Origin of the sequence: Bacillus sp. PAMC26543 (assembly GCF_014250375.1) — a bacterium.
In the GTDB taxonomy this organism is placed as follows: Bacteria; Bacillota; Bacilli; order Bacillales; family Bacillaceae; genus Bacillus; species Bacillus halotolerans.
Genome location: NZ_CP060193.1, coordinates 1,218,602 through 1,276,272 on the forward strand (window position 1 = coordinate 1,218,602; position 57,671 = coordinate 1,276,272).

Here is a 57,671-nt window from a genome sequence, read left to right on the forward strand (position 1 = left end):
GATCCGGAAAATTTTCAGCCGTTAGACGGATTGTCACTGAAACATTCATCGCCCTATACAGCCGTAAATCAAAAAACGGGAGAAAAAACAGTCTATGCCGTTCTGATTGAGAAAGGGGAAAAACAGCTGAACGGCTATTCTTTTCGGCTGAATCGAAATATGGCGGCGTTTATCCCTGTATACTCCGAAAAAACAGAGGAAGCGCTGCAGCTGATTTCCCAATTAACAGAAGTCCGATAGGGGTGGGGACCATTGAAAAGCATCGTCATTTGCGGATTAAGCAGCAGAGCCCTCAGCATGTTTATCAAACCGCTGCTCAAACTGTTTTCATCCACTTATGAAATTACGGGATTGCTGGATGCCGATCCGAAACGATTCGCCGTCTGCAAAGAGGCATTTCCGGAGCTTGCACAAGTACCGGAGTATAAAGAAGAAGATTTTGACAATATGATGAGCGTTTCGAAGCCAGACATTGTGATTGTGACGGGAAGGGATGACACCCATATCACCTATATATTGAGAAGCCTTCAGTGGAATACGGATGTCATAACGGAAAAACCGATGGTGACGACGGTGCAGGATGCAAAGCGGGTGCTTGAGGCAGAAGCGAAAAGCAAAGGGAAGGTTACTGTCGCGTTTAATTACCGCTACAGCCCGTATCATCGGAAAATCAAAGAAATGATTTTAGAAGGAAAAATAGGAAGGGTCACGTCTGTTGATCTGAATTGGTATATTGATACCTATCACGGCGCCAGCTATTTTAAACGCTGGAACCGATCCAGGCAATTTTCCGGCGGCCTTTCTGTCCATAAATCCACACATCATTTCGATCTGGTGAATTGGTGGCTCGGCCAAAACCCGGCGGAGGTATTTGCTTACGGCGAGTTGAATTACTACGGGCCGGACAGTGAGTGGAATCCGCTGCCGGAAGAAGACGGGCGTTTTTGCGGCACATGCCGGGTCAAAGAGAAATGCCATTACTATGCGAGATGGCACCCTCGTGCCTCTAAAGCTTCTGTAAAGGATGATCATCTCAAGGCGGATGCAGACCAGTCAAGCTTATATACCGCATATCGCCCTGACGCGTGCATTTTTGACGAGGAGATCGACATTGAGGATACGTATGTGGCGGCTGTCAAATATGACGGCGGTGCGCTTTTAAGCTACTCGATCACATTTTCCGCTCCGTACGAAGGCTACCGCCTTACGATAAACGGGACAAAAGGACGCATTGAATCAAATGAATTCCATGAGCCTTCCAGAATTCCGTTTGCTTTTCCAGAGCAGACGATTGAGTATTATCCGCTTTTTGAATCGAAGCAAACCATTCAAGTCGTCAAAAACGAGGGAGGACACGGCGGAGGTGATCCGCTTTTACTTGCTGATCTATTTATAGGCAAAGATCCGCTGCGCCAGTATGACATTTTGGCCGGAGCCGAAGCCGGAGCCTATTCTATCGCGGTCGGTGAGGGAATATGGCGCTCCGTTGTTGAAAAGAAACCAATTGATATTAAACAGCTTTTTCATATGCAAAATGTATAAAAGCGAAGAGGAGGGGCTTTCGTGGAACATGACGGATCAATGGCACGGGTGCTGCGTTTTTGCGAGTGGATCATGAGGTTTGTGTATACCAATTTGCTTTGGCTGCTTTTTACGATCATCGGTCTCGGAGTGTTCGGTGTCATGCCCGCGACTGCCGCTTTATTCGCTGTTATGCGAAAATGGATTCAGGGTCAGGATCACGTTCCGGTGCTGCCAACTTTTTGGCGGGAATACAAAGCTGAATTTCTCCGTTCCAATCTGATCGGTGCTGTACTGGTGTTAATCGGTTTGATCATTTATATCGATTTGGCCTTTATTTACCCGAGCCACTACTTATTGCATATCCTGCGCTTTGCTATTATGATATTTGGCTTTCTGTTTGTATCAATGCTTTTTTATGTGTTTCCGCTGCTCGTCCACTTTGATTGGAAAAAGCGCCTGTATTTTAAGTTTTCCCTCTTGCTGAGTGTGGCGTACTTACAATATACCCTCGTCATGCTTGCGCTGACGGTCGCGCTCTTCTTCCTGCTGGCTTATCTGCCGGGAATTGTCCCTTTTTTCAGCGTCAGTCTCATCAGCTACTGCCACATGAGGATCGCTTATGCCGTCTTGGTGAAGCTAGAGCAGCAGGACCATGAACCGGCAAAGAAGCATCCTGCACCAGGAGCTATTTATCCGGAGACGAGGTAAACATTTTCTCTATCATATATTGATTCCAAACGGAATAGATTGATAGAGAAAGGAGAGCGGATAAATGCTGAAGGTGGCAGTGTTTGATGAAGAGCATGAAAAAGATTTGCAAACGGAGATCAATTCATTTTTGAAAGGAATATCGGAAGAGCAGCTGGTTGATATCAAATATACGGTTTCAGCGGCATGTGACCCTGAAGGCGAGCAGCTCTACTGTTTTTCCGCACTCATTCTATATCGAAAATAAAAAAGATCTTCCCGCGGACTGCGGAAAGATCTTTTTTTATGATTAAGCCTTTTTCACTCTTGGGCTTCTTGGTTTCTGGAATTTCTCTGCTGCTCTAATTTCTTTTCGTTCTCTTGCCAATGCTTTATAAAGGGCAGCAATCATGAGCAAGATAACAATTGAAAATGGCAGTGCCGCCAGAATCGCTGTGTTTTGCAAAGCGGCAAGTCCGCCGGAATACAAGAGCGCAGCTGCCATAGCAGACTGAATGATGCCCCAGCTGAGTTTGACTGAGTTAGCCGGGTTTAATGAACCGTATGTCGTCTGCATACCAAGGACAAATGTCGCTGAATCAGCTGATGTAATAAAGAACACGGCGATCAGGATCAATGCCAGGATAGACGTGATCATTGTCAGCGGATAGTGATCCAGTGTTCCGAAAAGCATCGTTTCGGAAGACTGCTTCGCCACATTAAAGATACCTTTTTGCTGAAGGTCCATTGCGGAAACACCGAAAATGGAGAACCATAGGAAAGCCAAAATACATGGTGCCACCAGGACGCCGATCAAAAATTCACGGATTGTCCGGCCTCGGGATACACGAGCGATGAAAATGCCGACAAATGGAGACCAGGAAATCCACCATGCCCAATAGAAAATCGTCCAGCCGTTGATCCATTCACGTTTGCCTGGATCGTTCGGCGCCAGTCTGAAGCTCATTTGAACAATGTTTTGAATATACTGCCCAATTGAATCTGTAAGTGAGTTCATGATCAAAACGGTAGGTCCGACAACCAGCATAAACAGCATCAGCAATCCGGCTAGTACCATATTGGTGTTGCTTAAATACTTAATGCCTTTTCCGAGTCCGCTCCAAGCCGATAGTAAAAAGAGCACTGTTACAATAACAATCAAAATCAATTGAACGATAAAATGATTCGGAATTCCGAATAGGTAATTCAATCCGCCGTTAATTTGAGTTGCGCCGATCCCCAGACTCGTTGCAACGCCGACAACTGTAGCGAAAACAGCAATACAGTCAATCAGTTTACCGATCGGGCCGTTTACTTTATCGCCGAGAATCGGAGTCAGTGTGCTGCTGATTAATCCAGGCGCGTCTTTGCGGAATTGAAAATATGCGATACATAATGCCACGACGGCATAAATGGCCCAAGCGTGCAGTCCCCAGTGGAAAAACGTGTACCGGAGCGCATCTCTGAAGGCTTGGGGGGTTTCTGTTTCACCTGATGGAGAGCTAATTGCGTAATGGCTGATCGGTTCAGCCGCACCATAGAATACTAAGCCGATTCCCATGCCTGCACTGAACAGCATGGCAAACCAAGATAATAACCCGAATTCCGGTTTTTCATCCGGTTTCCCCAGTTTAATTTTTCCAATCGGGCTGACAATTAAAAAGAGACAGAACCCGACAAACAAAGAGACAACTAATAGATAATACCAACCAAATGAATCTGTTATAAACGATTGTGCCGATTGAGACACGTTTTGCAGGCTGTCAGGAGAAATAACGCCCCACAAAACGGCTGCGGCTGTGATGACAATCACAATCCAAAATACACTAGATATATTCTTCAAACATTCTCACCCTCTGACTTTTTTGTGTACGCCTATATCTTCCTCGCAGGCTTAGTATGGTCGTACGATGGCAGATCATTCCTTCCTGTAAATTACCCCGCAATCAGGTGAAACAAAACAAATCTCACCCTAACATTTTTGCGGGAAATTTTCAAATGCCCGGCATGCTGTAAGAGTTTGAAAAGTCTAAGGTTTACGTACGGGAAAAGCGTCCGGCATTCAGTCCGGCGAGTCTGCCTGTGACGAGCGCAGATGTGATATTGTATCCGCCTGTATAACCGTGGATATCTAAGATTTCGCCGCAAAAATACAGGCCGTCCATTTTTTTAGACGCCATCTTTTTCGGGTCAATCTCCTTCACCGATACACCGCCTCCTGTGACAAACGCTTTGTCTAGAGACAGTGTGCCGTTTGCGAGAACGGTAAATTGCTTGCAGTCTTTGACAAATTGTCTGAAAGGCTCCTTCGGCAGCTCAGAAAATGATATGTTCGGTGAAATGCCGTTCTTTTCGAGCAGGAAAAGAAGGTAGCGCTCCTGCATCCAAGGCTTCAGCACATTTTTTAACGCTTTTTTCGGCGCGTCTTTCAGCTCCTTGTACATCTTTTGGAATAGCGTTTCTTCATTGATATCCGGAAACAAATCAATTCTGACGGGCACTTCCGGCTGTTTTTTCAGCTCTTTCACGATAAACTGGCTGCACCTGAGTATGGCGGGGCCTGAGAGACCGAAATGAGTGAACAGCATGTCCATCTTATGTGTGATAATGGCTTTGCCTTTTTTGTTTAATACACTGACGGCGACACCTCTGAGCGATAAACCCTGCAATGTTTTTTTCTTAATAAACGGCTCGGCAGATGTGACGGGCACCTCTGTCGGGAACAGCTCTGTTATTGTGTGGCCTGCGGCTTCGGCCCATTCATAGCCATCACCCGTGCTGCCGGTATGGGGAACGCTTTTTCCGCCAACCGCGATAATGACTGCCTGACTATGAATCACTTCGCCATTATTCGTCACAATGCCTGCTGTATGTCCATCTTCATATGTAACAGATTTGATTTTTTCGTTCGTTCTGATCGTCACACGCAGCTGTTTCAGCCTGTTTAAGAGCGCGTCGACAACACTTTGCGCTTTGTCTGTCACCGGAAACATCCGGCCGTGATCCTCTTCCTTCAATTTGATCCCGAGATTTTCAAAAAACTTGATAATATCTTCGTTATTAAATTCAGAAAACGCACTGTATAAAAAACGGCCGTTGCCGGGGATGTGCTTAATAATTTCTTCGACAGGAAGGCGGTTTGTCACATTGCAGCGGCCGCCTCCGGATATGGCAAGTTTACGGCCTAACTTATTTCCTTTATCTATTAACAAAACATCAGCACCCTGTTCTCCGGCTGCAATGGCAGCCATCAGACCTGAAGGGCCTCCGCCGATTACAATTACGTCATACTGCTTCATCTTTATCATCAACTTTCTTTTTACATTTCGTGTGCGGAACGCTGTCCGCAGTACTATTATAGCGAAAGACAGGTTCTGCTTAAACGTATTTTGCCGCAAACTTGCATTGTTACTGAGATTGCTTTTGTATTTATTACCGTCTATATGCCCAGTTGTGTTAAAATAGAAAAGTTGAATCTTCGTAGAAAATGGTGATGAAGAAACATGTCAAGCAAACTGTTAAGAGGCACGTTTGTGTTAACGCTCGGTACATATATTTCACGGATACTGGGAATGGTTTATTTAATTCCTTTCAGCATCATGGTCGGAGCGACAGGCGGTGCGTTATTTCAATACGGATACAATCAATACACTTTATTTTTGAACATTGCCACAATGGGCTTTCCGGCCGCCGTTTCTAAATTTGTTTCCAAATATAATTCCAAAGGGGATTATGAAACAAGCAGAAAAATGCTGAAGGCGGGCATGTCGGTTATGCTTGTAACGGGAATGATTGCCTTTTTTATACTATATTTATCTGCTCCGTTTTTTGCGGAAATATCGCTTGGGGGCAAAGATAATAACGGTTTGACGATTGATCATGTCGTATATGTCATCCGCATGGTCAGCTTAGCGCTTTTAGTCGTGCCGATTATGAGTCTTGTGCGCGGATTTTTCCAAGGTCACCAAATGATGGGGCCGACGGCTGTCTCTCAAGTTGTTGAGCAGATTGTCCGCATCATCTTTTTATTGAGTGCGACCTTCTTGATTTTGAAAGTCTTAAACGGCGGCCTTGTGATCGCTGTCGGTTATGCAACCTTTGCAGCTCTGATCGGTGCCTTCGGCGGGCTGATCGTATTGTATATTTATTGGAACAAACGAAAAGGCAATCTGCTGGCGATGATGCCTAATACGGGGCCGACAGCAGATTTAAGCTACAAGAAAATGTTTTTCGAGCTCTTCAGCTATGCCGCTCCCTACGTGTTTGTTGGACTAGCCATCCCTTTGTATAACTATATTGATACAAATACGTTTAACAAAGCCATGATTGAAGCGGGGCATCAAGCTATCAGTCAGGACATGATGGCCATTCTGACACTTTACGTGCAGAAGCTCGTGATGATCCCGGTTTCTCTTGCGACGGCATTCGGACTGACCTTAATTCCGACGATCACAGAATCGTTTACAAGCAGAAACTACAAGCTGTTAAATCAGCAGATCAACCAGTCGATGCAGACGATCCTGTTTTTAATTATTCCGGCTGTTGTCGGTATATCGGTATTAGCAGGCCCTGTGTACACGTTCTTTTACGGATCAGAGAGCCTTCATCCTGAATTGGGGAAAGATATCCTGTTTTGGTATTCGCCAGTTGCGATCTTGTTCTCTTTGTTTACTGTCAACGCCGCCATATTGCAGGGCATCAATAAGCAAAAATTTGCGGTTGCCAGTCTTGTGATCGGTGTCGTGATCAAACTTGTGCTGAATGTCCCGCTGATTAAGCTGATGCAGGCTGACGGCGCTATTTTAGCTACGGCACTCGGGTATACTGCTTCACTTATATACGGATTTATCATGATCAAACGGCATGCCGGCTATTCGTATAAAATATTAGTGAAACGGGGCGTTCTGATGCTGCTCTTGTCAGCAGTGATGGCGATAGCCGTTAAAATCGTCCAGTGGGTGTTAAGCTTTTTCATCTCCTACGAGGATGGCCAGCTGCATGCTGCGATCGTCGTGCTGATTGCTGCTGTGGTCGGCGGAGCTGTCTACCTGTATTGCGCTTATCGTTTAGGGTTTTTACAGAAAATATTCGGCCGCCGTTTACCGGGGTTCTTAAAGAAAGGCAGACATGCTGCTGATTAACAGAATATGTTGAAACAGAGGGCTCGCTTGATGCGGGCTTTCTTTTATAGGAAGGAGAGATTGGCATGAGACTAGATAAACTGCTTGCCAACAGCGGGTATGGTTCGAGAAAAGAGGTCAAATCGATTGTGAAAGCGGGAGCCGTCATGGTCGACGGAAAGCCGGCAAAAGATGTTAAGGCGCACGTGGACCCTGATGCGCAGGAGGTGACCGTTTATGGCGATCCGATTGATTACCGCGAGTTTATTTATATCATGATGAATAAACCGCAGGGCGTGCTGTCAGCGACTGAGGACAGCCGGCAAAAGACAGTGGTCGATTTGCTGACGCCGGATGAACTTAGATTCGAGCCGTTTCCTGCCGGCCGGCTTGATAAGGATACAGAAGGATTTCTGCTGCTGACAAATGACGGTCAGCTCGCTCACCGGCTGCTATCGCCGAAAAAGCATGTTCCGAAAACGTATGAGGTCCACTTAAAGTCGCAAATTTCGCCAGAAGACATCAACAGCTTAGAGACTGGGGTATTTATTGAAGGCGGCTACAAAACAAAGCCGGCACAAGCAGAAATAAAGGCAAACGATAAAGGGCATACCGTGATATACCTGACGATAACAGAAGGGAAATATCATCAAGTCAAACAGATGGCAAATGCTGTCGGCAATGAAGTCATTTATCTGAAGCGGCTCTCAATGGGACGCGTATCCTTGGATCCTGCTTTGGAGCCGGGAGAATACCGTGAGCTTACAGAAGAAGAACTTGAATGGCTGAACGAGCCGCAAGCATGAAAAAATCCCGCATCACACATGCGGGATTTTTATTATATATATAAGCACACAAAAACAAGGCTAAGAACGCTCCTCGCCCTGTATCTATCAGGCCGCTCACAGGGCGGCCCTATGTAATTTTTAATGTTATGAGGTAATCTTTACTTTCTTTCTCGTTGTCTCCCATTTGCCACGGCTTGGACTATGAACAAGATCATTATATGCTAACACATTTAAGTCTCTTTGAATCGTTCTAGGTGTAATGCCGAATTCGTCAACCAGTTCCTGTGTTGTCACAAGGCCTTTCTCTTGAATAAACATGTAAACTGATTTGATTCGAGTTAGCATACGGTTTGTTGAAGGTTTCAAAAAACCACTCCCTATCATAAGATCGGATGGACTTGACTAACCACAACTCACGACTATCAACTGCGTACGAAATAGCAACTAAGGCAGACATCTGTAATATTTAAATAATTCGCCTTCATTATACACGATTTCGCCGCGGTGAATCTAGGAATAAGTATGATAAATTTTTTCCAATTTGAGTTTGGCCGCCATCCTTGTTGGATTACTATGTATTTCAGCACAATATTATTATGGATAAAGAAACTTTTTTTATTCTGTTTCGTATGTGATTTGGGGGGTGAGTGAGATTGAGAATGTTGTTGGAAGCATCGATAGAGCAAGCAGGGTATACAAGCCGAAAAAAAGTGCTCACCGATGTTTTATTGGAAGTCAGAGAAGGGGAGCTTGTCGGATTGATTGGAGCGAACGGCGCTGGAAAAAGTACTGCCATCAAGGCGATACTCGGCCTCTCGCAAGACTTTAAAGGGACTATCGCTTGGAATGATTGCTCGTTTGCTTATATTCCGGAGCACCCGTCCTTTTATGAGGAATTAACGCTGTGGGAGCATCTCGACCTGATCAGCACTTTGCACGGCATTGGTCAGAGTGAATTCGAATACCGTGCCCAAAGTCTTCTTGAAACATTTTCGCTTGATCATGTCATGCATGAGCTGCCGGTGACGTTTTCGAAGGGCATGCAGCAAAAGCTGATGCTGATTCAGGCCTTTCTTTCTAAGCCTGATATGTATGTGATTGATGAACCGTTTATCGGCCTTGACCCGATATCGACAAAACGCTTTGTGGACATGCTGAAGGCTGAGAAAGATAGAGGAGCCGGCATTCTCATGTGCACACACGTACTTGATACCGCGGAAAAAATCTGCGACCGGTTTTACATGATTGATAAAGGTTCTTTGTTTCTTCAGGGAACGTTAAAAGATATTCAAGAGCAGACAGGGTTAGACGGGCAGTCATTGCTTGACTGTTTTTATACGGCGATTCAAGGAGGAAAGGCATGAACGGGCGCTCTCTCTTTTTTCGAAGGTGGCTGGATTTTTACCGATATCAGTTTAAGGTGCTGCATGCTGTCATTGATTGGACGGTTGCGCTCTACATTGTCCTGCCGGCGCTTGCTTTTGTGATTTATCAGTATGTGGAGTGGACGAATGGAAACGGCCTTCTTTACGAGTGGTCTGAGAGAGTCGAATGGAGATGGTTATACGCTGTCGGTATACTGATTGTTTGTACAGGCTCCATCCATACTTTTTTACTGGAAGCGGACCAGGTGTTTTTGCTGCAAAAGAAAGCGATCATTCGCCAGATGAAACAATACGCATTGGTGTATTCTTTATTGTTCACGTTCGCCAAATGGCTGTTGCTCTTTTTTCTTTTTCTTCCATTTATCATTGATTCTGTTCGCGTCACTATTCCAGAAAGCGCTGCTCTATTGATCAATGCATTCGGTCTTCATACGCTCTTTTTATCCTTGAAGCAGGACAGGGTCAGAAAACCAAGAATTATTTGGAGACAGATTGCAGACTTTTTTCTCAAGGCTGTGCTTTTGGCGTGTTCTTTTCTCATGATTACCTTTACTGAGTGGCACTTGCTCTCGCTTGCCGGTGTTTTGTTTTTTATTTTTGCTTTCATACGCAGTTTGAAAAAGACGGCTTCATTTTCGGCTTTTGAGGCAGAGGTGCTTGAGGAGAAAAAAATCAGGCTCACTCTTGCAGGTCTTGTAATGATGACGAGCCAAGATGTGAGAATGCCGAGAGTAAAGGACAGGATGAGGAGAAAACCACTATTATTCCGGAATTCAAAAAGGATATTTAAGAAACGGACAATGTATACAATTTATAAAGAATTGTTTTTTAAAGTCATGCTGAGGAATGGGGAATATGCGAGGCATCTGTATATGCTTTTGTCGGCTTTTACGGTTTTAACAGTCGTTTCCCCGATCTTTCTTAAGGTGATTGCGCTGCTGGTTTATACAGGTGTTTGCCGTTATGTGCTTTCGCTTATTTTTGACAAAGTGATGGATGCGCCGATCTTAATTGGGGCTGATAAGGAAAGTGATGAATATTACCGGGCCAGAAAAAGCTGTGTGAACACGCTGCACTATGCTTGTGTTGCCTGCTGCTTTTTGGCGGCTGCTATCTCTTTTTTGGTGAAATAAAAACCCAAACGGATGCCGTTTGGGTTTTCTGTATGTTATAGAATAAATAGCTGGATGAAAAACAGAACGGCAAATGCGAGGACGAGCGGATGAATGTCTCTCCATTTTCCCCGTGCTGCTTTCACAATCGGATACGAAATAAAGCCAAGCGCAATTCCTGTGGAAATGCTTGATGTAAGAGGCATGGTCAGAACAACGAGAAATGCCGGAAATGCCTCGTCCATCTCCTTCCAGTTAATATTCGACACCGAGCCCATCATCAGGCTGCCGACAATAATCAAAGCCGGTGAGGTGATGGCGGATATGCCGGATAAGGCGCTGACAAGCGGACTGAAAAACATCGAAGCTGCAAACAATACCGCGACAGTTAAAGACGTAAGACCTGTTCTTCCCCCGGCTGCGACGCCAGCTGAAGACTCGACAAACGCGGTTGTCGGACTTGTTCCGAAAACAGCACCGACTGTGGTCGCCGTTGAATCAGCAAGCAGCGCTTTTCGCGCGTTCGGGAGCTTGTTGTTTTTCATCAATCCGGCTTGCTCGGCCACACCGATCATCGTACCGGTCGTATCAAAAATCGTTACAAGCAGAAATGAAAAGACGACAGCGTACAGGCCGTGATGGATCACATCGCCAAAAGCGGAGAACGGATTTGAAATAATCAATCCCTCAGGCAAATGCGGAAAAGACATAAAGCCTTTAGGAAAATGCAGCTGGCCGGTAAAAAACGCGATCAAAGCGGTAGCTGCCATTCCGATAAATAACGCTCCGCTTACATTCAGCACCATCAGGATCACACTGATCAATAAGCCGATCAGCGTTAAGATAACCGCTGGCGAATGAAGGTTGCCGAGTGTGACCAGATTTGATTTATCAGCCGTAATAATTCCCGCCTGCCGTAAACCGATAAACGCAATAAAAAGCCCGATCCCTGTGGTGATCCCGTATTTTAAATTGTTTGGAATCGCTTCTATCAGTTGTTTTCTTAAAGGCGTTAACGATAGAATAATGAAGAGAACCCCTGCTGTGAATACTGCGCTGAAAGCTGTTGCGTACGTGATGCCGCCGCCGCTTGCGCCTACAACGTGATAGGCTAAGTAAGCGTTTAAGCCCATGCCGGGCGCAATGGCAATCGGATAATTTGCAGCCAGGGCCATCCACAGCGTTCCGACAATGGAGGCGATAATCGTTGCGGTAAAGACCTGGTCAAAAGGAACTCCGGCATTCGCTAAAATGACCGGATTCACCACTACAATATAGACCATTGTGAAAAAGGTCGTCAATCCAGCTATGATTTCTTGTTTAATCGATGTTTGCTGCTCTTTTAGATGAAACATAGTAACCTCCAATTACGAACGTTTTAACAAAACACCATTAATATTATTCGTTTTATTTAGTTTTTGCAAGTGATTTATTGCAGAAAGGGGATCATTATGAACTGGGAAGTCGAAGTGATCAGAAAAAAAGATGATTTGATTCGCGATACGCAGGAATTCTTGAGAATCAACAGTGTAATGGACGAAACAACAGCCGGGCCCGGCAAACCATTCGGAGAAGGGGTAAATGCCAGCTTGACCTCTTTGCTTGAGCTTGGAGAAAAAGAAGGATTTTCCGTAAAAAATCTTGACGGGTTCGCCGGTCATATCGAATGGGGCGAGGGTGAAGACATTGTCGGCGTTCTTTGCCATGTTGATGTTGTACCGCCCGGAGACGGCTGGACAAGTGATCCGTTTTCAGCGGACATCCGAAACGGACGGATTTATGCAAGGGGCGCCATTGACGACAAAGGTCCGACGATGGCGGCGTTCTACGCGCTGAAAATCGTCAAAGACATGAATCTGCCGCTTTCTAAACGTGTCAGAATCATTATCGGAACAGATGAAGAAAGTGATTGGAGATGTGTGGAGCATTATTTCAAGCACGAAGAAATGCCGAATCTCGGTTTTGCGCCAGATGCAGATTTCCCGATTATTAACGCGGAAAAAGGGATTATTGATGCTTCACTGCTCATCCCGCACCGCGCAAACGAAGCCGCTTCAGAAACAGTTCTTGCCTCGTTTACATCAGGTCTCCGTTTAAACATGGTGCCAGACGCTGCGGAAGCTGTTCTTGAAGGATCAAATATAGAAGAGGTTCTTGCCTCATTTAAAGACATGCTCCGCGCAACGGATCAAAAAGGTGAAGCTGAGATTGAGAATGGGCAGCTGATCTTGCGCATGCACGGACTTTCCTGCCATGCGATGGAACCGAACAATGGAGTGAATGCCGGCATCAAACTGGCAGAATTTTTGCGCCAGACTAAGCTGGATGAAGCCGGACAGCGTTTTGTTCAAGTCGTGACAGACAAATTCTCAGATGATACGAGAGGAAAGAAACTGAATATTGACTGTGAGGATGAGATTAGCGGAGAGCTGACATTAAATGTCGGAACACTGCGCTATACAGAAGGGCAAGGAGGCGAGCTTGGAATCAATATCCGCTATCCGGTAACGGCGGAAAGCAAAATGATTCGCGATGCGTTTGAAAGCGCCGCTGAATTTGAGCTTGAAGAATTTAAAGACAGCAAGCCGCATCACGTATCAGCGGACCATCCGCTAGTCAAAACACTGCAAAAGGTATATGAAGGCCAATTAGGCAAAAAAGCTGATTTAATTTCAATCGGCGGGGGAACGTATGCAAGATCTTTGAAAGCCGGCGTCGCATTCGGACCGCTGTTCCCCGGACGTCCCGATAGTGCGCACCAAAAGGATGAATATATTGAAATTGATGATCTCCTCAGAGCGACTGCTTTATATGCGCAGGCCATCTACGAACTTGCAAAATAAAAGGACCGGCTTCTTCTGAAGCCAGTCCTTTTTTTACACAAATGACCATAAATCAGTTGATAAATAACGTTCCCCGGTATCAGCTGTCATACAGACAACGACTTGATCAGGAGAGAGACGTTTGGCGGCTTCAATCGCCGCGAAGCAGGCAGCGCCTGAAGAAGGCCCGACGAGAATTCCTTCCTCCGCAGCAAGGCGTCTGGTTGTCGTATAAGCATCCTCATCAGTGATTTTGATAATTTCATCATATACATCTTGATTTAAAACTGGAGGAATGAAGCCTGGGCTTGTCCCAACCAGCTTATGCGCACCCGGTTTTCCGCCTGATAATACCGGAGACCCCGCAGGCTCGACAACATGAACCAAAATATCCGGGAAAAGTTCTTTTAGCGCTTCACCGGTGCCTGTAATGGTCCCGCCAGTACCGGAAGAAGCTACAAAAGCGCCTAGCGGTTTTCCGATTTCTTTTATTGCCCGGGCAATTTCCAGAGCAGTTGTTTTTCGATGCGCGTCAGGATTTGCGGTATTATCAAACTGCATCGGAATGAAGCTGTTCGGAATTTGTTCGGCGAGCTCTTTTGCTTTTTTAATGCTGCCGGGCATTCTTTCCGATCCGGGAGTTAACACAACCTCTGCACCATAGGCTTTGAGGAGGTTGATCCGCTCCTTCGTCATTGTATCCGGCATTACTAAAATCGCTTTATAGCCGCGGGCCGCCGCATTCATGGCGAGTCCGATTCCGGTATTTCCGCTGGTTGGCTCAATGATAACTGAGCCAGGCTTGAGTAAGCCGTTTTGTTCTGCTTCTATGATCATATTGTAAGCGGCTCTGTCTTTCACACTGCCGCTTGGATTGAAAAATTCAAGTTTTAAATAGACTTGTGCTGCGTTTTCCGGCTGAAGCCGATTCAATCTCACAAGCGGTGTATCTCCTATAAGATCAGAAGTGTTTTCAAAGATTTTCAACATTGTCATTCCTTTCTGAATAAAACAAGTGTCATATAATATCCTAACATAATAAACGGTTGCGCGAGAGTGTTTTCATATGCGGTTCCTCTATTCGCGCAGCCTCTTTATTGATAAAATAATAGCAGTCAAAGAAGGGAGTGTCAGACGGATGTCAGATATCCGGCCTCATTATTTCATCGGCGTGCCCATTCCGCCGGAAATTGCAAATCCGATTTACCAGGCTGCGAAAAGCGAGCCGGCGCTCACGTTTCAAAAATGGGTGCACCCGCTTGACTACCATATCACGTTAATTTTTCTCGGTGCGGCGGACGAAGCGCAAATCAAGCAGCTTGAAGGCTCGCTTGCCGAGATAGCTGTTGATGCCAATCCGTTTACAATTGAGTTTGACAAAATAGATGTGTTCGGAGACCGCAGGCAGCCGCGCGTGTTACATTTGGAGCCGAAGAAGAATACGGCGCTCGAAACACTGCGGGAGCATACAAAACAAGCTGTTCTTCAAGCAGGCTTTAAAGTGGAAAAGAGAGCGTATCATCCCCATATGACGCTGGCAAGAAAATGGACAGGCCAAAAGGGATTTCCGGCGCAGATCCCGTTTAAAAGCGGTGAGGTTTCAACGGCTATTGAACGATTTTCACTTTTTCAGACACACTTAAATCAATCACCAAAATATGAGGAAAAATACAAATTTTATTTAACTTAATTCATGCGGAGTGGAGAAACAAAATGGCACAAATCATCAAAATACATGATTATATATCGAGATATGAACTTGATCCGTACCATTATATGAATCAGTTTATACGGCTGAAAAAAGAGCGCTGGATTTCATTATTAGAAGCAGCGGAGCGCCAGCATGAAGAAAGACAAGCCAGTGCTGAACAGCTGGAACCGGTGCAGAAACGAAAAAAATTTTCATTGAAAAGAAGAAAAGAAGAGATAGAAGCCGATATACAAGAAGAGAGACACCAATGGTTTGAGGAAGAAGACGATCTGAACGTAAGGCTGCCGAAGAGCAGGATGGCGCTTGCTTCCTTTTATAAAAGACATTTATATGAATTTCAGCTCAAATGGGCAAGCTCTACTCTTTCCGAGATGTCAAATCTGTCAAACCAGGTGAAGCAGGACCGCATTTTGCATTTTCTGGCCCAGCAGCTTCCTGATTCTTATTTTATTATGTATAAGCCTGTGCTCAAAATTCAGCAGGCGGCAGTAGAATTAAGCATAGTGATCATTTCACCTCTTGACATTTTTTGCGTTTCTTTTATAGAGGCAGAGGAAGACAGTGTGTACATAGGATCTAAACATCGTTTTTGGGAGAAGAAAACAGGCTCTCAGACTGAATCGGTATTAAATCCGGCGTTGAGTCTGTTTCGGACGGGATCTGTGGTGTCGAAGATCGTAAAGGAAAAAGGCGCTGATATTCCAGTCTCGAAATTACTCCTGAGCAGAACGTCATACATTGATTGCCCCGAACCGCCGTACGGTCTGGAAATAGTGGACAAACGGGGCTTGGCGGACTGGATGGAGAGGCAGAAGAAAAACACTGCTCCGATAAAACATCATCAATTAAAGGCTGCAAAGGCTTTGTTGTCTTATTGCCTGTCAGACTCCTATCGCAGACAAGAGTGGCTGGAGTAAAGCAGAACGATTTGAGCGGTTTTCTCATAACATAAGCAGGTGAGAAAGATGAGCCAATGGTTTTTTATTATTAATCCGGCAGCAGGGCATCGAAAAGGCCTGCGTGTTTGGAAGTCGATACAAAAGGAATTACTGAAACGAAAGATTGAGCACCGCTCATTTTTAACTGAACATCCGGGACACGCCGAGGTTCTCGCCCGGCAGATTTCAACAATACAGGAACATAAGCTGAAACGCCTGATCGTTATCGGCGGAGACGGAACGATGCACGAAGTCGTCAACGGGCTGAAAGATGTTGACGATATCGAACTGAGTTTTGTGCCGGCTGGCGCGTACAATGATTTTTCCAGAGGATTCTCCATTAAGAAAATAGATCTGATTCAGGAAATCAGACAGCTGAAGCGTCCGTTAACGCGAACGTTTCATTTGGGAAGCATTAATTTGCTTCAGGATAAATCGCAGGTTCTTTATTTTTTGAATCATATCGGAATCGGCTTTGACGCATATGTCAATAAGAAGGCGATGGAATTTCCATTAAAACGGGCGATCCATTTTCTGCGCCTCCGCTTTGTTGTCTATCCGCTTTCCCATTTGTACGCGTCGGCTACCTTTAAGCCGTTTTCGTTGGCTTGTACAATTGAAGGAGAGACACAGGAATTTCATCATGTCTGGTTTGCGGTCGTCTCCAATCATCCGTTTTACGGAGGCGGCATGAAGGCGGCCCCGCTTGCGAATCCGCGCGAACAGGCATTTGATATCATCATTGTTGAGAATCTGCCGTTTTTGAAAAAGTATTGGTTTTTATGCTTGATGACATTTGGAAAACACACCAAAATGGACGGCGTGACGATGTTTAAAGCGAAAGACATTACGTTTTACACGAAGGACAAAATTCCGTTCCATGCTGACGGAGAAATCATGGGTACAACCCCATTCCGTCTGGCATCGAGTCCCTCACCCTTACGGATCAAAACATAAACGTTTTTGGAGGAGAGAGATTCTGATGGTCTGTATCCAACGCAGCTTTGAAGCGTATGCCGATGAAATGAATATCATTACGGTTCTGATTCCTGCTGATCAAAAAGATACCTTTACGCCGCCTTTTCAGCTTGAGACAGATACAGCGGAAATTCCTCTGACAGTCAGTCAGGAATGGCAAATAGAAGGGAAATACAAGTATGTATGTGTAGCTGAACAGCCGGTGGCTTTCGGAAAAACGCATCATGTCAAAGCATCTGGCGGCGGAAAAACGGATCTCCAAATCGGGGCGGTTGTCAGGACGGATGCGTTTGATGCTGCATTTTATTATGACGGAGAGCTCGGAGCTGTTTACGCTTCGGATTATACTGAATTTAAGGTATGGGCGCCTGCTGCGACGTCAGCTGCCGTCAAGCTGTCACATCCCGAAAAAAGCGGGCACACGCTTCAAATGACAAGAATGGAAAATGGAGTATACGCCGTTACAGCGGCTGGAGATCTGCACGGTTATGAGTATGTGTACCGGATTTGCAACAATTTAGAATGGACAGAAACGGTTGATCCGTATGCAAAAGCTGTGACGGTCAACGGAGAGAAGGGTGTCGTGCTGCGCCCTGATCAAGCAAATTCGGCTCCTTCGCTTACACCATTTTCAGACCCCGTTGAAGCCATTATTTATGAGATGCACATCCGAGACTTCTCCATTTATGAAAACAGCGGTATGAAGAACAAGGGGAAATATGCGGCGCTTGCTGAAACGGACACCAAAACGAAAAATGGCAGTTCTACAGGACTTTCTTATTTAAAAGAGCTTGGCGTTACGCATATAGAGCTTTTGCCGCTAAACGATTATGCCGGAGTTGATGAAGAAAACCCGCTTGCCGCCTACAATTGGGGCTATAATCCGCTTCATTTTTTCGCCCCGGAGGGAAGCTATGCCTCCAATCCTCACGACCCTCAGACAAGAAACACAGAAGTAAAACAAATGATTCACACCCTGCATCAGCATGGCCTGCGTGTCATTCTGGATGTTGTTTATAACCATGTATACCAAAGAGAGCACTCGCCCTTTGAAAAAACGGTGCCCGGTTATTTCTTCCGGCATGATCAATTCGGAATGCCTTCGAATGGCACCGGCGTCGGGAATGACATCGCCTCAGAAAGGCGGATGGCAAGGAAATTCATTACGGATTGTGTCTTGTATTGGCTGAAGGAATACGATGTCGACGGCTTCCGCTTTGATCTGCTCGGCATTTTAGATATTGAAACGGTTCTTCATATGAAAGAAAAAGCATCTGAGGTAAAGCCCGGAATCCTTCTCTTTGGGGAAGGCTGGGATTTGGCAACACCGCTGCCGCCTGAACAGAAAGCGACATTGGCGAATGCATCGAAAATGCCGGGCATCGGTTTTTTTAATGATTCGTTTCGTGACGCTGTTAAAGGGAATACCTTTCATATCGCGGCGGCGGGTTTTGCTCTTGGGAACGGCGAAAAAACGGAAACAGTCATGCGCGGGATCGCCGGATCTTCCGGGTGGGAAGAGACAGACCCGCTTGTGTCTGCGCCGAGCCAGTCCATCAATTATGTCGAGTCGCATGACAACCACACTTTTTGGGATAAAATGAGCCTCGCGCTTCCTCAAGAAAGTGAGAGCCGAAAAAGAAGCAGGCAAAAGCTGGCGTCTGCAATCATTCTGCTGGCCCAGGGAGTGCCGTTTATTCACAGCGGACAGGAATTTTTCCGGACGAAACAGGGGGTGGAAAACAGCTATCAATCCAGTGACAGCATCAACCAGCTGGACTGGTCGCGGCGTGAAACATTCAAGCAGGATGTTGACTATGTCCGCAGGCTGATTTCGCTCAGAAAAGCGCATCCGGCATTCCGGCTTACGTCATCAGCCGATATTCAGCGCTGCCTTGAATGTCTGGCTCTCAAAGAGCACCTTATTGTATACCGGCTGTTTAACCTCGGCGCAATCGACGAATGGGAAGAAATCATTGTCATCCATCATGCCAGCCCCGATTCTGTTACATGGCAGCTGCCGAAAGATAAGGCTTACCGCCTTCTATGTGATACTGACGGGTTTCGTGCTGATCATGGAGAAATCAAGAAAGCGGTTGCTGTAAACGGCATCGGAACGGTTATCTTATATTTAGCACGAGATCTTACGAGTTTTGCTTGACGAAGTTTGTGCTATAGCGCTAAAATTTAAAAGACGGCTATTGATTAGCATATGAGACTCTCAATAGCTGTCTTTTTTATTTTTCATACGATTCGTACGAAAAAGGCATTCGCTGGATAGACTGAAGACGAATAGGCCTTTATTCTAAAATATTTTAAGAAATGATGGGTTGAACATTGATATGAACTGGTTGGGACAATTACTAGGTAGCGATTGGGAGATCTTCCCCGCCGGAGGAGCTACAGGAGATGCATATTATGCGAAACATAACGGGCAGCAGCTTTTTTTAAAACGTAATAGCTCACCTTTTTTAGCTGTTTTATCCGCCGAAGGCATTGTTCCTAAGCTGGTTTGGACAAAACGGATGGAGAATGGGGACGTCATAACGGCCCAGCACTGGATGACCGGCAGAGAGCTGAAGCCGAAAGACATGAACGGACGGTCCGTTGCTGAATTGCTTCGTAAAATACACACATCAAAAGCCTTGCTGGACATGCTGAAGAGACTTGGAAAGGAACCGCTGAATCCAGGGACTCTGCTGTCTCAGCTTAAACAGGCTGTATTTGCTGTGCAGCAATCTTCGCCGCTGATTCAAGAAGGGATTAAGTATTTAGAAGATCATCTGCATGAAGTGCATTTCGGTGAGAAAGTCGTTTGCCATTGTGATGTCAATCATAATAACTGGTTATTGTCTGAAGACAACCAGCTGTATTTAATTGACTGGGACGGCGCCATGATTGCTGATCCGGCGATGGATCTGGGGCCATTGCTGTACCACTACGTCGAAAAGCCAGCTTGGGAGAGCTGGCTGGGCATGTACGGTATTGAGTTAACGGACGGCCTTCGGTTAAGAATGGCATGGTATGTGCTATCTGAAACAATCACTTTCATTGCCTGGCATAAATCCAAAGGAAACGATAAAGAATTCCATGATGCAATGGAAGAACTGCATATGCTGATGAAGCGAATTGTTTAATAATCAGGAATACGAATCCATTTCCTCTACCCATTGAGACAAGCTGCTCTGATGCTCTTGTATGTGTGAGTCGATAGATTTGGATGATATTCCTGATTGGCTGTATCGGTACACATCTTCCAGCACGTTTTTTAAGTGTGAATCGAGCTCGGTGTTTGCCATCAGCGATTTAATCACACGTTCAAGCTGTTCGTACTCTGCGACGGTTCCGCAGCAGTCTAATTGATGGTCAGTCAAAATGTCCTTCAATAGATCAACTTGATTCTCGTAATTTAAACCCATAAAACGGTACACATCCCTTCAGTATCTTACGGGTTAAATTGTTCAAAACAGTATGGTTTTATGCATGAGACACGAGTGTTCCGACAGATGGGAACCTCTTTTTTTATGTGATCTGCTCTAAAAAGGCACACCTTCAAAAACAAGCTTGCGGGTCTTTTTAATTCATGGTATGTTGTTAGTCGAAATAATAGATAGAGGTGTCAATCATATGAGAATGCGCCACAAGCCTTGGGCTGATGACTTTTTGGCTGAAAACGCAGATATTGCCATCAGCAATCCTGCTGATTATAAAGGAAAATGGAATACAGTGTTTGGCAACAGCAATCCGATCCATATCGAGGTCGGTACAGGAAAAGGGCAATTTATTTCCGGGATGGCCAAACAAAATCCTGACATTAATTATATTGGTATTGAGTTATTTAAAAGCGTAATTGTGACAGCTGTCCAGAAAGTAAAGGATAGCGAAGTGCCGAATGTAAAGCTTTTGAATATAGACGCGGACACGCTGACAGACGTGTTTGAGCCGGGTGAAGTTAAACGGGTGTACTTGAACTTTTCAGATCCTTGGCCGAAAAACCGCCACGAAAAACGCCGTCTGACGTATTCCCATTTTCTCAAGAAATATGAAGAAGTGATGGGGAAAGGCGGAGCAATTCATTTTAAAACAGACAACCGCGGCCTGTTTGAGTACTCGCTGAAAAGCTTCTCGGAATACGGTCTGCTGCTGACATATGTCAGTCTTGATCTGCATAACAGCGATATGGAAGATAACATCATGACAGAATATGAAGAAAAATTCTCAGCACTCGGCCAGCCGATCTATCGGGCTGAAGTTGAATGGAGAGCGTAAAACAGACTCTGACACAGGAGTCTGTTTTTTTTATGCGCTGTTTGCTACGATGATGACAGGGGGGATGAAAATGGAAACGATGAAAATTGGAAACACGACGTTAACTTGGCTTGACGGAGGGGTGACTCACATGGACGGAGGAGCCATGTTCGGCGTTGTTCCAAAGCCGTTATGGTCAAAAAAATACCCAGTCAATGAAAAAAACCAGATTGAACTAAGGACAGATCCAATTCTTATTCAAAAGGACGGGCAAAACGTGATTGTTGATGCCGGTATCGGGTCCGGCAAGCTGACTGAAAAACAAAAAAGAAACTACGGTGTGACCCAAGAATCCAATGTGAAAACATCATTAGCAGCGCTTGGGTTAACAGTTGAAGATATCCACGTGATCGCCATGACACACCTTCATTTTGACCATGCGTGCGGATTGACGGAATACGAAGGAGATAAACTGGTGCCAGTTTTTCCAAATGCCGTTATTTATACTTCATCTGTTGAATGGAATGAAATGCGCCATCCGAATATCAGATCGAAAAATACCTACTGGAAAGAAAACTGGGAGGCGGTTGCCGGCCAAGTGAAGACCTTTGAAGACACTTGCACGATAACAGAGGGGGTTACACTGCATCATACCGGGGGCCACAGTGACGGCCACTGTGTTCTTGTATGTGAGGATGCGGGTGAAACCGCGGTACATATGGCGGATTTGATGCCGACACACGCCCACCGCAATCCATTATGGGTGCTGGCTTATGATGATTATCCGATGACCTCTATACCGCAAAAGCAAAAGTGGCAGGCGTATGCAGCGGAAAAAGACGCATGGTTTATTTTTTATCATGATGCCGTATATCGCGCACTAAAATGGGACGGGGACGAAAGAATGACAGAATCACTCAAACGAAAGAAACAATAGCATATTTTCATGTTTACCCTGCATGATTTCCGGCTAATAAAGCAAACCTAGTACTAATTATGCTCAGAAAGGAAGAGGCAGGGTGAAACAATTTGAAGTAACGAACGAAGGAGAAATTCAGACAACATTAAGAGGCCTTGAAGTACTCTCTGTTCCTTTTTTGAACAAAGGAGTAGCTTTTACAACAGAGGAAAGAAAAGCGCTCGGATTGAATGGCTTTTTGCCGCCGAAGGTATTGACCATTGATGAACAGGCAAAAAGAGCGTACGAACAGTTTTCCTCACAGCCTGATGATTTAAGTAAAAACGTTTATTTGACAGCGCTGCACGATCGAAATGAAACGCTGTTTTACCGTTTGTTAAATGACCACTTAGGGGAAATGCTCCCGATTGTATACACGCCGACAGTAGGTACGGCCATTCAGAGATACAGCCATGAATACAGGAAGCCGAGAGGGCTCTATCTGTCCATCGATGACCCGGAAGGCATGAGAGAGGCCTTTAAACAGTTTAAAGACAAAAGTGATGCCATCGATTTAATTGTCGCAACCGATGCTGAAGGGATTTTAGGAATCGGAGACTGGGGAGTCGGCGGTATCGCGATATCAATTGGCAAGCTTGCGGTATACACGGCCGCTGCGGGAATTGATCCGAGCAGAGTGCTGGCTGTCGTTTTGGATGCGGGCACAAATCAAGAGAGCCTCTTGAACGACCCGCTTTATGTCGGCAACCAGCATTCCAGAGTGCGCGGTGAACGCTATGACCAATTTATTGATGAATATGTCTCACTTGCGAGAGAGACTTTCCCGAATGCATTGCTCCACTGGGAGGACTTCGGAGCGAAAAATGCGCGCAGCATCTTGAAACGCTATAAAGATAAAGTATGTACGTTTAATGATGATATCCAAGGTACAGGCGCTGTATCTCTTGCGGCAGTTTTATCCTGTGCAAAAGCGTCTAAAGTGCCGCTGAGGGATCACAGAGTCGTCATATTCGGAGCGGGGACAGCCGGAATCGGAATTGCTGAACAGCTGCGGGAAGCATTGGTGCGCGAGGGGCTGAGTGAGGAAGAATCATACCAGCGATTCTGGTGCATAGACCGAAACGGGCTGTTAACAGATGATATGGATCAGCTTCTCGATTTCCAAAAGCCTTATGCCCGTTCGGCTGATGAAGTGAAGGATTATCAGCGTAACGGAGAAGGAGGGGGCATTGATCTCCTTGAAGTGGTCCGGCAGGCGAAACCGACGATCCTGATCGGAACATCTACGGTTTCCGGTGCCTTTACTGAAGAAATTGTAAAAGAAATGGCGTCACACGTAAAACGTCCGGCAATTTTGCCGATGTCGAATCCAACAACTCTTTCTGAAGCAAAACCGGAGGATTTAATCCAATGGACAGAAGGCCGTGCGCTGATCACGACAGGAAGCCCGTTCCCGCCAGTGGAATATAACGGCGTGACATATCATATCGGACAGGCCAACAACGCACTAGTCTTCCCAGGGCTTGGGCTTGGAACGATTGTCACCAAATCAAAATTAATCACCGATGGCATGTTTGAAGCATGTGCCCGCGCGATCGCAAGTATGGTCAATGTCGGCATGCCTGGCGCGCCGATGCTTCCGAAGGTGGAGGATTTACGGACTGTATCGGCAACGGTTGCAGTTGAAGTCGCTAAAACCGCCATTAAGGAAGGCGTGGCCACTGAAGAGCCTGAGGATATCATTCAGGCTGTGCAGGACGCGATGTGGTATCCGGTATACAAACCAATTCGCGCGATATAATATAAAAAAGAGCCGCTGCATGGGCAGCGGCTCCTATTTTACGCTTGTCCGGTGTTAAGACGCGATTGTATCGATGACATCTACAATTCTCCCCGTTTTCGCATCCACCATCACTTCATATTGCTCTAGTTCTCCGAAAGCTGACCGTGTAACACCGGTCTTGTACACCTGCACGGTTTCTCCATTCACATTGTAGGGCTCCGGCTGGGTGTAGATCCATGATCCATCAATCGGCCCCCGCTGTTTAAAAGCGGATTTTACGATACGAAGCGCTCTTTCTGAAGAAATATAAGGCTTCATCACATATTGCTTCACAACAACAGCCGTACAAATTCCAAGTCCTGCTCCTAAAAGAAGATGACGCAATTTCAAAATAAAGCACCTCCTGATTGATCATACTTCCATTATACAGAAACCGCCAAATCCTGTTAAGCGATACGCGGCTCATTGAGCAGATTCAATCAGAGTGCTTGGAAAACAGAATTTTTTCTAATAAAATAAAAGAACTACATAGAAATGAGGGGAAAACATGAATCAAGAAACGAAAGCGCTTTTCCAAACACTGACGCAGCTTCCCGGAGCGCCGGGCAATGAGCATCAGGTCCGTGCGTTTATGAAGCAGGAGCTTGCCAAATATGCCGATGATATCGTTCAGGACAGACTGGGAAGTGTTTTCGGAGTCAGAAAAGGCGGAGAGGACGCGCCGAAAATCATGGTGGCTGGACATATGGATGAAGTCGGATTTATGGTGACATCCATTACAGATAACGGATTACTGAGGTTCCAAACGCTCGGCGGCTGGTGGAGTCAGGTGCTGCTGGCACAAAGAGTGGAAATTCAAACAGATAACGGCCCGGTTCCGGGAGTTATTTCAAGCATACCGCCGCATCTGTTAACAGATGCTCAGCGAAACCGTCCGATGGATATCAAAAACATGATGATTGATATCGGAGCGGATGATAAGGAAGACGCTATCAAAATCGGCATTAAACCGGGCCAGCAAATTGTCCCTGTATGCCCGTTTACCATTATGGCGAATGAAAAGAAAATATTATCAAAAGCGTGGGATAACCGTTACGGCTGCGGATTGAGCATTGAATTGCTGAAGGAATTGCAAGGTAAAGAACTGCCGAATACGCTTTACGCTGGCGCAACCGTTCAGGAAGAAGTCGGCTTAAGAGGCGCACAGACAGCGTCTTATATGATCAAACCGGATTTGTTCTTCGCGCTTGACGCCAGTCCGGCAAACGACATGAGCGGCGATAAACAGCAGTTTGGGCAGCTTGGAAAGGGCTTTTTGCTCCGCATTCTTGACAGAACAACAGTCATGCACCGCGGAATGAGAGAATTTGTTCTGGATATGGCTGAAACGCATCAGATTCCATATCAATACTTTGTTTCGGGCGGCGGAACAGATGCAGGCAGAGTGCATATTTCAAACAGCGGCGTTCCGTCAGCAGTTATCGGGATCTGCTCCCGCTACATTCATACAAATGCGTCTATTATCCATATTGATGATTACGCTGCGGCTAAAGAAATGCTGATAAAGCTCGTAACTGCCTGTGACAAGCAGACAGTTGAAGCAATTAAAGAAAATATGTAAAACCTGGAGAAAAAGCTTGTTGAGCAAGGCTGTAAGCCATGTCGACAAGCTTTTTTCTTATTTTGTTTCAAATACATAGGAAAGTGCTTTAATGGCTTGGTTCACCGTTTCAACAGTCATATTCGCTTTGTTTGAAAGCTCTTTTAATGGGTGGTGGAGCGATTCAGGACGAATGATGATCAGGGGTTTGCCTTTTGCGATGGCATAGGAAGCATCCATTGCTGTGTTCCATTGTTTATACTTTTCGCCAAACAAGGCGATTACAAAGTCGGCTTTATTCATCAAGACGGCAGTTCTGAAGTTATTGATATCAGAAGCCTTGTCGTCCTTATAGACTGCGTTTGGCTGAGCGCCCATGATTTCTTCTCCGATATTGTCTGAACGGTCGTGATGCTCCATCGGGCCGACAAACGTAATCGGCAGCTTCAGTGACTTCGTTTTCTCCTTTATTTCCTCCCGCCAATTGCTGTGGATTTCTCCGGCTAAATAGACGATAAACTCCAAACTGGATCCCTCCTTATGTATGACCATTTGTCAATTTTACCCTCATGTAAAAGATGTTAAACGAAACGTGCTTGATAATGCAAATAAAATATGATAATGATAATGGGAAAGCTTATCTTACATATTCATTCGTTGCATATAAGTGGTTTTGCCGCAAGCAGTTTGGTATGATCCAAATGGACGAGTATCGATAAACTAACATGTAAGAACATAAACAACTGGAGGGATATCCGATGAAAAAAATCGAGACAACGCAAGAATTGGAAAAAGCGGTAAAGGATGATTGGGCAGTATTTATGTTTTCTGCCGACTGGTGCCCGGACTGCCGTTTTGTAGAGCCTTTTCTTCCGGAATTGGAAGCAGACTTTCCTGAATTCACTTACTACTATGTAGACCGCGACAAATTTATTGATACATGCGCGGAGTGGGAGATTTACGGCATTCCAAGCTTTGTTGTGTTTAATGAAGGAAAAGAAGTGAATCGTTTTGTGAGCAAAGACCGCAAAACAAAAGAAGAAATTGAACAGTTTTTAACTGACTCTCTCGCAAAAGCGTAAAGGAGGATATCCGGTTTGAAAATGACCTCAAGGAAGCTGTCAGACATATTGAAACAGCGCCTTCAGCACGAGAATCGCTCCTTTTTATTTGACAGAGAAAAAGACACCCTCCGTGTTGAGGATGAAACAACTAAAAAAGGAATTACGCTCGACCTGCCGCCGATTATTGCAAAATGGGAACTGAAAAAAGACGAAGCCATTGACGAGATCGTTTACTATGTATCAGAAGCCATGACAGCTATGGAAGGGAAGTCGCAGGAAATAACTGGGAAGGAAAGCCGCATTTATCCGGTCATCCGCTCAACCTCTTTTCCGGACAAGTCCAGCGAAGAGATTCCGCTTATTTATGACGATCATACCGCAGAAACAAGAATTTACTACGCGCTTGATCTGGGCAAAACCTATCGTTTAATTGATCAGCGCATGCTGGAGAAAGAAAACTGGACAAGGGAGCGGATCAGAGAAACGGCTGCGTTTAACCTCCGCTCTCTGCCGACGGTTGTCAAAGAGGATACTGTTGCCGGCAATCTCTTTTACTTCTTCAGAGCAAACGACGGTTACGACGCCAGCCGGATTCTGAACGAAGCGATTTTAAATGAGTATAAACAAAATGCTAAAGGTGAGCTCGCGATCTCTGTTCCGCATCAGGACGTTCTGATACTTGCTGACATTCGGAATGAATCAGGGTATGATATTTTAGGACAAATGTCGATGAGCTTCTTTGCAGGCGGCACCGTTCCGATTACGGCGCTTTCTTTCCTGTATAATGAAGGAAAGCTGGAGCCGGTGTTTATCTTGGCAAAAAGCCGTCCGAAAAAGGATTAGAAAGGATTTTTTACTTATGAACGCTTTTTATAATAAAGAAGGTGTGGGAGATACACTTCTGATCTCTCTAAAAGACGTAACGCGCGAGCAAGTAGGCTATGAAAAACACGGCGACGTCGTCAAAATTTTCAATAGCGAAACAAATGAAACGACGGGTTTTAACATCTTTAACGCGTCTTCATACTTAACCATTAATGAAAACGGCCCTGTTGCCCTTTCAGAAACATTCGTTCAAGATGTGAATGAAATGCTAAACAGAAACGGCATTGAAGAAACATTAGTCGTTGATTTATCGCCAAAGTTTGTTGTCGGATATGTTGAATCAAAAGAAAAACATCCAAATGCGGATAAATTAAGCGTATGTAAAGTCAACGTAGGAGATGAAACGCTTCAGATCGTTTGCGGCGCGCCTAATGTTGATCAAGGTCAAAAAGTTGTCGTTGCCAAAGTCGGCGCTGTGATGCCGAGCGGACTCGTCATTAAGGATGCTGAGCTTCGGGGCGTACCGTCGAGCGGAATGATCTGCTCCGCAAAAGAGCTTGCATTGCCTGACGCTCCGGCTGAAAAAGGAATCCTTGTATTAGAAGGAGACCATGAGGCTGGAGACGCATTTCAGTTTTAGACTCCCATAAATACGCCGAAAAAATCGAATCATGTAAAAAAAGCCGCTAAGCCCTTGTTTAGCGGCTTTGTTTTGCTGAAAGCTTAATCTTTTCTGGGCCGACAAGCAGTGGTATACTAAAAATCGTCCCAGAAAACTATAAGGGAGTTAGAGATGAATTATGAGTTGGCTTCATAAATTTTTTGATTTATTTTTAGGAGAGAGTGAAGAGGACGCTGAACGGGAGACAAAACCTGCTCAAATTCCGAAACAGCAAGAAACGCATCACTCCGAAGGACAATTAAAACGATTGGAAGATCCTAAAATATATTACGAATATCCTAAAGGCAAGTTCCGTTTTCCGGTTGTGCCTGACGGATACCAAAAAAATGATTTGAGAAGGCGCCGCCCGCCATCGGAGGAACCGCAAGCCGAGCCTCGTTCGAGCGCTGCTCAGCACAGAGACCGCACAAATAATGAAAAAGAGCATTATACATATGAAAAATCAGAGCCGGCCAAGAAACCTTTTAAACCGACAAATATACCTTCGCCTGTATATGGATTTAATCAAAAACCATCTGTGAAAAAGGACGTGCCGAAACAATCTGCGGAAAAAAAAGGTGTGCAAAAAAAGCCGGAACCTGTAGAAGAGAAGGTAACGCTGCTTTCAGAAGAAATCGAACGCGAACGCAGCTATCCAATGCCGGACCGGCCGCCGCAGCAACAGAAGAAGGAGCCTCTCTTTTCATATGACCGATTCGAAGAACAGCCTTCTGGCGTCCTAAAAAGTACGAATGAAACAATGGCAAAGCACTCAGCAGAGGAGCTGTCAGACAAAAAAGTAAACGCTGGAGACGAAATGGCTCCAAAAGCTGCTGAGATGCGGTCAGAAGAAACAGAACAAATGAAGCAGCAGGAAGAATCTTTCTTGCGCGAAGAAAAATCTTGGGAAGAGACTGTGACAGGTGCCGGAATGGAAGCAGAAAAGCTGTCAGGTAACGAAGGATATGCCCGCGAAGAAGCTGTTCCGGAAACTGCTGACACCGTCTCAACTCAAGCAGAACAAACGGAAAACCAAGAGCCTGAAAAGGAAGAGCATTTCTTACCCGATGAGCGATATGGGGAAGAGGCTGTGACAGGTGCTGAAACTGAGGCAGAAGAGCCGTCAGCCAACGAAGGAAACGTTCGTGAAAAAGCTGTTCCAGAAACTGCTGACACCTCAGCCCCAGCAGAAGAAATGGAATTCCATGAGCATGAAAAGCCTTTCTTGCATAATGAACGATACGAGGAAGAGACTGTGGCAGATGCCGGGCAAGAAGCAGAGGAACTGTCAGACAGCCATACAGCTGCTCACGAAGAAATCATTCTGGAAGCTGCCTCAGCTCAAGTGATAGAGGAAATCAGCCAGCCTGAAGCATCCGCGGCCCAGAGAAATGACTATCCAGAACCCGAACGTAGCACAGAAGAGGATACTCCATCCTATTCTGCGGCGGATGAAAACCGGGAGGAAGAAGGTCCTGCGGGTGAAAGACGCACGGCCCCAGCAGAACAGCAGAACAGAACCGAGAAGTCGAGTAACAATCCTGAACGAAGTCCAGCACTTCAGAAGGGACCGTCTGTTCCTTTTAATGTTATGATGCTGAAAAGCGATACGCATAAACAGCAAAAAGCAGGGGAGCGCCGCGGAAGCTATGTGTTCCCAAATGTCTCACTGCTTGATGTGCCGCCAGCACAAGTTCAGGACGATACTGCGTGGATAGAAAACCAGCGTCAGCTGCTTGATTTAACTTTGAAAAACTTTAACGTTCGGGCCAATGTGGTTCATGTAACGCAAGGGCCGTCAGTCACAAGATTTGAAGTACACCCTGAACCGGGTGTAAAGGTGAATAAAATCACCAACCTGTCTGATGACATTAAACTCAGCCTGTCCGCCAGAGATATTCGAATAGAAGCGCCGATTCCGGGGAAAAACACGATCGGAATTGAAGTGCCGAACCGCACGAGCAAGGTGGTTGATTTGCGCCAAATGATTCGCAGCTCTGCTTTCAGGACGAGCACGTCACCGCTTACGGCAGCACTTGGATTGGATATTTCGGGGAATCCTGTTGTCATTGATCTGAAGAAAATGCCGCACGGTCTTATTGCCGGAGCTACAGGATCGGGAAAAAGCGTGTGCATCAATACGATTTTAGTGAGTCTGCTTTATAAAGCTGATCCGAGTGAAGTGAAGGTGCTGCTGATTGATCCGAAAATGGTAGAGCTTGCGCCTTACAACAAAATTCCTCATCTCGTCAGCCCTGTCATTACCGACGCCAAAGCGGCCACTGCTGCTTTAAAATGGGTCGTTGAGGAAATGGAGCGCCGCTATGAACTGTTTGCCCATTCCGGTGTTCGCGATATTGACCGTTTTAATCAATTAACCTCTGATCATCAAACGGGCGAAAAATTGCCGTATTTAGTTGTGGTCATTGACGAGCTTGCGGATTTGATGATGGTAGCTCCAAATGATGTAGAAGAAAGCATTGCCCGGATTGCTCAAAAAGCAAGAGCCTGCGGAATCCATTTGCTTGTCGCGACTCAGCGTCCGTCAGTCGATGTCATTACCGGTCTGATTAAAGCGAATATCCCGACGAGAATTGCGTTTTCTGTCTCCAGCCAGGTTGATTCCCGAACAATCATTGACATGGCAGGTGCGGAAAAACTTCTCGGCAAAGGAGACATGCTCTTTTTGGAGAACGGTTCTGGAAAACCGGTCCGTCTCCAAGGCAACTTTGTATCGGACCGAGAAATTGACCGTGTTGTTTCCCATGTCAGAAACCAGCTGCCGCCAGCTTATTTATTCGAACAGGAAGAATTGGTCAGACAAGGCTCTGCCTTAAAGGAAGAGGATGAGCTGTTTTATGAGGCGTGCGAATTTGTTGTTGAGCAAAACAGTGCAAGCACGTCAAGCCTGCAAAGAAGATTCAGAATCGGATATAATCGGGCTGCAAGGCTGATTGATATGATGGAAGCGGAAGGTATGATCTCTGAGGCGAAAGGAAGCAAGCCTCGAGAGGTGCTGATCACTGCAAGTGATTTAATAAACGAATAATATAGGTTCATTTTCACAGCAAACATGGTATGATAATGGATAGAGCATTTAACAGCTATGCCGCTTTACAGCAAATGGGCATAGAAATCGTGATATTCAGGTTTAATCGGAAAGAAATAACCGGATACTGAACATAACAAAAAATATAAGGATACGCCGTCAGGCGGCTTTTCAGCCGCCGCGGTCGCAAATTGAAATGAACGTCATATACTGGGGAACAGATAGACGTTTGTTGGAGGTACAATTATGACTGTTTATCATTTTGTTGGAATAAAAGGGACGGGTATGAGTCCGCTTGCCCAAATACTTCATGATAATGGATATACTGTCCAAGGATCGGATATCGAAAAATTCATTTTTACACAAACGGCGCTTGAAAAAAGAAACATCACTGTTCTTCCTTTTAGCGCGGATAACATCAAACCCGGCATGACAGTTATCGCTGGAAACGCATTCCCAGACACGCACCCTGAGATTGAAAAAGCGATGTCTGACGGAATTCCGGTGATTCGTTATCATAAGTTTTTAGGTGACTACATGAAAAAATTCACCAGTGTCGCGGTTACTGGTGCGCACGGTAAAACGTCGACTACGGGGCTGCTGGCTCACGTTATCCAAAACGCAAAACCGACGTCTTTCTTAATCGGGGACGGAACAGGCCAAGGAAATGAAAACAGCGAATACTTCGTATTTGAAGCGTGCGAATACCGCCGCCATTTCTTAAGCTATCAGCCTGACTACGCGATTATGACGAATATTGATTTTGATCACCCTGATTACTTCTCAAATATTGACGATGTGTTTGACGCTTTTCAGGAAATGGCTCTTCAAGTTAACAAAGGCATTATTGCCTGCGGTGATGATGAGTATCTGCCGAAAATCCATGCGAACGTGCCTGTCGTTTATTACGGCACAGGAGAAGAAAATGATTTTCAAGCGAGAAACATCGTAAAAAGCACAGAAGGGACAACTTTCGATGTCTTTGTCCGCAATACATTCTATGACACATTTTATATTCCTGCGTATGGCCATCATAATGTATTGAACTCATTGGCGGTCATCGCGTTGTGCCATTATGAAGAAATTGACGCCAGCGTTATTAAACATGGCCTCAAATCATTTGGCGGCGTCAAACGCAGATTCAATGAGAAACAGCTCGGAAACCAAGTGTTAATTGATGATTACGCTCATCATCCGACAGAAATAAAAGTGACGATTGAGGCGGCAAGACAGAAATATCCTGATCGTGAAATCGTTGCGGTATTCCAGCCTCATACATTTACGCGGACACAGCAATTCCTTGATGAATTTGCTGAAAGCCTGAGCGGGGCAGACTGTGTGTATTTATGCGACATCTTCGGGTCAGCCCGGGAAAACGCAGGAAAGCTGACGATCGGCGACCTGCAGGGAAAAATTAATAATGCCAAGCTGATTGCAGAAGATGATACATCTGTTTTAAAAGCTCATGATAAAGCCGTTCTCATCTTTATGGGAGCAGGAGATATCCAAAAATATATGAGAGCCTACGAAAACGTCATGGCATAATAAAAAGCAGTGATTTCACTGCTTTTTATTTATCTGAAGAGAAATCCTCTTAAAGGATTTTTCAAATGTAATGGAGAATAATATGTATACAGCCCAACAGATATGTTTATGATTTTACAAATCGGGTAAACAGCAGTATATCCTGCAGCAAGGAGGTTTAAGATGATTATCATTCTTTATTTAAGCGTTGCACTAATCGCAGTAGCATTTCTCGTCTTAGTGATCTATTTGTCTAAAACACTAAAGTCACTGCAGCTGACATTAAAACATGTTGCATCCACGCTCGAAGGGCTGGAGGGACAAATGAAAGGCATTACCACTGAAACTGCCGAGCTTTTACATAAGACCAACCGCTTGGCTGAAGATATTCAGGAAAAATCAGAAAAGCTGAACACGGTCGTTCATGCTGTTCAAGGGGTGGGAACCTCTGTGCAGCAGTTCAATACATCAATGAAGCAGGCGGCAGGGTCTGTATCGGCATCAGTGAGAGAAAACCAAGATAAAATCAATCAGGTTGTCACCTGGAGCCAAGCAGCAATGGAAATTTGGGAGAAGTGGAAGCGAAAGAAATCAGCTCTTTAAGAGAGAAAAACACTTTGAGGAGGAATAATGATGAGCAAAGATGGAATTAATAGTAAAGATTTTTTAATCGGTACTTTAATCGGAGGAATCATCGGAGCCACCACTGCGCTTTTCCTAGCACCTAAATCTGGGAAAGAACTACGCGACGATCTCGGAAATCAAGCTGTTGCTCTGCGGGATAAAACAGATAAAATGACGGCAGATGCAAAAGAAAAAGGCACACAATATGTCAGCATTGCAAAAGACAAAACATCTAACATCACACAGCTTGTCGCCGATCAGTCAGGACAGATCATGAACAAGGTCAAAGATTTAAGAGACCGTTCAAAATCTGCAAATACCGAGTCATCATCTGCTACGCAAGATATGAAAAATGAAGCAATGCAGGCGGCTGACGAAGCAAAAGATCAAGTCCTCCAAACGAAAGAAGACGTAAAAGACGAGCTGAAAGATGCACAAAAACAGGCCGAGCACATCAACCGCTGAGCCCGGAAGGAGCAGACTTGACTAATGGCAAAACAGCTAATTCAATCTGAGGAAGAGTTTAAGCGTATTGCAGAAAAGGAAGGCACTTTCTTGTTTTTTAAGCACAGCTTAACATGCCCGATCAGCCAAGCCGCATTTCAAGAATTTAATGCCTTTGCAAATCAGCATGAAGAAGTGCCGGCTTACTATCTGCAAGTACAAGAGGCACGGCCCCTGTCAAATTTCATCGCAGAAACATACGGAGTCAAGCACGAAAGCCCTCAAGTTTTCGTGATCCAAAACGGTGAAGTAAAGTGGCATACCTCACATTCACAAATTACAGAAGCGGCGATTGAGCAGCATCTGTCCTAGAAAAAAGCGTCCAGATATGATCTGGCGCTTTTTTTTTGAAAAAAACTATTGATCATTTTCTTCACATCATGTACGATAGCATCATACATTACTTTATCACTTAAAAGCGTTTGGGTAATAAAGTAGACTTTTTTAAAAATTTTGTATTTCAGTATTTCCATTTGGTTTTACTTATAGTAAGATGCATGTTAACTACAAAATAAAAAATGAATGTGCAGGGAAAGGATGAAAAAAATGAGCAACACAGAATTAGAGCTTCTAAGGCAGCAGGCAGACGAATTAAACTTGCAAATTTTAAAATTAATCAATCAGCGCGGAAATGTTGTGAAAGAGATCGGTAAAGCGAAAGAAGCGCAAGGTGTCAATCGCTTTGATCCTGTCAGAGAACGCACAATGTTAAATAAAATCATTGAAAACAATGACGGACCATTCGAAAATTCTACTATCCAGCACATTTTTAAAGAAATCTTTAAAGCAGGTTTAGAGCTTCAGGAGGAAGATCACAGCAAAGCGCTGCTTGTTTCCCGTAAGAAAAAACCTGAAGATACAATCGTTGATATCAAAGGTGAAAAAGTCGGAGACGGCCAGCAAAGATTTATCGTCGGACCATGTGCGGTTGAGAGCTATGAGCAGGTGGCGGAAGTGGCTGCGGCTGCTAAAAAACAAGGGATTAAAATTCTTCGCGGAGGAGCCTTTAAGCCTCGTACGAGCCCATACGATTTCCAAGGCCTCGGTGTAGAAGGACTCCAAATCTTAAAACGTGTAGCGGATGAATTTGATCTGGCTGTTATCAGCGAAATCGTAACTCCGGCTCATATTGAAGAAGCGCTTGACTACATTGATGTAATTCAGATCGGTGCGCGTAATATGCAGAACTTTGAATTGCTGAAAGCTGCAGGTTCCGTGAAAAAGCCTGTCCTTCTGAAACGCGGACTTGCTGCAACGATCTCGGAATTCATCAATGCAGCTGAATACATTATGGCACAAGGCAATGATCAAATTATCCTTTGTGAGCGCGGTATCAGAACATACGAAACAGCAACGAGAAACACGCTCGATATCTCAGCTGTGCCAATTCTGAAACAGGAAACGCATTTGCCGGTCTTTGTTGATGTGACGCATTCAACAGGCCGCCGCGACCTCCTTCTTCCGACAGCTAAAGCCGCTTTGGCGATCGGTGCTGACGGCGTAATGGCAGAGGTTCATCCTGATCCATCAGTCGCACTTTCTGACTCTGCTCAGCAAATGGCGATCCCTGAATTCGAAAAATGGCTGAATGAACTGAAACCAATGGTGAAAGTCAACGCCTAATGGAATGAGATCAATACAAAAGGCCGCATATGCGGCCTTTTTTTGCGCTTTCTCGTTTATTTAATTATAAAACTCAAGTATACGTTTTCATCATCTATAAAAACGTGTATAATTTCATGAGAAGTATTTAAATTTGATGAATAATGAAAAATAATGTAGACTACTGACTTACGCTTACAAATCATAAACGACATAAATTCGGACATTATGACATTTCTCTACATAAAGTGTTTATGCTATAGATAAGGATAAGTGTATCCAGTAAAAGGAGTGGTTTTAGGATGAGCAATATTACGATCTACGACGTAGCGAGAGAAGCTAATGTAAGCATGGCAACCGTTTCCCGTGTCGTGAATGGAAACCCGAATGTAAAACCGACAACGAGAAAAAAAGTCTTGGAAGCCATTGACCGTCTCGGCTACCGTCCAAACGCGGTGGCAAGAGGGCTTGCAAGCAAAAAAACAACAACTGTAGGTGTCATCATTCCTGATATCTCAAGCATTTTCTATTCAGAGCTTGCGCGCGGAATTGAAGATATCGCGACAATGTATAAATATAACATCATTTTGAGCAACTCTGACCAAAACTTGGAGAAAGAGCTGCACTTATTAAACACAATGCTCGGCAAACAGGTCGATGGCATCGTATTTATGGGCGGAAACATTACGGACGAGCATGTAGCGGAATTTAAGCGTTCGCCAGTGCCGATCGTGCTTGCCGCTTCTGTTGAAGAGCAGGGTGAAACACCATCAGTCGCAATTGATTACGAGCAGGCGATTTATGACGCGGTGAAGCTTTTGGTTGATAAGGGGCACACTGATATCGCGTTTGTTTCCGGCCCGATGACAGAACCGATCAACCGCTCAAAGAAACTGCAAGGCTACAAACGGGCGCTTGAAGAGGCGAATCTTCCGTTTAATGAACAATTTGTCGCTGAAGGTGATTACACGTATGATTCCGGACTTGAGGCGCTTCAGCATCTCATGAGCCTGGACAAAAAACCGACAGCGATTCTTTCCGCAACTGATGAAATGGCGCTCGGCATTATTCATGCCGCTCAGGATCAAGGCCTGTCCATTCCTGAGGATCTCGACATTATCGGCTTTGATAATACGAGATTAAGCTTGATGGTTCGGCCGCAGCTTTCAACAGTAGTTCAGCCGACGTATGATATTGGCGCGGTTGCCATGAGACTGCTGACAAAGCTCATGAATAAAGAGCCGGTGGAAGAGCATATTGTCGAATTGCCGCATCGTATAGAGTTAAGACAGTCAACCAAGTCATAAGAAAAACAAGAAAGCAAGCTTCACCTCTAAGGTGGATTCTTGCTTTTTTCGTATGAGTGAGGAGAAATGATGAAACGTTTTGATTATCTTACACCTGTTGGTTTTGTGTTAGGAACGATTATTATTGTGATTGGAATTATTTCCGGATCGGGAGTAAGTGGTTTCCGCTCTTTTCTAGATCTGACTTCTTTCTTTATCGTAACAGGAGGGCTTTGCGCCGCTGTTTTTATCAGTTTTCCGCCGAGAGAGCTGAAAAAAACGCCCACTGTGTTAAAGCAGGCATTTATCCGCCAGGAAGACAATGTAAAAGATCTTGTGAAAACCTTCGTTTCCCTTTCCGATCATGCGCGCAAACATGGGCTTTTATCACTTGATGACCAGGCCAGAGAAATCAGAGATCCATTCTTGAAAAAGGGGCTGCTTCTGGCGGTTGACGGCTGGGATGAAGAAACTATTCGGCTTGTCATGGATTCAGAAATTGCAGCAATGGAGGAACGGCACCGCAAAGGGCGGCGTGTTTTGGAGAAGGCGGGGGAATTTGCTCCGGCGTGGGGCATGATCGGGACACTGGTCGGGCTGGTGCTGATGCTCAAAAACTTAAATGACCCTGATATGCTCGGTCCGAATATGGCTGTTGCACTTTTGACGACCTTATACGGATCATTGCTGGCAAACATGGTATTTAACCCGATTGCGGCTAAGCTCGAAGAAAAAACAGAAAGTGAAATCTTCATCAAACAGGTAATGGTGGAAGGTATCATCGGGATACAATCCGGAAAAAATCCGCGCAATCTGGAAAGCCAGCTCGTCGTTTTCAGTTCTCGGGAAGAATGGCGGAAGCAGCATAATCAAGTAAAGACAAAAAAGGGATCTGTACATGAAGCTTAGAAGAGAGCGCTTTGAACGAAGGAATGGAAACGGGAAAAACAATCAATCATCCTCGGGCTGGATGGTCACCTTTACAGATCTGGTTACGCTGATCCTTGTGTTCTTTATTTTACTTTTTTCGATGTCGCAGATCGATCTGCAGAAATTTAAAGCAGCGGTGAACTCGATCCAAAAGGAAGGCAGCGGACTTCAGCCAGACCAAACAGCCATCGATCAAAAAGACACGCCGTCAGCCGATGCAAAGAAGCAAGAGAATCAGCAGGATCAACTGCTGCAAAAAGTGAATACATACATTCAAGAGCACCAGCTGAAGGCGAAAATGACAGCAAAGCGGGATGAACGCGGTGTCGTGCTCGTTCTTCAGGAAGCGGTGCTGTTTGATTCAGGCGAGGCTAAAGTGTTGGAAAATGCTGAAACGCTTCTTCACCAAATTGCAGTTCTTCTTCAGACTATTCCAAATGATATTCAGGTGGAGGGCCATACAGACAGCCGAAATATTTCAACGTACAGGTATCCGTCCAACTGGGAGCTATCCGCAGCACGGGCAAGCGGAGTGATTCAATATTTCACATCAAAAGAGAAACTCCCGTCGAAGCGATTTATCGCTGTTGGCTATGCGGATACAAAGCCTGTAAAGGATAACAAAACAAATGAACACATGAAGGAAAACAGACGTGTAGAAATCGTCATCAAAAAATCAAAAACGACCTCTTCGTGAAGGTCGTTTTTTTATTTTGTTTTTTCCTGACGCTCTGATCGTATCGCATATAACGCTTTACTGACGGTTTGGGCATTTTTTTCTGTAATTTCTGCCTTGCGTGGAATCGGCGGATATAAATCGGCGGGATCGCTCCAACTGGACGGAAGGGTGACTGGGCATTGCTTTTGCCATTTTGCGATCCATTCAGATGGAATGTCATGTCCCGGATCGATCCCTTTCATTTCAAGCCATACTCGGGCCCAGGCACGGGGCACCACACGCCAAATATCATATCCGCCTCCTCCGACGGCGATCCATCTTCCGCCGCAATATTGATGCGCTAAAGCGTGAGCAAGCCGCGGAATCTGTTCGTAAATGGCAATCGTTGCTGACAAATGCGTCAGCGGATCGTAGTAATGGGCATCAGCTCCATTTTGGCTGATAATCACATCTGGCTGAAAATAAGCGGCGATTTCTGAAGCTGCTGTCTGGTAAGCCTCAATAAATGAATCATCCTCCGTAAAAGCATCAAGCGGGATATTAAAGGAATAACCGTAGCCTTTTCCGCTGCCTTTTTCCTGAATCTGACCGGTTCCGGGGAATAAATATCGTCCCGTTTCATGAATGGACAGGGTGCATACGTTGGGATTATCATAAAACGCAAATTGCACACCGTCTCCGTGATGGGCGTCCGTATCAATATACAGCACCTTGGCTTGATATTTTTTCTGAATATACTGAATCGCTACAGCGCTGTCGTTGTATATGCAAAATCCAGAAGCCCTTCCGCGAAACCCGTGGTGCAGGCCTCCCCCAAGGTTGGCAGCATGCAGTGCTTGTCCAGACATGACATAATCCGCAGCTGTTAAGGTTCCGCCGACTAATAGTGAGGCAGCTTCATGCATGCCTGCAAAGACGGGTGTATCTTCAGTGCCGAGCCCGTAGCTTTCCCCTTCTTCGGGTGGAAGTTTTCCGGCGCCGGCAAGCTGTACTGCCTGAATATAATCGTCCGTATGCACAAGAGCCAGCTCATCTTCCGCTGCAAGCCGGGGACTGACGATATCCCCCTCGTCAAAGGCATCCATCGATTTGAGCAAATCATATGTCAGCAGAACACGCTGCTGATTAAAGGGGTGCTCCTGATGAAACATATAAGTCTGATAAGAGGGAGAATAAATAAACACACTGTCCCTCATAGCTGATCCCTGTGCTCTGACGGCCATACGATGAGATGCCCGTTTTTTTTGCAATCCCTGCAAAAACGGCAGCGGATTCATCGTCTTGACACGGAATACAAGCACTTTTGCGCCGGAATCGTCATGGGGATAGACAAGAACGCTCAGTATTTTTACCTGAAGTCTTTGGCAGAGGCTGCTGATATCGGCGAGGCTTTTTGTGATGTCATTTACTTTTATCTCAACCTGCGATCCGGGCTGGTCAGCGCCTGTCAGCTTCACAAAAGTCCGCAGCAAATCGGTTTTTGTCAGAATGCCGATTAACTTGTGATGCTGCACGACTGGAAGGCAGCCGATGCCATGCTCGTAGAAAACTGCTGATATTTCTTCAACAAAATCAAGCGGATGGGCGCACACGACGTCTTTTTTCATAATGGATTCAACGCTTCGTGTGAGAAAACGGCTGCGTTTGCTTTCTTCAAAAATACTGGGGCTGGCCTGTTTCATATCTCTGTCTGTAATCATCCCAATCACATGGCGGTCTTCATTAATAACAGGCAAATGCCTGATATGAAATTCCTTCAGCTTGTGTATTGCCGTTTCAAGCGTATCCGTTTTCGTTAATGTGATGACATCCTTTTTCATGATTTGCTCAACAATCATTATCTTTTCCCCTTTGTCAGTGTCAGTTAATACATATAACGATGATAAAAACGGAGCCTGTCAAATCGTTCAATTGATTCCTGGCTGACGTTTTTTCCGATGCGCGCCATCAGGCAGTTCGCAGGATGGGAGCTGATCTCTGGCTCATCGGTGGCAAACCAGACCAATCCGCCTGCGTTCATCATTTTCTCCATGATCTTTCTGTACTCCCACACATCCTTTTTCATCCCTTTTAAATCCCAATGCCAGTAATATTCTGTCGTCATCACAATGTAGTTCTCCATTTGTTCGTCCATCATGCTGACGGTCAGAAGTGTTTTTCCGACAGAACATCCCCGGTATTCCGGTGCCACCTCAATGGCTCCGAGCTCAAGCAAATCCTCCATATTTCCTTCTGACCATCTTTCGAGCGGGTCAGGGTATAGATACGTCACATAGCCGACAATGGCCTGGCCGTCTCTGGCAATGATAATGCGTCCCTCAGGAAGGCCGGCGATATCGACTAATGCTTCATGCTGTTCCCGGGGCGGCCGAAATGCGGTCAAATCCTTATGAAACTCATAACCTGCCAAGTCTTCTGGAGAGACAGGCCCTTCTATCAGTAAGGAGCCGGTTGCTGTTTTGATGTTTGCAGAGTGATATGTTTTATGATGTTCCACTGATTCACCGTCCCATCAATTTCTATAAAAAATACATGCCTCCTTTAAGAATAACAAATTATAAAGCGTTTTCAACATGGTTTATATTTTAAAAATTGAGAAGAATATGAATATATACTATAATAAATGTGACAACTTCAGCAAAGGGGGATGTTTTGACATGAATTTGAAAGCGTTACCAGCTATAGAGGGGGATCATAACCTAGAAAACTACGATGAAACGTATCGGCAATTTGATTGGTCTGAAGCGGAGAAACATTTCTCTTGGCATAAGACAGGGAAATTGAACGCGGCTTATGAAACGATAGACCGCCACGCCGAATCTTTTCGGAAAAACAAAGTAGCGCTTTATTATAAGGACGCAAAACGGGATGAAAAATACACATTTAAAGAAATGAAAGAAGAAACAAACAGAGCCGGGAATGTACTGAGACGGTATGGAAATGTGGAAAAAGGGGACCGCGTTTTTATTTTTATGCCGAGATCACCCGAGCTTTATTTTATTATGCTAGGCGCTATCAAAATCGGCGCAATCGCCGGGCCGTTATTTGAAGCGTTTATGGAGGGGGCTGTTAAGGACCGGCTGCAAAACAGCGAGGCAAAGGTTGTCGTCACGACGCCTGAGCTTTTGGAAAGGATTCCGGTTGAAAAGCTGCCTGATTTACAGCATATATTCATAGTCGGCGGCCAGGCTGAAAAGAGAGGAACAAACATCATTCACTATGATGAAGTGGCTAAGCATGAGAGCACAAGACTGGACATTGAATGGATGGACAGGAAAGACGGCTATTTGCTTCACTATACATCAGGATCTACGGGTACGCCAAAGGGTGTGCTTCATGTCCATGAGGCGATGGTTCAGCAGTATCAGACAGGAAAATGGGTCCTTGATTTAAAGGAAGAGGACATTTATTGGTGCACGGCCGACCCAGGCTGGGTGACTGGAACGGTGTACGGGATTTTTGCGCCGTGGCTGAACGGAGCGACAAATGTTATTGTCGGCGGACGATTCAGCCCGGAAAGCTGGTATGGAACGATTGAGCAGCTTGGCGTAAACGTCTGGTACAGCGCGCCGACTGCCTTTCGAATGCTGATGGGAGCCGGAGATGAGATGGCTGCCAAATATGATCTGACTTCACTCCGCCATGTGCTGAGTGTCGGTGAACCTTTAAACCCGGAAGTGATCAGATGGGGGCATAAAGTTTTTAATAAACGGATTCATGATACATGGTGGATGACAGAGACGGGCGGACAGCTGATCTGCAACTATCCTTGCATGGATATTAAACCAGGCTCGATGGGAAAACCGATTCCCGGTGTAGAAGCAGCAATCGTTGACAATCAGGGGAACGAGCTTCCGCCGTATCGAATGGGGAACCTCGCCATTAAAAAGGGCTGGCCTTCTATGATGCACACGATTTGGAACAACCCTGAAAAATACGAATCTTATTTTATGCCTGGCGGATGGTATGTGTCGGGTGATTCTGCCTACATGGATGATGAAGGGTATTTTTGGTTCCAAGGCAGAGTGGACGATGTCATCATGACCTCCGGTGAGCGTGTCGGACCATTTGAAGTGGAAAGCAAGCTTGTCGAACATCCGGCAATTGCGGAGGCGGGGGTCATTGGAAAACCTGATCCCGTGCGCGGCGAAATCATCAAAGCCTTTATCGCTCTCAGAGAAGGGTTTGAGCCATCTGATAAACTGAAGGAAGAAATCCGCCAATTTGTCAAACAAGGTCTTGCAGCCCATGCGGCTCCGCGTGAAATTGAATTTAAGGATAAGCTGCCAAAAACACGGAGCGGTAAAATCATGAGACGTGTGCTGAAGGCGTGGGAACTGAATCTTCCGGCCGGAGACCTGTCAACGATGGAGGATTAAAAGGCGCCGTTGACACGGGATTTTATTTATGTTAAAAATGATATAGCTTCATATGAAAAGGTAAAGATTGAGACAAGTAGAATATCCTTACGTTCCAGAGAGCTGATGGCCGGTGAAAATCAGCACAGACGGATATATCGAATACACTCATGAACCGCTTTTGCAAACAAAGCCGCTCAGGCTTTCAGTAGTGAAAGAACGGACCTGATCCGTTATCAGGCAAAGTGATAAGAGCGAAAAGCTGTATGTATGCTCTTATTAGTAGGGTGGTACCGCGATAATCAATCGTCCCTTCGTTTACACGAAGGGGCGTTTTTATTTTATTAAAAAAGGAGCTTTATCTCATGACAAACTTACTTGAAGACTTATCCTTCCGCGGATTGATTCAGCAAATGACGGATGAAGAAGGACTGAATAAACAGCTGAACGAAGAAAAAATCCGCCTGTACTCAGGCTTTGATCCGACAGCAGACAGCTTGCATATCGGGCACCTGCTGCCCATTTTAACACTCCGCCGTTTTCAGCTTGCGGGGCACCATCCGATTGCGCTTGTGGGCGGCGCGACGGGTTTAATCGGCGATCCGAGCGGAAAAAAAGCTGAGCGTACGTTAAACACGGCTGATATCGTTGTCGAATGGTCGCAAAAAATCAAAAATCAACTTTCAAGATTTCTTGATTTTGAATCAGCGGAAAACCCGGCTGTTATGGCAAATAACTACGACTGGATCGGAAACATGAATGTGATCGACTTCCTTCGTGACGTCGGCAAAAACTTCGGCATCAATTACATGCTGGCAAAAGATACAGTCAGCTCCAGAATCGAATCCGGCATCTCTTACACGGAATTCAGCTACATGATTCTTCAATCTTATGATTTCTTAAACCTGTTCAGAGAGAAAAACTGTAAGCTGCAAATCGGCGGAAGCGATCAATGGGGCAACATTACAGCTGGCCTTGAGCTGATCAGAAAATCTGAAGAAGAAGGAGCAAAAGCATTCGGTCTTACCATTCCGCTTGTAACGAAAGCGGACGGCACAAAATTCGGAAAAACCGAAGGCGGCGCAATTTGGCTTGATAAAGAAAAAACGTCCCCATATGAGTTCTATCAATTCTGGATCAATACAGACGACCGTGATGTAGTGAAATATTTAAAATACTTCACGTTCCTTTCTAAGGAAGAAATCGAAGAATATGCTGAAAAAACTGAAACAGCACCTGAAAAGCGTGAAGCGCAAAAACGCCTGGCAGAAGAAGTGACAGCGCTCGTTCACGGACGCGAGGCACTGGAGCAAGCGATTAATATTTCCCAAGCATTGTTCAGCGGCAATATTAAAGAGCTTTCTGCCCAAGACGTAAAAATCGGTTTTAAAGATGTGCCTTCTCTAGAAAAAGACACCGCTGAAGAACTGTCACTCGTAGATGTGCTGGTTGAATCGAAACTGTCACCGTCTAAACGCCAAGCCCGTGAAGATATTAAAAACGGAGCCGTTTACATTAACGGTGAACGCCAGACAGAAATTGACTATATCTTATCTGCTGAAGACCGCATTGAAGATCAATTTACTGTTCTGCGCCGCGGGAAGAAAAAATACTTCCTTGTCACATATAAATAAGAAAAAAACATCCTTTGCTTAATTGGCAAAGGATGTTTTTGGTTTAGCGCATAGGAATTTGAGGGAAAGAGTATATTAGATAGGGCAAACACGACCATTCACCACCTTTTCAATAGGAGGGAGAGCTCACCGTGAATCTCATGTGTACGATCGCCAAAGAAAGATTACAGCGGGATTATTGGGAGCAGCAGACCAGAGAAAGTGTTGTCCAGCAGGAAACGGTAGAAGAATCAGACGAAAAAAAACCCCCGACCGCATAGCGGCAGGGGGTTTTTTAAACGATTAACGAGAGTAGAACTCAACGATAAGCGCTTCGTTAATTTCCGGAGCAAGTTCAGAACGCTCTGGAAGACGAGTGAATGTACCTTCAAGCTTTTCAGCGTCGAAAGTAAGGTATTCAGGAACGAAGTTGTTTACTTCAACAGATTCTTTGATGATAGAAAGGTTTCTTGATTTTTCGCGAACACCGATTGTTTGACCAGCTTTTACTTGGTAAGACGGGATGTCAACGCGGCTTCCGTCTACAGTAATGTGGCCATGGTTAACCAATTGGCGAGCTTGACGGCGAGTACGCGCTAAACCTAGCTTGTACACAACGTTATCAAGACGAGAATCTAAAAGAATCATGAAGTTTTCGCCGTGTTTACCAGTCATTTTTGCAGCTTTGTCAAACAATGTACGGAATTGACGTTCGTTTACACCGTACATGTGACGAAGCTTTTGCTTTTCTTGCAATTGCAAACCGTATTCTGATAATTTTTTACGTTGTCCTGGGCCGTGTGGACCTGGAGCGTAAGGGCGTTTTTCTAATTCTTTTCCTGTTCCGCTAAGAGAGATTCCTAGACGGCGGGACAGTTTCCAAGATGGACCTGTATAGCGAGCCATAATGTGACTCCTCCTTTGGTTTTAATTTTGTGGAAAATAAAAACCGTCTGTTCTATTCGACCATGGACATTTTGTTTTCATGTATCCTCGCTCCAGCAGCAGAGAGTTACACGATACACCTTACTGATAAGGAACAAAATGAAAACATAGAAGCTGAACAAAAAGGCTGCAATATTTCACACAAAGGTCATTATATAATTTATTTGTTTTGAAGTCAACCATTCATCCATTATCGCTTTGCTGTTTATGATATAATAAACAAAAATTAGTGGTAAACTTTTTAGGTGATAAAACATGATAGAACAAACAAAAGATCAATTACCCGCCTTTCGTTATCATATGCTCGATTTTTTATTAACCAAATCTGTAAAGGTCTCATTCACCGACTCTCTTTTATGGCTGACATCGGCTATTCAAACATATTTTCCATCACTTTGCGTATCCCTTTTACCGTCTCCATCTGATCACATGGCACAAATGGCAGAGGATGAAGTGCATTTTTCTGCATCGAAAATAAATGCCTCATTTTATGTTATCGAGGATCATGTCTCCGGCAGGAGCTTTCATTTAACATGCAGGCAGGACGGAGTGTTTCCGGAAGAGCTTCCGGATTTGATTTCTTCTTTTTTGAATCAGTCAATGAAACAGGAAAGACTTTATATCAAAACAATCTATCAAAAAAAGATATACAAGATGACAGAACTGTTCCATTCGCTGCTCGACCAGACGGAAGTGTTGAAGAAGCTTCTTGAAAGCTTACACACCACGTTTCCCCTGTTTCAATTTTCTCTGTTTATTTCTCATGATCAGGACCAATGTATAGGTGTTCCTGCAAAGGAACTGTATATGGAAGGGGAAGATGCCGATTCCTTTGCGCTTAAAGTCTATCTATCCGGGAACATTTTGCGGAAAAATGAAACGGTCGCTTACATCCCAATTAAAGGGCAGCAGGGAACGTACGGCGTTCTGATGGCAGGTGGGGCGGGAGACAGTCCTCTTACCGACGTGTACCTTGATGAAATGTCACTGATAGCAAATGCGGCGGGAAAGGCGTTTGAAAATGCCCAGCTCTATGAACAATCCAAAACAAGTATTGCAAACTTGGAATTAATTAATGAAACATCGCGCCGTCTCAACCAGCGGCTGACGCTGACGGATACGATGAACGATCTTGCTGTGAGAATGGCTGAATCATTTCATGCTGAAGAAGTGGGTTTTTTCCATATTGACCATTTTGAACATCAGACACTGCTTCCCGGGAGCACAGCATTTTTTAAAGAAACGAAGTCGTCTGATATATATAATGAAATAAAAGAAAAACTGTACGAAGGTGAGAATGGCGTTTTTATCGGAAATGGACAGTCTGTGTTTGGAAAAGCCGGATACGGTTCACTTATGGCTGTTCCGATGATGGAGAATGACCAGCTCCTGGGATTTGCCGTTTTGCTGAAAAAGGAAATGTACGCTTTTACATTTGAAATGTACAAGCTGTTCCAAGCGCTGATTCATCACGCAACGCTGGCTGTGACCAATTCGATGCTTCGCGACCGCCTTGAGCATCTTGTGAAAACGGATCAGCTGACAGAGCTGTATTCAAGAGTCTATTTAGATGAAAAAATCCAATACAGCATGAAAATTCATCAAAAAGGCGTTTTTATTCTTGTTGATATTGATAATTTTAAAAATGTAAATGATACGTACGGACATCAGACAGGGGACGAGATTTTAATACAGGTCGCTTCCGTTATCAAAAGCAATATTCGTAAGCATGATGTCGGCGCCCGCTGGGGGGGCGAGGAGCTGGCGGTTTACCTTCCGAATGTGACGGTTGCTGTCGGGAAACGGATTACCGAAAGGCTTGTTTGTGCGGTGAGAAAAAGCACGAAGCCTGAGGTGACGATTTCATGCGGAATCTCCTGCTGGGACTCAGAATCGAAAAAATCCTTGAAGGAGCTTGTTCACGAGGCCGACGAAGCGCTTTACACCGCGAAACGCAGCGGGAAAAACCGTTTGATGATTCACGAGTCGATAAAATGAAAAAAGCCCAAAACGCTACATGTTTTGGGCTTTTGTTGTATGCTCTACACTAAAGCTTTTTCAAGGATTTCTGCAAATTGTGTAAGATACTTTTCATCGATCTCATCAAATCGGTTTTTGACAGGGCTGTCAATGTCCAAAACGCCGACTAGGTTTCCGTCTACATGAATCGGAAGCACAATTTCTGATTGAGATGCTGCATCACAGGCGATATGTCCCGGAAATGCGTTTACATCCGCAACTCGCTCTACTTTTCCGTTTGCATATGCTGTTCCGCAAACGCCTTTGCCGAAAGGAATACGGACACATGCCGGCAGACCTTGAAATGGCCCTAACACAAGCTGTCCTTCCCCTTCTTTAGCAAAATAGAAACCGGCCCAGTTGACCTCAGGCAATGAATGATAAAGCAGTGCTGACGCATTTGCGTAGTTTGCAATTTGGTCTGTTTCGTCTTCTGTTATGGCTTCGAGCTGTTTGAGCAGAAGCTGATAGTCTTTTTCTTTATCTCCAGATTGTTGTTCGACATGAAACATGGAAAACCCTCACTTTTTCTATAATATAAAACAAAATCCCGGCTTTTCTGCCGGCATTTGTCGATAAGTTCTTACAGGAACAGCCGGTCTCCGCCTTGAATTTGTAACAAGAGGAAGGAGTGAGCCGGTATGAAAGTAAGCACCAAAGACAAAATTATTGAATCTGCTGTCATGCTCTTTAACCAAAAAGGATTTTCTGGCACATCTGTCCGTGAAATTGCAAAGTCAGCTGATGTAAATGTTGCGCACATCTCCTACTATTTTAAAGGCAAAGGAGGTTTGATGGAACACTTAGTTTCAGAGTTTTACGAAGGCTACAATAAAACACTTGAAACAGCGGCAGGCAACATCTCTTTTCAAAGCACGCAGGAACAGCTTCTCCAATTGGTTTTCGATATTTTATCCTATCAGCATAACAATCGTCAATTAACTCGGTTTGTCTACCGGGAAGTCACCATTGATTCGACTTTAATAAGGGAAATAATGTCGACGTACCTGATGAAGGAAAAGTATATCTTCCAGCTGATTATTGAGGAAGGAGAAAAACAGCGAGAACATTTAACGCTGCCGCTGCCTCATTTTATTCTTCAATTAAAATCTCTCTTGATGATGCCCTATCTCCAGCCTCAATATATTTCAGAAGTGCTCTATATGCAGCCGCACGAGCCGTACTTTTATAAAATGTATTTTGAAGAAATCAAGATTTGGATCAGAAGCGTATTCCGGACAGGAGACATGCGGGCACAAATTAGCGCAGTTCAGTAAATTTCTCATACGCGTATCCGACATCACCCGCTTGATGGGCATCAGACCCGAATACAAGCGGGATGTTTTTTTTCTTCGCCGCCTCAATCATCCAATCCTCCAGATAAATATCCCCCGCGTATGTTTTTCTCAGACCTGATGTATTAAAGTCGAGCTCCATTCCGTTTTCCTTGACAGCGTTCAGGCACTCAGAAGCAAGTCTGCGAATATGATCGGACATTTTATAAGGAAACAGCCTGATGAATTTTTTAACGAGTGTGATGTGACCGACTCTTTTTGGCTTATAGGCGCCGAGAGATGCTACAATAGAAGAATAAATGCTGCGGTAATACAGTTCATATACAGCTTCGATGCTTCCGCACTCTGAGATCAGCTTTTTAAATGTATGCTCATCATAGTCGAGGCACAGATAAGACGAGCTTGTGCGCAAAAAATGAACGGATAAGATGCTGTCATCTAAAAATGGGCCGTATGTATTCAGAAACGATTTGATTTCATCTTCGTATTCAGCAATATAATCGACCTCAAGCCCGGTCCGTATGTTAAGCTGTCCGCGATATTCTTTTTTTAATCCGGAAATTTCATTAATGTAGCGTTCCAAAGAGGCTTGCGCCATCGCGCTGTCTTTTTGCGGTGTCGGATCGGTAAAAGAGGGAGGCAAAGGAGCGTGCTCTGTAAACGTAATTGATTGAAAGCCTTTTTTTATCGCTTCCTCCGCATATTGTCTGAGTGTGTCTGTTGTTCCGTGAGGGCAAAATGGTGTGTGAATATGTCCGTCTCGCTTTAGCATTGGTGTCACCCCGTGAAAAAATAGTCAAATCCTGCCGATTTTGCACAAAAAGTTTTTGATTTCTGCTCAAAAAATGTTGGTTACATGGTATCATAATAACAATGAAAACGACAGTTTTTCTCAATACATATCCTGAAATCTTTCTGAATAAATAAAACACCCTGACAGATTAAGGTTAACAGCAAGGGGGCTCATTATGGAGTTTGTCATTGGATTATTAATTGTACTGCTCGCGCTGTTTGCGGCGGGCTACTTTTTCAGGAAAAAAATCTACACGGAAATTGATCGTTTGGAATCTTGGAAGATTGAAATTCTCAATCGATCGATAGTGGAAGAAATGTCCAAAATTAAACATCTGAAAATGACGGGGCAGACAGAAGAGTTCTTTGAGAAATGGCGTGAAGAATGGGATGAGATTGTCACTGCCCATATGCCGAAAGTTGAAGAGCTCCTTTATGATGCCGAAGAATGCGCGGACAAATACCGGTTTAAAAAAGCCAATCAAGTGCTCGTTCATATCGACGATCTCCTGACAGCGGCGGAATCGAACATTGAAAAGATACTCCGGGAAATCAGCAATCTCGTCACAAGTGAAGAAAAGAGCCGCGAAGAGATTGAACAGGTAAGAGAACGCTACTCAAAGTCCCGAAAAAACCTGCTGGCATACAGCCACCTTTACGGAGAGCTTTATGACAGCCTTGAAGCAGATCTTGACGAGATTTGGAGCGGGATCAAACAGTTTGAAGAAGAGACAGAGGGCGGGAACTATATTACTGCAAGAAAAGTTCTCCTTGAGCAGGACCGCAATCTAGAACGGCTTCAGTCGTACATAGATGATGTGCCGAAACTGTTAGCCGACTGCAAGCAGACGCTGCCGGGCCAGATTGCAAAGCTCAAAGACGGATATCGCGAAATGAAAGAGAAAGGGTATAAGCTTGAGCATATCCAGATTGATAAGGAGCTGGAAAATCTGTCAAATCAGCTGAAACGGGCAGAACATGTTTTGATGACTGAGCTGGATATTGATGAAGCATCTGCCATACTGCAGCTCATAGACGAAAATATTCAATCTGTTTACCAGCAGCTCGAGGGTGAAGTTGAAGCAGGCCAATCTGTGTTAAGCAAAATGCCTGAGCTGATCATTGCTTACGATAAGCTGAAAGAAGAGAAGGAGCAGACAAAGGCGGAAACTGAACTGGTGAAGGAAAGCTACAGACTGACAGCTGGTGAGCTAGGCAAACAGCAGGCCTTTGAAAAGCGCATTGATGAAGTCGGCAAGCTGCTTGCGTCAGTAAAAGATAAGCTGGATGCAGAGCATGTCGCCTACTCTCTTTTAGTTGAAGAGGTCGCATCAATTGAGAAGCAGATTGAAGAAGTGAAAAAAGACCATACGGATTACCGTGAAAAGCTGCAGGCTCTTAGAAAAGAAGAACTGCAGGCGAGAGAGACACTTGGCAATCTGAAAAAAACAATTTCTGAAACAGCAAGACTGCTGAAGACAAGCAACATCCCGGGCATCCCGAGTCATATTCAAGAGATGCTGGAAAACGCACATCATCACATTCAAGAAACGGTCAATCAATTAAACGAAATTCCTTTAAATATGGAAGAGGCCGGAGCCCATCTGAAACAAGCGGAAGATATCGTGAACAGGGCAAGCCGGGAATCAGAGGAACTGGTAGAGCAGGTTATGCTGATTGAAAAAATCATTCAGTTCGGAAACCGATTCAGAAGCCAGAACCATATTTTATCTGAACAGCTGAAAGAAGCGGAAAGACGGTTTTACGCTTATGATTATGAAGAATCCTATGAAATTGCGGCTGCAGCTGTAGAGAAAGCTGCGCCAGGTGCTGTGAAAAAAATAAAAGCTGATTTATCCGCTTAAATTCAGATCGTAAAAAAGAGCCCGCAGTTTATGAGCGGGCTCTTTTTTATTAAAAAAACGCCTGCGCAGTAACGCAGGCGACCATAACATTAACTTATTTCTTTAAGCTGCTGTTTGGATGTACCGATGAAAAAGGTAAGAATATAGCCGATAATGGCGGCGATGATTCCAGGAATCACCCAGCCGATGCCAAGGCTGTATAGCGGCAGATTCTCATTTAAAAACGTATTTAGAGCTCCGAGCGAAAAGCCGGCTGCTTTTATTCCGTCTAAAATACTGAATAATCCTGTACCGATTAAGCATGCAATGTAAACTTCACGTCTTTCTTTAAAGAGCTTATCAATAAATGAAAGAACGATAATGACAATGGCAAGCGGATAAATAGCTGATAAAATAGGAACTGAAAAAGCGATAATTTGAGCAAGCCCGAAATTAGAAATCATCAGGCTGAATAAAGTGACGATGGTAACGACAATTTTATATGATAACGCAGGGATAAGCTTTGAAAAATATGTGCCGCAAGAAGTGACAAGCCCAACGCTTGTGGTTAAACACGCGACTGTGATAGCTGATCCAAGTACGATATTTCCTAATGAACCGAATAAATAATGGGACGATGCTGATAAAATTTTAGCTCCTTCACCAACAGGCCCGATTGCGTTTGTGCTTGTTGCACCTAGGTAGGCCAGAGAAACATAAATGAATGTGAGCCCTAATGCAGCAATTATTCCGGCTTTAATACAAGCTGCCGCAAGAGCTTTTGATTGTGTAACGCCTCTGCTTTTCACAGCATTTACAACGACAACACCAAATACGATTGAAGCAAGCGCGTCCATTGTTTTGTAGCCTTCCAAAAATCCTTTAAATACCGGTGTTCCTTTATATGCTTCCGTTACTGCACCTAAACCGCCCATTGGCGTGATAATCGCTTTGAGAACAATCACTAAAATAATTGTGAATTTAATTGGAGTGAGAATTTTTCCGATTCGATCCACGACTTTGGTTGGGTTTAGTGCTAAATAGTAAGTAATGCCGAAAAAGATGAGTGTAAAAATTAATAAAGACAGTCTTTCAGGAACGCCAGCCAGAAACGGAACTGCACCAATTTCATAAGAAACGGTTCCTGTTCTCGGGATGGCGAATAATGGTCCGATTGATAAATAAAGCACAACAGTAAATACTGTACCGAATGCAGGGTGAGCTTTATCAGCAAGTCCTTTAGCATCCTTGCCGGTTAATGCGATAGCGATAATTCCGAGAAGAGGCAGACCTACCCCGGTCAGTAAAAATCCGCCGATGGCTTTCCAGACATTGTGTCCGGCTGCTTGTCCAAGTTCCGGCGGATAAATCATATTTCCTGCTCCAAAGAATAGCGCAAATAGCATGAAACCAATAATAATGGTATCTTTGACAGGCAGTGAGTGTTTCATGAAAATCCTCCTAATAATTATGTTAAAATATTCTGTCAATTAATTGTCAGATAATATGACGAAACGAACAAATCTTATTATATGGTAAAAAATTTAGAAGTCAATACTAGCTTTTTGTAATTTTCTATTAAATTTTGTTATGGTAACATAAATATCATACCTTGTACCGCTTTCATAAAGGAGTAAAAAAAGATGATATATTTAGATAATAGTTCAACGACCAAACCTTATCATGAAGTCTTGAACGTTTATGAACAGACTAGCAGCCGATATTTTGGCAATCCTTCATCTTTGCACCGATATGGAGCCGAAACGGAACAGCTGCTTCAGGCAGCCAAAAATCAAATAAAAAGAGCCTTGGGCCTAAAGAATTATGATATTGTATTTACGTCAGGTGCTACAGAAGCTAATAATGTGGCTTTAAAAGGAGCCGCTTTGTCAAAGATAAAAACAGGCAAACATATCATTGCCACTTCTATCGAACATCCGTCCGTTACTGAATCTTTGGAGCAGCTGACAGAGCTATTCGGGTTTGAAGTAACTTATCTTTCAGTAAATGAAGATGGATTTGTGTCCATTAAGGAACTGAAAGATGCGATTCGGCCGGATACCGTGCTTGTCAGCATGATGCATGTGAACAATGAAGTTGGCTCCGTGCAGCCGATTGAAGAGGCTGGAGAAGTGCTGAAGCAGTATCCGAACATTCTGTTTCACGTCGATTATGTGCAAGGCATCTTTAAAGTTCCCTTGGCGATCGAGAATGCCGGCATTGATCTTTGTTCCATATCCGGCCATAAATTCCACGGACTGAAGGGGACAGGTGCACTTTTAGTAAAGGAAGGAACGCGTCTTATCCCGCTGATAACAGGCGGCTCTCAGCAAAAAGGCATACGTGCAGGAACTGAGCATACAGCAGGTGCGGTTTCACTGGCCAAAGCCATCAATCTCGCGGCTGATGATTATCATCATCACCTTGAAAGAATGGCGGCCGCAAAGGAATTGTTTATGAAAAAGCTGAGTGATTCAGACGGTGTTGTCTTAAATACTCCTCAAAGCAATAGCGCCCCGCATATCATTAATTTCTCTGTGCCGGGCATAAAAGCGGAGGTGCTTTTGCACATGCTGGAGGAAAAGGATATATTCGTTTCAACGACATCAGCCTGCTCGGCAAAGGAACATAAACCGAGCAAAGTCCTGTTACAGATGGGCAAGGGAGAGCAGATTGCCGGAAGCAGCATCAGAATCAGCTTAAACTACAGCCAGACAAGCGATGTGACAGAGCCATTTATGAACGCGCTTGTGCCTGGCATCAAAAAACTAAAAAAAATGATGAGGTAGAACATGAATTACGATCATATATTAATTCGTTTTGGGGAGATATCAACCAAAGGAAAAAACAGAAAAAGCTTTATTGAACGCTTAAAGCAAAACGTCAGGCTTGTCCTGAAAGACTATCCAACATTAAAATACTTTTCTAATCGGGATCGTATGACAATTACATTAAATGGAGTGGACCCTGAGGCTATTTTTCCTCACTTGAAACAAGTATTTGGCATTCAAAGCTTCAGCCTGGCTATTAAGTGTGAGAGCCGTCTTGATGATATTAAGACAACTGCCCTGCAGGCGATCAAGGATCAATATCAGCCTGGAGATACATTTAAAGTCGCGACAAAGAGAGCGCATAAACAGTTTGAATTAGATACAAATGAAATGAACGCTGAAATCGGCGGCCATATTTTGCGAAATACAGAAGGGCTGACAGTTGATGTCCGCAATCCAGACATTCCGCTCAGAATTGAAATCAGGGAGGAAGCAACCTTTTTGACGATTCGCAATGAAAAAGGAGCCGGCGGACTTCCTGTCGGTTCAGCAGGGAAAGCGATGCTGATGCTTTCCGGCGGTTTTGACAGCCCGGTAGCCGGTTTTTACGCAATGAAAAGAGGACTCTCAGTAGAAGCTGTCCATTTCTTCAGCCCGCCATACACAAGCGAACGTGCGAAACAAAAAGTGATGGACTTAGCGAAGTGTCTGTCTCGCTTCGGAGGAAGCATGACGCTTCATATCGTCCCGTTTACAAAGACGCAAGAGCTGATCCAAAAACAAATTCCTGAAAACTATACGATGACGGCAACCCGCCGCTTAATGCTTCAAATTGCCGACAGAATCAGAGAAAAAAGAAACGGGCTCGCGATTATTACGGGGGAAAGCCTCGGACAGGTAGCGAGCCAGACGCTTGAAAGCATGTACGCGATTAATGCGGTTACGTCTACACCGATTCTGCGTCCGTTAATCGCTATGGATAAAACAGAAATCATCGAAATATCACGGGAAATCGGCACATACGAAACAAGCATCCAGCCATTTGAAGATTGCTGCACGATCTTTACGCCGCCAAGCCCGAAAACACGCCCGAAAAAAGAAAAAATCGAACACTTTGAGAGCTTTGTGGATTTTGAACCGCTGATTCAAGAGGCGGTTGATCACATTGAAACAATGACATTATATAGCGAACAAGAAGCAAACGACAAATTCGCAGAACTCTTTTAACTAAGAGCCGGCTCCTGTATACAATTACCAAAGATTTTCTGTATGAAGCCATGTGTTTTAACACATTCTATACTCACAAGGAGGTGAGACACATGGCTAACAATAACTCAGGTAACAGCAACAACCTTTTAGTACCAGGAGCTGCTCAAGCTATCGACCAAATGAAATTGGAAATCGCTTCTGAATTCGGTGTAAACCTTGGAGCAGAAACAACTTCTCGCGCTAACGGTTCTGTTGGAGGAGAGATCACAAAACGTCTTGTATCTTTTGCTCAACAAAACATGGGCGGAGGACAATTCTAATTTACAATTTCACATAATGGCTTAGGAGTGGGGTTTTTCCCCACTCTTTTTCGTTTTTTTATAAAAAAGGACCAGCGGCCTATAAAAACCGATGTTTATGGAGCTTGTTTTTAGGCATATCCTTACGGAAACGGCATGTATTTATGTATAATGGGTGGAGAAAGTGAGGAGTTGTTCGTGTTGAAACGAGAAGATTTAATTGCCCCAATGGAATACAATTTAGTTAATGAAATCGAAAAGTTCAGTGCAACTGGACAAAAAACCGCCCTATTATGGGAGGATGAATCGGGCAAACAAAAATCATGGTCGTATGAAAAGCTTATGGAAGAAACAAATAAAATCGGTGCGGCTCTGGCTGATCTTGGATTTAAAAAGGGAGATAAACTGATTGTAATGGTGCCGCGTGTGCTCGAAGCCTATGCCGTTTATCTGGCTATCCTGAAATCGGGAATGGTCGTTATTCCTTGTTCTGAAATGCTTCGTGCGAAAGATCTTGAATACCGGATTGAACATGCCGAAGTGAAAGGCGCCATTGTTTATTCTGCTTTTATTGGCGCTTTCCGTGATGTCAGTACTGCAGACCGCCTGATTAAACTGTCGATTGGTGAAAATGATGCCGGATGGAAAAATCTATTAACGATTGATGCGGATGGAAGCCGTTTTCAAACTGCTGATACAACAAGAGAAGACATGGCGTTCTTGTCTTATACTTCCGGAACAACGGGACAGCCGAAAGGTGTTGTACATACACATGGATGGGCATTTGCTCATTTAAAAACATCTGCCGGTGCATGGCTTGATATTTCTGAACAGGATACCGTATGGGCGACTGCTGCGCCAGGCTGGCAAAAATGGGTGTGGAGTCCGCTATTGGCGGTACTCGGAAGCGGAGCAACAGGTTTTGTGTATCAAGGCAGATTCAAAGCTGAAAAATATTTAGAGCTTTTAAACCGCTACAAAATCAATGTTTTCTGCTGTACGCCGACGGAATACCGTTTAATGGCAAAGGTCGAAGGCTTAGATAGCTACGATCTTTCAGCCCTGCACAGCGCTGTTTCAGCCGGTGAGCCGCTCAACCGCGAAGTGATTGACGTGTTCCAAAAGCATTTCGGCGTCAAGGTCAGAGACGGATACGGCCAAACAGAAAGCACGCTTTTAGTCGGTGTCTTAAAGGATATGGACATTAAACCGGGAAGCATGGGAAAACCGACACCGGGAAATCAGGTGGAGATCATCAATGAAGACGGTGAAATCTGCAAAACTGGTGAGGTTGGCGATATCGCTGTTCACCTCAGCACCCCGGCGCTCTTTAAAGAATATTTTAAAGATCCGGACAGAATGAAAACACAAATTCGCGGCGATTATTTCCTGACAGGAGACAGAGCAAGAAAAGATGAGGAGGGTTACTTCTGGTTTGAAAGCCGAAATGACGATATCATTATCAGCTCCGGCTACACGATCGGGCCATTCGAAGTGGAAGATGCGCTCGTGAAGCACCCTGAAGTCAAAGAATGTGCTGTTGTCGCAAGCCCTGATGAAATAAGAGGTTCCATCGTTAAAGCATACGTTGTCCTGCAAGATCACGAAAAACGCAGTGATGAGCTTGTCAAAGTTCTGCAAAATCATGTGAAGACCATTACGGCTCCATACAAATATCCAAGAGAGATTGAATTTGTCGAAAGCCTGCCGAAAACGGCTTCTGCAAAAATCAGACGAGTGGAATTAAGAAAACGTGAAGAACAGCTCAAAGCCAATAAAAAGGCGTAAAGAAAGAGAGTGAACGTGAATGAAGGCGATATGGCACGGCGGTTTCATTTATACGATGCTCGAAGAAGGCCACCAAACGGAGGCTGTTTATGTTGAGGATGGTGTCATAAAAGGCACCGGCAGCTATGAGAGTCTGAAGAAGAAATACAGTTCACCGGAAACAAAAGACATCAGTTTGAACGGAGCAGTCATGTTTCCAGGATTTGTGGACAGCCATTTGCATCTGATCGGGCACGGAGAAAAACAGCTCCAGCTTGATCTGTCTTCGTTTACATCTAAAGAAGCTGTGCTGCAGGCTGCGAAGGCAAGAGAAGAGAGCCTGTCTGAAGACGATTGGCTCATTGGAGAGGGCTGGAATGAAAATCAATTCCAGAA

Annotated in this window: 56 protein-coding genes, 1 pseudogene and 1 other annotated feature (2 of these 58 running past the window's edge); of the genes and pseudogenes, 42 read left to right on the forward strand and 15 right to left on the reverse strand. The window is 44.7% G+C overall.

Translation table 11 applies throughout. From position 1 onward, the window contains the following. The 4 genes from H7F27_RS06085 to H7F27_RS06100 form a co-directional block, all read left to right on the forward strand. Positions 1 to 240, forward strand: the 3' portion of a protein-coding gene (locus H7F27_RS06085; RefSeq protein ID WP_095714544.1) for a lipoprotein YteS. 264 nt of this gene lie to the left of the window's left edge; 240 of the gene's 504 nt are visible here — the last part of the coding sequence; the start codon falls outside the window, past its left edge; its stop codon occupies positions 238 to 240. A gap of 12 nt (positions 241 to 252) precedes the next feature. Continuing rightward, on the forward strand, positions 253 to 1,542 hold the full coding sequence (locus tag H7F27_RS06090; protein ID WP_185848708.1) for a Gfo/Idh/MocA family protein: 1,290 nt from the start codon (positions 253 to 255) through the stop codon (positions 1,540 to 1,542). 21 nt (positions 1,543 to 1,563) lie between these two features. Then, entirely contained in the window at positions 1,564 to 2,232 is a 669-nt protein-coding gene (locus H7F27_RS06095; protein ID WP_185848709.1) for a YesL family protein, read from the forward strand. A 64-nt stretch (positions 2,233 to 2,296) separates the two neighbouring features. Beyond that, positions 2,297 to 2,479, forward strand: a complete 183-nt coding sequence (locus tag H7F27_RS06100; RefSeq protein WP_003325003.1) for a sporulation protein Cse60 — start codon at positions 2,297 to 2,299, stop codon at positions 2,477 to 2,479. Positions 2,480 to 2,521: 42 nt separating this feature from the next. On the opposite strand, the gene H7F27_RS06105 is transcribed toward H7F27_RS06100, so the two are convergent. Next, a complete protein-coding gene (locus H7F27_RS06105) occupies positions 2,522 to 4,054 on the reverse strand; it encodes a glycine betaine transporter OpuD (protein WP_024122541.1) in 1,533 nt (510 codons plus the stop codon). A 193-nt stretch (positions 4,055 to 4,247) separates the two neighbouring features. Continuing rightward, complete coding sequence (locus H7F27_RS06110) at positions 4,248 to 5,510, reverse strand: BaiN/RdsA family NAD(P)/FAD-dependent oxidoreductase (protein ID WP_185848710.1); 1,263 nt, start codon at positions 5,508 to 5,510, stop codon at positions 4,248 to 4,250. Positions 5,511 to 5,714: 204 nt separating this feature from the next. On the opposite strand from H7F27_RS06110, the gene murJ reads away from it, so the two are divergent. Continuing rightward, the gene (gene murJ / locus H7F27_RS06115) at positions 5,715 to 7,352 is read left to right on the forward strand and encodes a lipid II flippase MurJ (RefSeq protein WP_024122540.1); all 1,638 of its coding nucleotides are present in this window, start codon (positions 5,715 to 5,717) and stop codon (positions 7,350 to 7,352) included. A 65-nt stretch (positions 7,353 to 7,417) separates the two neighbouring features. Next, positions 7,418 to 8,137, forward strand: a complete 720-nt coding sequence (locus tag H7F27_RS06120; RefSeq protein WP_101860104.1) for a pseudouridine synthase — start codon at positions 7,418 to 7,420, stop codon at positions 8,135 to 8,137. A 126-nt stretch (positions 8,138 to 8,263) separates the two neighbouring features. Here the strand turns inward: H7F27_RS06120 and H7F27_RS06125 are convergent, their stop codons facing one another. Beyond that, positions 8,264 to 8,485 (reverse strand): DeoR family transcriptional regulator, encoded by a 222-nt coding sequence (locus H7F27_RS06125; RefSeq protein ID WP_003152337.1) that lies wholly within the window; start codon positions 8,483 to 8,485, stop codon positions 8,264 to 8,266. A gap of 287 nt (positions 8,486 to 8,772) precedes the next feature. Here H7F27_RS06125 and H7F27_RS06130 point away from each other — a divergent pair, with 287 nt between their 5' ends. Then, positions 8,773 to 9,483, forward strand: a complete 711-nt coding sequence (locus tag H7F27_RS06130; RefSeq protein ID WP_024122538.1) for an ABC transporter ATP-binding protein — start codon at positions 8,773 to 8,775, stop codon at positions 9,481 to 9,483. Beyond that, entirely contained in the window at positions 9,480 to 10,637 is a 1,158-nt protein-coding gene (locus H7F27_RS06135; protein ID WP_185848711.1) for an ABC transporter permease, read from the forward strand. Before H7F27_RS06130 ends, H7F27_RS06135 begins: the two co-directional genes overlap by 4 nt. Positions 10,638 to 10,672: 35 nt before the next feature. Here the strand turns inward: H7F27_RS06135 and pbuO are convergent, their stop codons facing one another. Beyond that, a complete protein-coding gene (gene pbuO, locus H7F27_RS06140; RefSeq protein WP_024122536.1) occupies positions 10,673 to 11,971 on the reverse strand; it encodes a hypoxanthine/guanine permease PbuO in 1,299 nt (432 codons plus the stop codon). Positions 11,972 to 12,067: 96 nt separating this feature from the next. On the opposite strand from pbuO, the gene pepV reads away from it, so the two are divergent. After that, on the forward strand, positions 12,068 to 13,459 hold the full coding sequence (pepV, locus tag H7F27_RS06145) for a dipeptidase PepV (RefSeq protein ID WP_185848712.1): 1,392 nt from the start codon (positions 12,068 to 12,070) through the stop codon (positions 13,457 to 13,459). Between the two features lie 33 nt (positions 13,460 to 13,492). Here pepV and cysK read toward each other — a convergent pair whose 3' ends face one another. Beyond that, complete coding sequence (gene cysK / locus H7F27_RS06150; RefSeq protein WP_038954259.1) at positions 13,493 to 14,428, reverse strand: cysteine synthase A; 936 nt, start codon at positions 14,426 to 14,428, stop codon at positions 13,493 to 13,495. Between the two features lie 148 nt (positions 14,429 to 14,576). On the opposite strand from cysK, the gene thpR reads away from it, so the two are divergent. From thpR to H7F27_RS06175, 5 genes are all read left to right on the forward strand, one after another. Then, the gene (gene thpR / locus H7F27_RS06155) at positions 14,577 to 15,128 is read left to right on the forward strand and encodes an RNA 2',3'-cyclic phosphodiesterase (RefSeq protein WP_185848713.1); all 552 of its coding nucleotides are present in this window, start codon (positions 14,577 to 14,579) and stop codon (positions 15,126 to 15,128) included. A 23-nt stretch (positions 15,129 to 15,151) separates the two neighbouring features. Next, positions 15,152 to 16,066 (forward strand): hypothetical protein, encoded by a 915-nt coding sequence (locus tag H7F27_RS06160; RefSeq protein ID WP_185848714.1) that lies wholly within the window; start codon positions 15,152 to 15,154, stop codon positions 16,064 to 16,066. Positions 16,067 to 16,114: 48 nt separating this feature from the next. After that, on the forward strand, positions 16,115 to 17,044 hold the full coding sequence (locus H7F27_RS06165) for a YegS/Rv2252/BmrU family lipid kinase (protein ID WP_185848715.1): 930 nt from the start codon (positions 16,115 to 16,117) through the stop codon (positions 17,042 to 17,044). 25 nt (positions 17,045 to 17,069) lie between these two features. Then, entirely contained in the window at positions 17,070 to 19,226 is a 2,157-nt protein-coding gene (gene pulA / locus H7F27_RS06170) for a type I pullulanase (protein ID WP_185848716.1), read from the forward strand. 181 nt (positions 19,227 to 19,407) lie between these two features. After that, a complete protein-coding gene (locus tag H7F27_RS06175) occupies positions 19,408 to 20,202 on the forward strand; it encodes a phosphotransferase family protein (RefSeq protein WP_095714595.1) in 795 nt (264 codons plus the stop codon). A 3-nt stretch (positions 20,203 to 20,205) separates the two neighbouring features. Here H7F27_RS06175 and H7F27_RS06180 read toward each other — a convergent pair whose 3' ends face one another. Then, a complete protein-coding gene (locus H7F27_RS06180) occupies positions 20,206 to 20,484 on the reverse strand; it encodes a YtzH-like family protein (RefSeq protein WP_024122528.1) in 279 nt (92 codons plus the stop codon). A 208-nt stretch (positions 20,485 to 20,692) separates the two neighbouring features. Here H7F27_RS06180 and trmB point away from each other — a divergent pair, with 208 nt between their 5' ends. The 3 genes from trmB (at position 20,693) to H7F27_RS06195 (ending at position 24,033) form a co-directional block, all read left to right on the forward strand. Next, positions 20,693 to 21,334, forward strand: a complete 642-nt coding sequence (gene trmB, locus H7F27_RS06185) for a tRNA (guanosine(46)-N7)-methyltransferase TrmB (protein WP_038954257.1) — start codon at positions 20,693 to 20,695, stop codon at positions 21,332 to 21,334. A 70-nt stretch (positions 21,335 to 21,404) separates the two neighbouring features. Next, positions 21,405 to 22,250 (forward strand): YtnP family quorum-quenching lactonase, encoded by an 846-nt coding sequence (locus H7F27_RS06190; RefSeq protein ID WP_185848717.1) that lies wholly within the window; start codon positions 21,405 to 21,407, stop codon positions 22,248 to 22,250. 82 nt (positions 22,251 to 22,332) lie between these two features. Beyond that, a complete protein-coding gene (locus H7F27_RS06195) occupies positions 22,333 to 24,033 on the forward strand; it encodes an NAD-dependent malic enzyme (RefSeq protein ID WP_101860111.1) in 1,701 nt (566 codons plus the stop codon). Between the two features lie 54 nt (positions 24,034 to 24,087). Here H7F27_RS06195 and H7F27_RS06200 read toward each other — a convergent pair whose 3' ends face one another. Further along, on the reverse strand, positions 24,088 to 24,405 hold the full coding sequence (locus tag H7F27_RS06200; protein ID WP_010331516.1) for a PepSY domain-containing protein: 318 nt from the start codon (positions 24,403 to 24,405) through the stop codon (positions 24,088 to 24,090). A 157-nt stretch (positions 24,406 to 24,562) separates the two neighbouring features. On the opposite strand from H7F27_RS06200, the gene H7F27_RS06205 reads away from it, so the two are divergent. Continuing rightward, on the forward strand, positions 24,563 to 25,636 hold the full coding sequence (locus H7F27_RS06205) for a M42 family metallopeptidase (protein WP_101860112.1): 1,074 nt from the start codon (positions 24,563 to 24,565) through the stop codon (positions 25,634 to 25,636). A gap of 57 nt (positions 25,637 to 25,693) precedes the next feature. Here the strand turns inward: H7F27_RS06205 and H7F27_RS06210 are convergent, their stop codons facing one another. After that, the gene (locus tag H7F27_RS06210; RefSeq protein ID WP_024122523.1) at positions 25,694 to 26,140 is read right to left on the reverse strand and encodes a YtoQ family protein; all 447 of its coding nucleotides are present in this window, start codon (positions 26,138 to 26,140) and stop codon (positions 25,694 to 25,696) included. A 77-nt stretch (positions 26,141 to 26,217) separates the two neighbouring features. Between H7F27_RS06210 and H7F27_RS06215 the strand changes: the two genes are divergently transcribed. The 13 genes from H7F27_RS06215 (at position 26,218) to motS (ending at position 38,381) form a co-directional block, all read left to right on the forward strand. Then, positions 26,218 to 26,334 carry a hypothetical protein gene (locus H7F27_RS06215; protein ID WP_125825412.1) on the forward strand — a complete coding sequence of 39 codons (117 nt, stop codon included), beginning with the start codon at positions 26,218 to 26,220 and terminating at the stop codon, positions 26,332 to 26,334. A gap of 39 nt (positions 26,335 to 26,373) precedes the next feature. Continuing rightward, the gene (locus H7F27_RS06220) at positions 26,374 to 26,697 is read left to right on the forward strand and encodes a thioredoxin family protein (protein ID WP_010331513.1); all 324 of its coding nucleotides are present in this window, start codon (positions 26,374 to 26,376) and stop codon (positions 26,695 to 26,697) included. A 15-nt stretch (positions 26,698 to 26,712) separates the two neighbouring features. Next, positions 26,713 to 27,522, forward strand: coding sequence for a DUF1444 domain-containing protein (locus tag H7F27_RS06225; RefSeq protein ID WP_024122522.1), 810 nt, complete (start codon positions 26,713 to 26,715; stop codon positions 27,520 to 27,522). A gap of 16 nt (positions 27,523 to 27,538) precedes the next feature. After that, complete coding sequence (gene ytpR, locus H7F27_RS06230) at positions 27,539 to 28,144, forward strand: YtpR family tRNA-binding protein (RefSeq protein ID WP_095714531.1); 606 nt, start codon at positions 27,539 to 27,541, stop codon at positions 28,142 to 28,144. A gap of 160 nt (positions 28,145 to 28,304) precedes the next feature. Next, on the forward strand, positions 28,305 to 31,214 hold the full coding sequence (locus H7F27_RS06235) for a DNA translocase FtsK (RefSeq protein ID WP_101860113.1): 2,910 nt from the start codon (positions 28,305 to 28,307) through the stop codon (positions 31,212 to 31,214). A 246-nt stretch (positions 31,215 to 31,460) separates the two neighbouring features. Further along, positions 31,461 to 32,759, forward strand: a complete 1,299-nt coding sequence (gene murC / locus H7F27_RS06240) for a UDP-N-acetylmuramate--L-alanine ligase (protein ID WP_024122519.1) — start codon at positions 31,461 to 31,463, stop codon at positions 32,757 to 32,759. 162 nt (positions 32,760 to 32,921) lie between these two features. Continuing rightward, a complete protein-coding gene (locus H7F27_RS06245; RefSeq protein ID WP_024122518.1) occupies positions 32,922 to 33,341 on the forward strand; it encodes a DUF948 domain-containing protein in 420 nt (139 codons plus the stop codon). 30 nt (positions 33,342 to 33,371) lie between these two features. After that, positions 33,372 to 33,827: a YtxH domain-containing protein gene (locus tag H7F27_RS06250; RefSeq protein ID WP_024122517.1), complete on the forward strand. Its 456-nt coding sequence runs from the start codon at positions 33,372 to 33,374 to the stop codon at positions 33,825 to 33,827. Positions 33,828 to 33,851: 24 nt separating this feature from the next. Further along, positions 33,852 to 34,178, forward strand: coding sequence for a bacillithiol system redox-active protein YtxJ (gene ytxJ / locus H7F27_RS06255; RefSeq protein ID WP_024122516.1), 327 nt, complete (start codon positions 33,852 to 33,854; stop codon positions 34,176 to 34,178). A gap of 234 nt (positions 34,179 to 34,412) precedes the next feature. Next, positions 34,413 to 35,489: a bifunctional 3-deoxy-7-phosphoheptulonate synthase/chorismate mutase gene (locus tag H7F27_RS06260; RefSeq protein ID WP_024122514.1), complete on the forward strand. Its 1,077-nt coding sequence runs from the start codon at positions 34,413 to 34,415 to the stop codon at positions 35,487 to 35,489. A 281-nt stretch (positions 35,490 to 35,770) separates the two neighbouring features. Continuing rightward, complete coding sequence (gene ccpA, locus H7F27_RS06265) at positions 35,771 to 36,775, forward strand: catabolite control protein A (protein ID WP_024122513.1); 1,005 nt, start codon at positions 35,771 to 35,773, stop codon at positions 36,773 to 36,775. A gap of 69 nt (positions 36,776 to 36,844) precedes the next feature. Beyond that, positions 36,845 to 37,663 (forward strand): flagellar motor protein MotP, encoded by an 819-nt coding sequence (gene motP, locus H7F27_RS06270; RefSeq protein ID WP_024122512.1) that lies wholly within the window; start codon positions 36,845 to 36,847, stop codon positions 37,661 to 37,663. Beyond that, positions 37,653 to 38,381, forward strand: a complete 729-nt coding sequence (gene motS, locus H7F27_RS06275) for a flagellar motor protein MotS (RefSeq protein ID WP_024122511.1) — start codon at positions 37,653 to 37,655, stop codon at positions 38,379 to 38,381. The genes motP and motS overlap by 11 nt, the downstream gene beginning before the upstream one ends. A gap of 11 nt (positions 38,382 to 38,392) precedes the next feature. Here motS and H7F27_RS06280 read toward each other — a convergent pair whose 3' ends face one another. The 3 genes and pseudogenes from H7F27_RS06280 to acuA form a co-directional block, all read right to left on the reverse strand. Further along, positions 38,393 to 39,559, reverse strand: a complete 1,167-nt coding sequence (locus tag H7F27_RS06280) for an acetoin utilization protein AcuC (RefSeq protein WP_024122510.1) — start codon at positions 39,557 to 39,559, stop codon at positions 38,393 to 38,395. Further along, positions 39,556 to 40,201: pseudogene (locus tag H7F27_RS06285) on the reverse strand (acetoin utilization AcuB family protein). The gene H7F27_RS06280 and the pseudogene H7F27_RS06285 overlap by 4 nt, the downstream one beginning before the upstream one ends. A gap of 26 nt (positions 40,202 to 40,227) precedes the next feature. Then, the gene (acuA, locus tag H7F27_RS06290) at positions 40,228 to 40,860 is read right to left on the reverse strand and encodes an acetoin utilization protein acetyltransferase AcuA (protein WP_069487059.1); all 633 of its coding nucleotides are present in this window, start codon (positions 40,858 to 40,860) and stop codon (positions 40,228 to 40,230) included. A 160-nt stretch (positions 40,861 to 41,020) separates the two neighbouring features. On the opposite strand from acuA, the gene acsA reads away from it, so the two are divergent. The 3 genes from acsA (at position 41,021) to sr7p (ending at position 44,615) form a co-directional block, all read left to right on the forward strand. Then, entirely contained in the window at positions 41,021 to 42,742 is a 1,722-nt protein-coding gene (gene acsA / locus H7F27_RS06295) for an acetate--CoA ligase (protein ID WP_024122507.1), read from the forward strand. Positions 42,743 to 42,796: 54 nt separating this feature from the next. Next, positions 42,797 to 43,038 (forward strand) — a binding site (T-box leader). Between the two features lie 48 nt (positions 43,039 to 43,086). Beyond that, the gene (gene tyrS, locus H7F27_RS06300; RefSeq protein WP_101860115.1) at positions 43,087 to 44,355 is read left to right on the forward strand and encodes a tyrosine--tRNA ligase; all 1,269 of its coding nucleotides are present in this window, start codon (positions 43,087 to 43,089) and stop codon (positions 44,353 to 44,355) included. 131 nt (positions 44,356 to 44,486) lie between these two features. Then, a complete protein-coding gene (gene sr7p / locus H7F27_RS20805) occupies positions 44,487 to 44,615 on the forward strand; it encodes a small protein SR7P (protein WP_024122505.1) in 129 nt (42 codons plus the stop codon). A 22-nt stretch (positions 44,616 to 44,637) separates the two neighbouring features. Here the strand turns inward: sr7p and rpsD are convergent, their stop codons facing one another. After that, positions 44,638 to 45,240, reverse strand: a complete 603-nt coding sequence (gene rpsD / locus H7F27_RS06305) for a 30S ribosomal protein S4 (protein ID WP_024122504.1) — start codon at positions 45,238 to 45,240, stop codon at positions 44,638 to 44,640. Between the two features lie 294 nt (positions 45,241 to 45,534). On the opposite strand from rpsD, the gene H7F27_RS06310 reads away from it, so the two are divergent. Next, complete coding sequence (locus H7F27_RS06310; protein ID WP_024122503.1) at positions 45,535 to 47,277, forward strand: diguanylate cyclase domain-containing protein; 1,743 nt, start codon at positions 45,535 to 45,537, stop codon at positions 47,275 to 47,277. Between the two features lie 44 nt (positions 47,278 to 47,321). Here H7F27_RS06310 and H7F27_RS06315 read toward each other — a convergent pair whose 3' ends face one another. After that, positions 47,322 to 47,810, reverse strand: coding sequence for a GAF domain-containing protein (locus H7F27_RS06315; protein ID WP_101860116.1), 489 nt, complete (start codon positions 47,808 to 47,810; stop codon positions 47,322 to 47,324). 129 nt (positions 47,811 to 47,939) lie between these two features. Between H7F27_RS06315 and refZ the strand changes: the two genes are divergently transcribed. Next, the gene (refZ, locus tag H7F27_RS06320) at positions 47,940 to 48,575 is read left to right on the forward strand and encodes a transcriptional regulator RefZ (RefSeq protein ID WP_101860117.1); all 636 of its coding nucleotides are present in this window, start codon (positions 47,940 to 47,942) and stop codon (positions 48,573 to 48,575) included. Here refZ and hisJ read toward each other — a convergent pair. Further along, complete coding sequence (hisJ, locus tag H7F27_RS06325) at positions 48,559 to 49,365, reverse strand: histidinol-phosphatase HisJ (RefSeq protein ID WP_101860118.1); 807 nt, start codon at positions 49,363 to 49,365, stop codon at positions 48,559 to 48,561. The two genes, refZ and hisJ, sit on opposite strands and share 17 nt — an antisense overlap. 196 nt (positions 49,366 to 49,561) lie before the next feature. On the opposite strand from hisJ, the gene ezrA reads away from it, so the two are divergent. Next, entirely contained in the window at positions 49,562 to 51,250 is a 1,689-nt protein-coding gene (gene ezrA / locus H7F27_RS06330; protein WP_044153843.1) for a septation ring formation regulator EzrA, read from the forward strand. An 89-nt stretch (positions 51,251 to 51,339) separates the two neighbouring features. On the opposite strand, the gene brnQ is transcribed toward ezrA, so the two are convergent. Then, positions 51,340 to 52,680 (reverse strand): branched-chain amino acid transport system II carrier protein, encoded by a 1,341-nt coding sequence (brnQ, locus tag H7F27_RS06335; RefSeq protein WP_101860119.1) that lies wholly within the window; start codon positions 52,678 to 52,680, stop codon positions 51,340 to 51,342. 192 nt (positions 52,681 to 52,872) lie between these two features. Here brnQ and H7F27_RS06340 point away from each other — a divergent pair, with 192 nt between their 5' ends. The 5 genes from H7F27_RS06340 to H7F27_RS06360 form a co-directional block, all read left to right on the forward strand. Continuing rightward, a complete protein-coding gene (locus tag H7F27_RS06340) occupies positions 52,873 to 54,018 on the forward strand; it encodes a cysteine desulfurase family protein (protein WP_101860120.1) in 1,146 nt (381 codons plus the stop codon). Between the two features lie 3 nt (positions 54,019 to 54,021). After that, on the forward strand, positions 54,022 to 55,227 hold the full coding sequence (gene thiI, locus H7F27_RS06345) for a tRNA uracil 4-sulfurtransferase ThiI (protein ID WP_101860121.1): 1,206 nt from the start codon (positions 54,022 to 54,024) through the stop codon (positions 55,225 to 55,227). Positions 55,228 to 55,319: 92 nt separating this feature from the next. After that, the gene (gene sspA / locus H7F27_RS06350) at positions 55,320 to 55,529 is read left to right on the forward strand and encodes an alpha type acid-soluble spore protein SspA (RefSeq protein ID WP_014114778.1); all 210 of its coding nucleotides are present in this window, start codon (positions 55,320 to 55,322) and stop codon (positions 55,527 to 55,529) included. Between the two features lie 177 nt (positions 55,530 to 55,706). Continuing rightward, positions 55,707 to 57,296, forward strand: a complete 1,590-nt coding sequence (gene mbcS, locus H7F27_RS06355) for an acyl-CoA synthetase MbcS (protein ID WP_101860122.1) — start codon at positions 55,707 to 55,709, stop codon at positions 57,294 to 57,296. Positions 57,297 to 57,315: 19 nt separating this feature from the next. Continuing rightward, positions 57,316 to 57,671: the beginning of an amidohydrolase gene (locus H7F27_RS06360; protein ID WP_101860123.1), read on the forward strand. Its footprint extends 1,237 nt past the window's final position; 356 of the gene's 1,593 nt are visible here — the first part of the coding sequence; its start codon is at positions 57,316 to 57,318; its stop codon lies off the right edge, out of view.

Bases quoted from the DNA above. Each gene is read 5' to 3' on its own strand.
- murC (WP_024122519.1), top strand. From the start codon at position 31,461: ATGACTGTTTATCATTTTGTTGGAATAAAAGGGACGGGTATGAGTCCG.
- ccpA (WP_024122513.1), top strand. From the start codon at position 35,771: ATGAGCAATATTACGATCTACGACGTAGCGAGAGAAGCTAATGTAAGC.
- H7F27_RS06110 (WP_185848710.1), bottom strand. From the start codon at position 5,510: ATGAAGCAGTATGACGTAATTGTAATCGGCGGAGGCCCTTCAGGTCTG.
- refZ (WP_101860117.1), top strand. From the start codon at position 47,940: ATGAAAGTAAGCACCAAAGACAAAATTATTGAATCTGCTGTCATGCTC.
- H7F27_RS06310 (WP_024122503.1), top strand. From the start codon at position 45,535: ATGATAGAACAAACAAAAGATCAATTACCCGCCTTTCGTTATCATATG.
- rpsD (WP_024122504.1), bottom strand. From the start codon at position 45,240: ATGGCTCGCTATACAGGTCCATCTTGGAAACTGTCCCGCCGTCTAGGA.
- ytpR (WP_095714531.1), top strand. From the start codon at position 27,539: ATGAACGCTTTTTATAATAAAGAAGGTGTGGGAGATACACTTCTGATC.
- H7F27_RS06215 (WP_125825412.1), top strand. From the start codon at position 26,218: ATGCAAATAAAATATGATAATGATAATGGGAAAGCTTATCTTACATAT.
- trmB (WP_038954257.1), top strand. From the start codon at position 20,693: ATGAGAATGCGCCACAAGCCTTGGGCTGATGACTTTTTGGCTGAAAAC.
- thiI (WP_101860121.1), top strand. From the start codon at position 54,022: ATGAATTACGATCATATATTAATTCGTTTTGGGGAGATATCAACCAAA.
- H7F27_RS06205 (WP_101860112.1), top strand. From the start codon at position 24,563: ATGAATCAAGAAACGAAAGCGCTTTTCCAAACACTGACGCAGCTTCCC.
- cysK (WP_038954259.1), bottom strand. From the start codon at position 14,428: ATGTTGAAAATCTTTGAAAACACTTCTGATCTTATAGGAGATACACCG.
- H7F27_RS06235 (WP_101860113.1), top strand. From the start codon at position 28,305: ATGAGTTGGCTTCATAAATTTTTTGATTTATTTTTAGGAGAGAGTGAA.
- H7F27_RS06135 (WP_185848711.1), top strand. From the start codon at position 9,480: ATGAACGGGCGCTCTCTCTTTTTTCGAAGGTGGCTGGATTTTTACCGA.
- pepV (WP_185848712.1), top strand. From the start codon at position 12,068: ATGAACTGGGAAGTCGAAGTGATCAGAAAAAAAGATGATTTGATTCGC.
- pulA (WP_185848716.1), top strand. From the start codon at position 17,070: ATGGTCTGTATCCAACGCAGCTTTGAAGCGTATGCCGATGAAATGAAT.
- H7F27_RS06250 (WP_024122517.1), top strand. From the start codon at position 33,372: ATGAGCAAAGATGGAATTAATAGTAAAGATTTTTTAATCGGTACTTTA.
- H7F27_RS06120 (WP_101860104.1), top strand. From the start codon at position 7,418: ATGAGACTAGATAAACTGCTTGCCAACAGCGGGTATGGTTCGAGAAAA.
- H7F27_RS06160 (WP_185848714.1), top strand. From the start codon at position 15,152: ATGGCACAAATCATCAAAATACATGATTATATATCGAGATATGAACTT.
- motS (WP_024122511.1), top strand. From the start codon at position 37,653: ATGAAGCTTAGAAGAGAGCGCTTTGAACGAAGGAATGGAAACGGGAAA.
- ytxJ (WP_024122516.1), top strand. From the start codon at position 33,852: ATGGCAAAACAGCTAATTCAATCTGAGGAAGAGTTTAAGCGTATTGCA.
- H7F27_RS06180 (WP_024122528.1), bottom strand. From the start codon at position 20,484: ATGGGTTTAAATTACGAGAATCAAGTTGATCTATTGAAGGACATTTTG.
- tyrS (WP_101860115.1), top strand. From the start codon at position 43,087: ATGACAAACTTACTTGAAGACTTATCCTTCCGCGGATTGATTCAGCAA.
- pbuO (WP_024122536.1), bottom strand. From the start codon at position 11,971: ATGTTTCATCTAAAAGAGCAGCAAACATCGATTAAACAAGAAATCATA.
- sspA (WP_014114778.1), top strand. From the start codon at position 55,320: ATGGCTAACAATAACTCAGGTAACAGCAACAACCTTTTAGTACCAGGA.
- H7F27_RS06340 (WP_101860120.1), top strand. From the start codon at position 52,873: ATGATATATTTAGATAATAGTTCAACGACCAAACCTTATCATGAAGTC.
- H7F27_RS06260 (WP_024122514.1), top strand. From the start codon at position 34,413: ATGAGCAACACAGAATTAGAGCTTCTAAGGCAGCAGGCAGACGAATTA.
- H7F27_RS06165 (WP_185848715.1), top strand. From the start codon at position 16,115: ATGAGCCAATGGTTTTTTATTATTAATCCGGCAGCAGGGCATCGAAAA.
- H7F27_RS06280 (WP_024122510.1), bottom strand. From the start codon at position 39,559: ATGAGGGACAGTGTGTTTATTTATTCTCCCTCTTATCAGACTTATATG.
- H7F27_RS06315 (WP_101860116.1), bottom strand. From the start codon at position 47,810: ATGTTTCATGTCGAACAACAATCTGGAGATAAAGAAAAAGACTATCAG.
- thpR (WP_185848713.1), top strand. From the start codon at position 14,577: ATGTCAGATATCCGGCCTCATTATTTCATCGGCGTGCCCATTCCGCCG.
- ezrA (WP_044153843.1), top strand. From the start codon at position 49,562: ATGGAGTTTGTCATTGGATTATTAATTGTACTGCTCGCGCTGTTTGCG.
- acsA (WP_024122507.1), top strand. From the start codon at position 41,021: ATGAATTTGAAAGCGTTACCAGCTATAGAGGGGGATCATAACCTAGAA.
- H7F27_RS06220 (WP_010331513.1), top strand. From the start codon at position 26,374: ATGAAAAAAATCGAGACAACGCAAGAATTGGAAAAAGCGGTAAAGGAT.
- H7F27_RS06100 (WP_003325003.1), top strand. From the start codon at position 2,297: ATGCTGAAGGTGGCAGTGTTTGATGAAGAGCATGAAAAAGATTTGCAA.
- brnQ (WP_101860119.1), bottom strand. From the start codon at position 52,680: ATGAAACACTCACTGCCTGTCAAAGATACCATTATTATTGGTTTCATG.
- motP (WP_024122512.1), top strand. From the start codon at position 36,845: ATGAAACGTTTTGATTATCTTACACCTGTTGGTTTTGTGTTAGGAACG.
- hisJ (WP_101860118.1), bottom strand. From the start codon at position 49,365: ATGCTAAAGCGAGACGGACATATTCACACACCATTTTGCCCTCACGGA.
- H7F27_RS06190 (WP_185848717.1), top strand. From the start codon at position 21,405: ATGGAAACGATGAAAATTGGAAACACGACGTTAACTTGGCTTGACGGA.
- H7F27_RS06175 (WP_095714595.1), top strand. From the start codon at position 19,408: ATGAACTGGTTGGGACAATTACTAGGTAGCGATTGGGAGATCTTCCCC.
- murJ (WP_024122540.1), top strand. From the start codon at position 5,715: ATGTCAAGCAAACTGTTAAGAGGCACGTTTGTGTTAACGCTCGGTACA.
- H7F27_RS06245 (WP_024122518.1), top strand. From the start codon at position 32,922: ATGATTATCATTCTTTATTTAAGCGTTGCACTAATCGCAGTAGCATTT.